53 protein-coding genes, 2 tRNA genes and 1 pseudogene (2 of these 56 running past the window's edge) are annotated in these 55835 nt (G+C 70.4%); 30 read left to right on the top strand and 26 right to left on the bottom strand.

Translation table 11 applies throughout. The features are described 5' to 3' along the window. Window positions 1-4223: the 5' portion of a PDDEXK-like endonuclease domain-containing protein gene (locus HNR70_RS01955; protein ID WP_184324175.1), read on the bottom strand. Its footprint begins 454 nt before the window's first position; 4223 of the gene's 4677 nt are visible here — the first part of the coding sequence; it begins with the start codon at window positions 4221-4223; its stop codon lies beyond the left edge, outside the window. Between the two features lie 69 nt (window positions 4224-4292). After that, window positions 4293-5174, bottom strand: a complete 882-nt coding sequence (locus HNR70_RS01950) for a DeoR/GlpR family DNA-binding transcription regulator (protein ID WP_312857541.1) — start codon at window positions 5172-5174, stop codon at window positions 4293-4295. 163 nt (window positions 5175-5337) lie between these two features. On the opposite strand from HNR70_RS01950, the gene HNR70_RS01945 reads away from it, so the two are divergent. Then, complete coding sequence (locus tag HNR70_RS01945) at window positions 5338-5541, top strand: antitoxin (RefSeq protein WP_184324174.1); 204 nt, start codon at window positions 5338-5340, stop codon at window positions 5539-5541. A 103-nt stretch (window positions 5542-5644) separates the two neighbouring features. Here the strand turns inward: HNR70_RS01945 and HNR70_RS01940 are convergent, their stop codons facing one another. Together HNR70_RS01940 and HNR70_RS01935 are read right to left on the bottom strand one after the other, a co-directional pair. Next, complete coding sequence (locus tag HNR70_RS01940) at window positions 5645-6328, bottom strand: copper resistance CopC family protein (protein WP_184324173.1); 684 nt, start codon at window positions 6326-6328, stop codon at window positions 5645-5647. A gap of 75 nt (window positions 6329-6403) precedes the next feature. Next, on the bottom strand, window positions 6404-7837 hold the full coding sequence (locus tag HNR70_RS01935; RefSeq protein WP_184324172.1) for a nitrilase-related carbon-nitrogen hydrolase: 1434 nt from the start codon (window positions 7835-7837) through the stop codon (window positions 6404-6406). A 59-nt stretch (window positions 7838-7896) separates the two neighbouring features. Between HNR70_RS01935 and HNR70_RS01930 the strand changes: the two genes are divergently transcribed. Beyond that, window positions 7897-7969: transfer RNA gene (locus tag HNR70_RS01930), tRNA-Arg, on the top strand. Between the two features lie 43 nt (window positions 7970-8012). On the opposite strand, the gene HNR70_RS01925 is transcribed toward HNR70_RS01930, so the two are convergent. Then, window positions 8013-8780 (bottom strand): Crp/Fnr family transcriptional regulator, encoded by a 768-nt coding sequence (locus tag HNR70_RS01925; RefSeq protein WP_184324171.1) that lies wholly within the window; start codon window positions 8778-8780, stop codon window positions 8013-8015. A 167-nt stretch (window positions 8781-8947) separates the two neighbouring features. On the opposite strand from HNR70_RS01925, the gene HNR70_RS01920 reads away from it, so the two are divergent. The 5 genes from HNR70_RS01920 (at window position 8948) to HNR70_RS01900 (ending at window position 15692) form a co-directional block, all read left to right on the top strand. Continuing rightward, window positions 8948-9187 (top strand): heavy-metal-associated domain-containing protein, encoded by a 240-nt coding sequence (locus HNR70_RS01920; protein WP_184324170.1) that lies wholly within the window; start codon window positions 8948-8950, stop codon window positions 9185-9187. A 61-nt stretch (window positions 9188-9248) separates the two neighbouring features. Continuing rightward, a complete protein-coding gene (locus tag HNR70_RS01915) occupies window positions 9249-11288 on the top strand; it encodes a heavy metal translocating P-type ATPase (protein ID WP_184324169.1) in 2040 nt (679 codons plus the stop codon). A gap of 187 nt (window positions 11289-11475) precedes the next feature. Beyond that, window positions 11476-12606 (top strand): YkvI family membrane protein, encoded by a 1131-nt coding sequence (locus HNR70_RS01910; protein WP_184324168.1) that lies wholly within the window; start codon window positions 11476-11478, stop codon window positions 12604-12606. 131 nt (window positions 12607-12737) lie between these two features. Continuing rightward, on the top strand, window positions 12738-13553 hold the full coding sequence (locus tag HNR70_RS01905) for a zinc-binding dehydrogenase (protein WP_246375121.1): 816 nt from the start codon (window positions 12738-12740) through the stop codon (window positions 13551-13553). A 39-nt stretch (window positions 13554-13592) separates the two neighbouring features. After that, window positions 13593-15692: a S9 family peptidase gene (locus HNR70_RS01900; RefSeq protein WP_184324167.1), complete on the top strand. Its 2100-nt coding sequence runs from the start codon at window positions 13593-13595 to the stop codon at window positions 15690-15692. A 45-nt stretch (window positions 15693-15737) separates the two neighbouring features. Here HNR70_RS01900 and HNR70_RS01895 read toward each other — a convergent pair whose 3' ends face one another. Continuing rightward, window positions 15738-17297, bottom strand: a complete 1560-nt coding sequence (locus tag HNR70_RS01895; protein WP_184324166.1) for a SulP family inorganic anion transporter — start codon at window positions 17295-17297, stop codon at window positions 15738-15740. Between the two features lie 118 nt (window positions 17298-17415). On the opposite strand from HNR70_RS01895, the gene HNR70_RS01890 reads away from it, so the two are divergent. From HNR70_RS01890 to HNR70_RS01875, 4 genes are all read left to right on the top strand, one after another. Further along, window positions 17416-17679, top strand: a complete 264-nt coding sequence (locus HNR70_RS01890) for a hypothetical protein (protein WP_184324165.1) — start codon at window positions 17416-17418, stop codon at window positions 17677-17679. Window positions 17680-17889: 210 nt separating this feature from the next. Continuing rightward, the gene (locus HNR70_RS01885) at window positions 17890-18933 is read left to right on the top strand and encodes an ICP22 family protein (protein ID WP_246375120.1); all 1044 of its coding nucleotides are present in this window, start codon (window positions 17890-17892) and stop codon (window positions 18931-18933) included. A 175-nt stretch (window positions 18934-19108) separates the two neighbouring features. Then, window positions 19109-20317, top strand: coding sequence for a calcium:cation antiporter (locus HNR70_RS01880; RefSeq protein WP_376768813.1), 1209 nt, complete (start codon window positions 19109-19111; stop codon window positions 20315-20317). A 50-nt stretch (window positions 20318-20367) separates the two neighbouring features. Then, on the top strand, window positions 20368-21117 hold the full coding sequence (locus HNR70_RS01875) for a dienelactone hydrolase family protein (RefSeq protein ID WP_184324164.1): 750 nt from the start codon (window positions 20368-20370) through the stop codon (window positions 21115-21117). A 127-nt stretch (window positions 21118-21244) separates the two neighbouring features. On the opposite strand, the gene HNR70_RS01870 is transcribed toward HNR70_RS01875, so the two are convergent. Both HNR70_RS01870 and HNR70_RS01865 read right to left on the bottom strand, forming a co-directional pair. Next, window positions 21245-22357: a Gfo/Idh/MocA family protein gene (locus HNR70_RS01870; RefSeq protein ID WP_184324163.1), complete on the bottom strand. Its 1113-nt coding sequence runs from the start codon at window positions 22355-22357 to the stop codon at window positions 21245-21247. Window positions 22358-22409: 52 nt separating this feature from the next. Continuing rightward, entirely contained in the window at window positions 22410-23846 is a 1437-nt protein-coding gene (locus HNR70_RS01865) for an ROK family protein (protein ID WP_246375119.1), read from the bottom strand. 128 nt (window positions 23847-23974) lie between these two features. On the opposite strand from HNR70_RS01865, the gene HNR70_RS15730 reads away from it, so the two are divergent. Then, window positions 23975-25705: a glycoside hydrolase family 13 protein gene (locus tag HNR70_RS15730; RefSeq protein WP_246375118.1), complete on the top strand. Its 1731-nt coding sequence runs from the start codon at window positions 23975-23977 to the stop codon at window positions 25703-25705. A gap of 586 nt (window positions 25706-26291) precedes the next feature. Here HNR70_RS15730 and HNR70_RS15725 read toward each other — a convergent pair. Beyond that, window positions 26292-27374, bottom strand: a pseudogene (locus tag HNR70_RS15725) (HNH endonuclease); the annotation flags it as partial. 631 nt (window positions 27375-28005) lie between these two features. Between HNR70_RS15725 and HNR70_RS01855 the strand changes: the two are divergent. The 3 genes from HNR70_RS01855 (at window position 28006) to HNR70_RS01845 (ending at window position 29448) form a co-directional block, all read left to right on the top strand. Next, window positions 28006-28431, top strand: a complete 426-nt coding sequence (locus HNR70_RS01855) for a (R)-mandelonitrile lyase (protein ID WP_184324161.1) — start codon at window positions 28006-28008, stop codon at window positions 28429-28431. Between the two features lie 13 nt (window positions 28432-28444). Then, a complete protein-coding gene (locus tag HNR70_RS01850; RefSeq protein WP_184324160.1) occupies window positions 28445-28906 on the top strand; it encodes a VOC family protein in 462 nt (153 codons plus the stop codon). Between the two features lie 89 nt (window positions 28907-28995). Next, window positions 28996-29448: a hypothetical protein gene (locus HNR70_RS01845; protein ID WP_184324159.1), complete on the top strand. Its 453-nt coding sequence runs from the start codon at window positions 28996-28998 to the stop codon at window positions 29446-29448. 39 nt (window positions 29449-29487) lie between these two features. On the opposite strand, the gene HNR70_RS01840 is transcribed toward HNR70_RS01845, so the two are convergent. The 6 genes from HNR70_RS01840 to HNR70_RS01815 form a co-directional block, all read right to left on the bottom strand. Next, window positions 29488-30048 carry a YceI family protein gene (locus HNR70_RS01840; protein WP_184324158.1) on the bottom strand — a complete coding sequence of 187 codons (561 nt, stop codon included), beginning with the start codon at window positions 30046-30048 and terminating at the stop codon, window positions 29488-29490. 185 nt (window positions 30049-30233) lie between these two features. Beyond that, on the bottom strand, window positions 30234-31625 hold the full coding sequence (locus tag HNR70_RS01835) for an MFS transporter (RefSeq protein ID WP_184324157.1): 1392 nt from the start codon (window positions 31623-31625) through the stop codon (window positions 30234-30236). Between the two features lie 63 nt (window positions 31626-31688). After that, window positions 31689-32348 (bottom strand): GntR family transcriptional regulator, encoded by a 660-nt coding sequence (locus tag HNR70_RS01830; protein ID WP_184324156.1) that lies wholly within the window; start codon window positions 32346-32348, stop codon window positions 31689-31691. Continuing rightward, entirely contained in the window at window positions 32345-33166 is an 822-nt protein-coding gene (locus HNR70_RS01825; RefSeq protein ID WP_184324155.1) for an SGNH/GDSL hydrolase family protein, read from the bottom strand. The genes HNR70_RS01830 and HNR70_RS01825 overlap by 4 nt, the downstream gene beginning before the upstream one ends. Then, complete coding sequence (locus HNR70_RS01820) at window positions 33163-33966, bottom strand: thioesterase family protein (RefSeq protein WP_184324154.1); 804 nt, start codon at window positions 33964-33966, stop codon at window positions 33163-33165. The genes HNR70_RS01825 and HNR70_RS01820 overlap by 4 nt, the downstream gene beginning before the upstream one ends. After that, window positions 33963-35540 carry a hypothetical protein gene (locus HNR70_RS01815; protein WP_184324153.1) on the bottom strand — a complete coding sequence of 526 codons (1578 nt, stop codon included), beginning with the start codon at window positions 35538-35540 and terminating at the stop codon, window positions 33963-33965. The genes HNR70_RS01820 and HNR70_RS01815 overlap by 4 nt, the downstream gene beginning before the upstream one ends. A gap of 955 nt (window positions 35541-36495) precedes the next feature. Here HNR70_RS01815 and HNR70_RS01810 point away from each other — a divergent pair. Continuing rightward, window positions 36496-36711, top strand: coding sequence for a hypothetical protein (locus tag HNR70_RS01810; RefSeq protein ID WP_184324152.1), 216 nt, complete (start codon window positions 36496-36498; stop codon window positions 36709-36711). A 541-nt stretch (window positions 36712-37252) separates the two neighbouring features. Here HNR70_RS01810 and HNR70_RS16360 read toward each other — a convergent pair. Together HNR70_RS16360 and HNR70_RS01800 are read right to left on the bottom strand one after the other, a co-directional pair. Then, window positions 37253-38317 carry a Shedu immune nuclease family protein gene (locus HNR70_RS16360; RefSeq protein WP_184324151.1) on the bottom strand — a complete coding sequence of 355 codons (1065 nt, stop codon included), beginning with the start codon at window positions 38315-38317 and terminating at the stop codon, window positions 37253-37255. 363 nt (window positions 38318-38680) lie between these two features. Further along, window positions 38681-39115 carry a very short patch repair endonuclease gene (locus HNR70_RS01800; RefSeq protein WP_184324150.1) on the bottom strand — a complete coding sequence of 145 codons (435 nt, stop codon included), beginning with the start codon at window positions 39113-39115 and terminating at the stop codon, window positions 38681-38683. 195 nt (window positions 39116-39310) lie between these two features. Between HNR70_RS01800 and HNR70_RS01795 the strand changes: the two genes are divergently transcribed. After that, entirely contained in the window at window positions 39311-40513 is a 1203-nt protein-coding gene (locus HNR70_RS01795; protein ID WP_184324149.1) for a DNA cytosine methyltransferase, read from the top strand. Between the two features lie 33 nt (window positions 40514-40546). On the opposite strand, the gene HNR70_RS01790 is transcribed toward HNR70_RS01795, so the two are convergent. From HNR70_RS01790 to HNR70_RS01780, 3 genes are read right to left on the bottom strand one after another with little or no spacing between them, the layout of a single operon-like run. Next, window positions 40547-42139, bottom strand: coding sequence for a restriction endonuclease FokI C-terminal domain-containing protein (locus HNR70_RS01790; RefSeq protein ID WP_184324148.1), 1593 nt, complete (start codon window positions 42137-42139; stop codon window positions 40547-40549). Between the two features lie 21 nt (window positions 42140-42160). Continuing rightward, window positions 42161-42415: a hypothetical protein gene (locus tag HNR70_RS01785; RefSeq protein ID WP_184324147.1), complete on the bottom strand. Its 255-nt coding sequence runs from the start codon at window positions 42413-42415 to the stop codon at window positions 42161-42163. Then, entirely contained in the window at window positions 42412-43191 is a 780-nt protein-coding gene (locus HNR70_RS01780) for a GntR family transcriptional regulator (RefSeq protein WP_184324146.1), read from the bottom strand. The genes HNR70_RS01785 and HNR70_RS01780 overlap by 4 nt, the downstream gene beginning before the upstream one ends. 132 nt (window positions 43192-43323) lie before the next feature. Here HNR70_RS01780 and HNR70_RS01775 point away from each other — a divergent pair, with 132 nt between their 5' ends. The 9 genes from HNR70_RS01775 to HNR70_RS01735 all read left to right on the top strand — a co-directional run bounded on the left by HNR70_RS01775 (window position 43324) and on the right by HNR70_RS01735 (window position 49473). After that, window positions 43324-43743, top strand: coding sequence for a plasmid replication, integration and excision activator (locus tag HNR70_RS01775; RefSeq protein WP_184324145.1), 420 nt, complete (start codon window positions 43324-43326; stop codon window positions 43741-43743). A 107-nt stretch (window positions 43744-43850) separates the two neighbouring features. Next, on the top strand, window positions 43851-45290 hold the full coding sequence (locus tag HNR70_RS01770) for an FtsK/SpoIIIE domain-containing protein (RefSeq protein ID WP_184324144.1): 1440 nt from the start codon (window positions 43851-43853) through the stop codon (window positions 45288-45290). Then, entirely contained in the window at window positions 45287-46762 is a 1476-nt protein-coding gene (locus HNR70_RS01765) for a replication initiator (protein WP_184324143.1), read from the top strand. Before HNR70_RS01770 ends, HNR70_RS01765 begins: the two co-directional genes overlap by 4 nt. Beyond that, a complete protein-coding gene (locus tag HNR70_RS01760; protein WP_053917083.1) occupies window positions 46737-46922 on the top strand; it encodes a helix-turn-helix domain-containing protein in 186 nt (61 codons plus the stop codon). The genes HNR70_RS01765 and HNR70_RS01760 overlap by 26 nt, the downstream gene beginning before the upstream one ends. Further along, window positions 46919-47803 carry a site-specific integrase gene (locus HNR70_RS01755; protein ID WP_184324142.1) on the top strand — a complete coding sequence of 295 codons (885 nt, stop codon included), beginning with the start codon at window positions 46919-46921 and terminating at the stop codon, window positions 47801-47803. The genes HNR70_RS01760 and HNR70_RS01755 overlap by 4 nt, the downstream gene beginning before the upstream one ends. Window positions 47804-47812: 9 nt before the next feature. Next, window positions 47813-47971 (top strand): site-specific integrase, encoded by a 159-nt coding sequence (locus tag HNR70_RS16455; RefSeq protein ID WP_221421071.1) that lies wholly within the window; start codon window positions 47813-47815, stop codon window positions 47969-47971. A 264-nt stretch (window positions 47972-48235) separates the two neighbouring features. Then, window positions 48236-48685 carry an HD domain-containing protein gene (locus HNR70_RS01745; protein WP_184324141.1) on the top strand — a complete coding sequence of 150 codons (450 nt, stop codon included), beginning with the start codon at window positions 48236-48238 and terminating at the stop codon, window positions 48683-48685. Window positions 48686-48687: 2 nt separating this feature from the next. Then, complete coding sequence (locus HNR70_RS01740) at window positions 48688-49098, top strand: hypothetical protein (RefSeq protein WP_184324140.1); 411 nt, start codon at window positions 48688-48690, stop codon at window positions 49096-49098. A gap of 66 nt (window positions 49099-49164) precedes the next feature. Continuing rightward, window positions 49165-49473: a hypothetical protein gene (locus HNR70_RS01735; protein ID WP_184324139.1), complete on the top strand. Its 309-nt coding sequence runs from the start codon at window positions 49165-49167 to the stop codon at window positions 49471-49473. Here the strand turns inward: HNR70_RS01735 and HNR70_RS01730 are convergent. From HNR70_RS01730 to HNR70_RS01710, 5 genes are all read right to left on the bottom strand, one after another. Continuing rightward, the gene (locus HNR70_RS01730; RefSeq protein WP_184324138.1) at window positions 49424-50557 is read right to left on the bottom strand and encodes a DUF6308 family protein; all 1134 of its coding nucleotides are present in this window, start codon (window positions 50555-50557) and stop codon (window positions 49424-49426) included. The genes HNR70_RS01735 and HNR70_RS01730 overlap by 50 nt on opposite strands. A gap of 187 nt (window positions 50558-50744) precedes the next feature. Next, a tRNA-Lys gene (locus HNR70_RS01725) sits at window positions 50745-50817 on the bottom strand. A gap of 21 nt (window positions 50818-50838) precedes the next feature. Next, window positions 50839-51933 carry an acyltransferase family protein gene (locus HNR70_RS01720; RefSeq protein WP_184324137.1) on the bottom strand — a complete coding sequence of 365 codons (1095 nt, stop codon included), beginning with the start codon at window positions 51931-51933 and terminating at the stop codon, window positions 50839-50841. Between the two features lie 108 nt (window positions 51934-52041). Then, complete coding sequence (locus HNR70_RS01715; protein ID WP_184324136.1) at window positions 52042-52410, bottom strand: PH domain-containing protein; 369 nt, start codon at window positions 52408-52410, stop codon at window positions 52042-52044. Then, on the bottom strand, window positions 52407-52973 hold the full coding sequence (locus HNR70_RS01710) for a hypothetical protein (protein WP_184324135.1): 567 nt from the start codon (window positions 52971-52973) through the stop codon (window positions 52407-52409). The genes HNR70_RS01715 and HNR70_RS01710 overlap by 4 nt, the downstream gene beginning before the upstream one ends. Window positions 52974-53073: 100 nt before the next feature. Here HNR70_RS01710 and HNR70_RS15555 point away from each other — a divergent pair, with 100 nt between their 5' ends. From HNR70_RS15555 to HNR70_RS01700, 3 genes are all read left to right on the top strand, one after another. Next, the gene (locus tag HNR70_RS15555) at window positions 53074-53367 is read left to right on the top strand and encodes a transposase (RefSeq protein WP_221421070.1); all 294 of its coding nucleotides are present in this window, start codon (window positions 53074-53076) and stop codon (window positions 53365-53367) included. Further along, window positions 53364-54248 (top strand): IS3 family transposase, encoded by an 885-nt coding sequence (locus HNR70_RS01705; protein ID WP_221421069.1) that lies wholly within the window; start codon window positions 53364-53366, stop codon window positions 54246-54248. The genes HNR70_RS15555 and HNR70_RS01705 overlap by 4 nt, the downstream gene beginning before the upstream one ends. A gap of 147 nt (window positions 54249-54395) precedes the next feature. After that, window positions 54396-55049, top strand: coding sequence for an IMPACT family protein (locus HNR70_RS01700; RefSeq protein WP_184324134.1), 654 nt, complete (start codon window positions 54396-54398; stop codon window positions 55047-55049). Between the two features lie 83 nt (window positions 55050-55132). On the opposite strand, the gene HNR70_RS01695 is transcribed toward HNR70_RS01700, so the two are convergent. Then, entirely contained in the window at window positions 55133-55417 is a 285-nt protein-coding gene (locus HNR70_RS01695) for a GlsB/YeaQ/YmgE family stress response membrane protein (RefSeq protein WP_184324133.1), read from the bottom strand. A 201-nt stretch (window positions 55418-55618) separates the two neighbouring features. Here HNR70_RS01695 and HNR70_RS01690 point away from each other — a divergent pair, with 201 nt between their 5' ends. Continuing rightward, window positions 55619-55835: the start of a Pls/PosA family non-ribosomal peptide synthetase gene (locus HNR70_RS01690; protein ID WP_184324132.1), read on the top strand. 3800 nt of this gene lie beyond the right edge of the window; 217 of the gene's 4017 nt are visible here — the first part of the coding sequence; the start codon lies at window positions 55619-55621; its stop codon lies beyond the right edge, outside the window.

Raw genomic sequence — 55835 nt, 5'->3', positions numbered from 1 at the left:
ACGGCGAGCAGCAGGCGCCCGGGCATGTCCGGGTGGCCGATGGCCAGCTCGATCCGCTCGGAGGACAGCCCGAAGTCGTGCTCGACCAGGAGGCCGAGGCGCTGGAGGCGGTCGGCGAGGTCGCGCACGAGCGCGTCGGTCTCGAGCTCGCGACGCACGGGCTCCGGCGCGGGCTCGGGCTCCGGGTCATCGGCCGACGGGGTCTCGCCGGTCCCGGGCTCCTCGTCCGCGCCACCCTCGGCGGCGGCCTCGTCGGCAGAGTCTCCGTAGGCCGCAGCCTCGTCGGCCGCAGGCTCCTCGGTCGCCGCCCCGTCAGCGGCAACCCCGTCGGCCGACTCCCCCGCGGTCTTCCGCGCGAGGGCGGCGTCGATCGCGGCGTCGAGGTCCTCGTCGGAGAGGTCGCCCTCCCCGCCGGTGGTCGCATCGGTCCCGGCCGGGACGTCGGCCTCGACGGGCGCCGCAGCCTCGACGGGCCCGGTGCCCACGCCCTCCTGCACCACGGCCGGGCCGCCGTGCTCCTCGGGCGGGGCGATCTCCTCGTCGCTGCCCACGAGCTGGGCGACGTGGGGGAGGACGGCGACGTCGCGGCCGCCCTGCAGCACCCACAGCATGGCGCGCAGGTCGCGGGCCCCGTCGGTGCGCAGGCGGGCGTGGTCGAGGTCCTGCACGCCGAGCGACGAGACCACGGTGGTGCGGCCGCGGGCGCGGGTGATGACTGTGGCGAGGGCCTTGCGGCCGCTCGCCTCGGACAGCGGCCCGAAGCGGTGCAGCAGGCGGCCGTGCGGGGTCTTGCCGAAGCCGACGGAGACGATGATGTCGTCGCGGAGCACGGAGGTGGCCTGCGCGGCGGGGACCACCGTGAACACCTCGCGGGCGGAGGGGTCGAAGTATTCGCGCAGCGCCGGGATCACCGAGACGGTGTTCATGATCCGCTCCATGAGGCGCCGGGCGTGCTCCTCGGTGAAGGTCAGCACCGCGAGCGACCGCTCGGGACGGGTGCGGGCGTGCTCGATGACGAGGTCGGTGACGCGGCGCAGCTCCGCCTCGGTGCTCTCCACGTACTCCATGCCCTCGGTGACCGGGCCGCGCCCGTTCTCGACCACGACCAGGCGGTCCTGCTCGGGGGCGATGGGGCTGGGCACGGCGATGATCTCGCCGACCAGGGCGCGGCGCTGGGCGAAGCCGCGCAGTCCCTCGGTGGCGGGGTGGGCGTCGCGCAGGATCTCGTGGTGCGGGGCGATGCGCAGCAGGTCGTCCAGCAGGCTCGGCACGGCGTCGCCGCCGTACTCGAGCGGATCGCCGACCACGACGGTCTGGCGGGCGCGCACGATCGAGGGCAGCGCCGCCGCGGTGGGCAGGCGGCCGCCGTCGGCGACGATGACCACGTCGAAGTGGCGGCCCCGCGGGATGACCTGCGGGACGAGGTACGGGGAGGCGAGCCAGGCCGGGCGGGCGGCGAAGAGGATGTCCTCGTACTTCGCGGCGAGGTCGCGGATGGACACGGTCGAGGAGCGGGCGAGCTCGGCGATGGCCGAGCGGGAGGTGTCCGGGAAGCGGGACATGGTCGCCACGCGCGCCTCGTCCGCGGCGGCGTGCACGCGCGGCGCGGCGTCGGCGAGGTAGGCGGCGTCCAGGCGGCGGAACCGCTCGGCGACCTGCGACAGGGAGGTGCCGTCGTACTGGGAGATGGTCGGCTCGGCGCCGGCGATCAGCTCCAGCACGCTGCGCCACCAGGCCAGCTCCAGCTCGGCGCCGACGTGCTCGCGCGGCACCCGGCGGGTGCGCAGGTCCTCGACCAGCTCGCCGAGCCCGTCGAAGCTGAGGCGGCGTACCAGCTCGGTGCGGCGCGGGAGGGTCTCGAGGTCGCTGCGGTCCGCGGCGAGCGCGTCGACGCGGCGCTGCAGCTCGTCGAGGTCGGTGCGGGGCAGGTCCTCCCCGGCGGGGGTGCCGTCCAGCAGCACGGCCAGCTCGTCGAGCGCCTTCTGGGCGCGGACGGCGGTGCGGTGGACGGCGTCGAGGTCGTCGGGCAGGGAGGGGCGGGTGATGTTGTCCTTCCCGCCGGTGCCCTCCGTCTCGAGGGCCTGGCGGCGCCATTCCTCGGTGACGTCGCGGGCCTCGCCGAGGTCGCGGTGCAGGTCCTGGGAGGGTGCTTCGAGGCGCTGCAGGGCGGCGGCGTCCTTCTTCAGGCGGCGGCGGGGGCCGAAGCCCATCTCGACGCCGCGCTCCTCGCGCCAGCGCTTGTCCGCGGTGGCGGCGACCATGTCGGGAAGCGGCGCGGCGAACACGGCGGCCTGGAAGGTGCCCAGCAGTGCCTTCACCCGGTCCAGCAGGGCGAGGCGCTCGACGAGCTGGGCGAGGGTGGCGGGTTCGCGCAGGCCGAGCTCGCTGCCGGCGCGGGCGCCGTCGCGGCGCAGCTGCGGGAGGATCTCCTCGCGCAGCTGGTCCACGAGCTCCTCGGCGCGGGCGGCCTGGGTGTCGGAGCTGATGGGGGCGCCGTACCAGGCGGTGTGCTCGGGGCCGGTGGAGAGCACGCCCACCTCGGCGGCCTCGCGAAGCGCGTCGGCGTACCGGTCGCGGTCCTCGCCGATCATCTGGGCGGCGATCGCGGCGGGCAGGCGCACGGAGGTGCGGGGCGCCGGGTGCAGACGGGTGAGCGCCGCGAGGGCGGAGATCGCGTCGTGCGCGGAGGCGTCCCACGGCTCCTGGACGCGGTGCATGGCCTGGACGTGGCCGACGAGGATGTCTCGGCTCTCGGCGAGCTCGGCGGGTGCCTCGTCGTCGGGGCCGAGGCCGTGGGAGCCGGCCCGGCGGAGGCTGCGCAGCAGCGCGGCGGAGGAGTTGCGCTGCAGGGACGGGTCCGGGGACAGGTCGAAGAGCAGCTCCTCGAGACCGCGCTCGCGGGCGGTCTCGACGAGCTGGGCGAGGTTGCGGCGGCGCTGGGAGACGATCAGGACTCTCTTGCCGCGGGCGTTGAGCTCCTCGGCGAGGTCGACCACGAGGTCGAGGCTCGTGGTCCCGGGCGGGGTGGGCACGGCCAGGTCCTGCCCGGCGAGCACGCGGGCGAGCACCGCGCGGTGTCCGGGATCGACGGCGGCGACGAGCTCGTCCTCGTCGATCTCGGGGATCTCGAGCGCGTTCTGCGCGCGGACCTCGGCGACGGCCTCGGGGTCCCCGGCGAGCGCGGCGACCAGGGGACTCGCAGACCAGTCCTCGCGCGCCTCGGCGAGGTCCTCGGCCACGGAGCCGGCGGCGTCCATGAGGTTGCCGACCACGAGCGCGTGGAGAACGCGGAAGCCGGGCAGCGGCTCGCCGAGGGAGCGGAAGGCGTCCAGCACAGGGTTGGGGTCGAAGCCGTGGGCGCCGTCGGTGGTGGCCAGCAGCGCACGGGCGTCGACGGCGACCCCGGCCTCGCGCAGGGCGCGCAGCAGCACGGGGTTCAGGTCCGCGGTGGCGTCGACCTCGAGGTCCACGTCCTCGCGGGCGTTGCCGCGAAGACGCAGGGTCACGGGGCGCACGAGCACCGGGGCGTGGACCGGCTCGGAGCCGTCCTCGGGGTACCAGATCGCCTCGCCGATGCCGAGGTGGCAGGTGGTCAGGCCCACCTCCTCCGCGTGCCGCTCGGCGATCTCGCGGATGGTGCGGGCGTGGGCGCGGGCGTCGGCGAGCGCCCCCACCTCGCGCACGAGGGAGGACAGCCGCGTCGGGCCGCGTCCGGCCAGGAGCTGCGCGAGCCCGGAGGGGTGGGAGTGGGTGAGGTCCAGGACCACGCCGCCGGCGCGGATCTGGGTGAGGAAGGAGGGGGCGGTGGTGCCGCCGGTGATCTGCTGGGCCCAGCGGTCCAGGGCGTCGGCGACCCGGTCCTCGCGGCTGAGCGGGCGGTGCTCGCGGGGGACGACGGGCAGGCCGTCGTCGTCGAGCTCGGGCGCGATCCCGGCGCCGACCTCGTCGGCGTGCGGGTCGAGCACCACGTCGTAGCCGCCGCGGGTGCGGCCGCCAAGCGCGCGGGAGATCGCGTCGTCGTCCGACGGGGTCCCTGCGCCGGGGGCGATGTCGGCCGACACGCCCGCATCCGGGCTGGTCGCGGCCTGGTCAGAGGCACTGTCGGCGGTCGCTACACCCTCGCCGCGGCGCTCGCGGGCGAGGGCCGACAGGGCGTCATCGCGGGGCGGGGCCTCGTCGGCCGGTCGCTCGTTGCGCTTCTTCCCGCGCAGGAAACTCCACATGGGCACCAACGCTACCGGCAGCGGACCCCGCACCGTGCACGCGTGGCACTTCCGAGACCTCCGAGCCGCTCACACCTCGTGCAGGCGCACGGAGTTCTCCTGGAGGTGGGCGCGCAGGTCGTCCGGGACGGGTCCGGCGATGATGAGGTCCGTGAGCACGGAGACGGGGCAGATCCCGGCGAGCGCCCGGTGGCCGATCTTGTCGGGCGTCGCGAGGCCCACCACGCGTCGGGAGTGGCCGATCATGATGCGGGTGACCCCGGCCTCGGCATCGGAGTTGCAGGTGAGGCCGGCGTTGATGTCCAGGCCCACCGTGCCCACGAACATGGTGTCCAGCCACAGGTCGCGCATGGTGGCGGTGGCGAGCGGGCCGGTGAGCTCGAAGGAGTAGGGCTCGGCGACGCCGCCGAGCACGACGGTGCGCACGGCGGGCCGCAGCACCGCCTCGGTGGCGATGTTCAGCGCCGCGCAGACCACGGTCAGGCCCGGCACCCCGTCGCGGGAGTCGATGTCCGCGCGGGAGACGGCGCGGCGGGCGGCGGAGGTGGTGGTGCGTCCGCCGTTGAAGCCGATGATCTGCCCGGGCTCGACGAGGGCGGCGGCGCGGTCGGCGACCCGCTCGCGCTGGGCGGAGCCCTCGTCGGCCGCGCGGGGGACGGTGGCGAGCGAGTAGGCGACGTCGACGGCGACGATCCCGCCATGGGTGCGGCGGGCGAGCTGCGCGCGCTCCATCTCCATGAAGTCGCGCCGCACGGTGGACTCGCTGACGCCGAGCTCGGCGGCGACCTCGGAGACGCTCAGGCGCTTGGTGGTGGTGAGCAGGGAGAGCACGTGGTCCCAGCGGGCGCTTCGGTCCTTCGGCGCGGTGCGGGGCGCGGGCGAGGTGGGCTCGGCAGCGGGGTCGACAGTGGTGTCGGCGGTGCCCGGGGACTCGTTTCTGCGCAGGTTCACGCGTCCAGTATTGCGCGCTGGATGACCGATCCGGGCGATCGCGCGCAGAAGCGCTCAGATCGGCCCGGATCTGAGGGTCACGTTTGAGTCACGGCCGCTCGGCACGTAGGTTGGCGCCGTCGCCCCGGCCTCGGGGTGGTTCCGCGAACGAAAGGACATGATCATGGGCTTCGACGACGCGCTGAACAAGGCCAAGGGCCTCGCCAACGACAACCCGGACAAGGTCGAGCAGGGCATCGATGCCGCTGCTGAGCAGATCAAGCAGCGCACCCCGGACAACGTGGACCAGCAGGTCGACGCCGGTGCGGATGCCGCTCGCGACCATCTCGGCCTCGGCGGGGACGACAACAACGAGCAGAACAAGTGAGTCTGCTCCGCTGAGCTCGCTCTCCTGAGCGACGAGATGCCCCCGACGCGATGGCGTCGGGGGCATCTCTGTGTCCCGGGCACGTTCCGGGGTGCGTCTGGGATCAGTCGCGGCCGCGCATGATCACGAGCGCGGCGATGCCGGCGCCGACGACGATCACGCCGAGCACACCGAGCAGCAGCGGCATCGAGGAGCCGGAGCCGTCCTCGGTCTCCTCTGCCGCGGCGGTCTCACTCGTCGCCTCGGCCGACGGGCCCTCCTCGGCGGTCGCGTCCTCGCTCGCGGTGCCGCCCGCGTCGCTCGCGGCAGCGTCCTCTCCCCCGCCGTCGCTCGGCGCGGCCGGACCCTGCTCGACGGTGATCGCGAAGGTGCCCTCGATGGGGTGGCCGTCGCTGGAGACGACGCGCCACTGCACGGTGTATTCGCCGGCGGCCAGGGGTTCGGGCAGCTCGGCGGTGACGGTCGCGCCGTCGACGGACGGGGTGAGCTCGGCGATCTGCTCGCCGGCCTCGTCGGTGACACGCACGAGAGGGCTGACCTCGAGCACGTCGGCGGAGTAGGTAAGGGTGATCGACTCGGGCGAGGTCTCGAGCACGGCGCCGTCCTCAGGATCCGAGGTCAGCAGGGAGTCGTGGGCCTGCGCGGGCGCGGCCGTCACGACCATCAGCATCATCAGCAGCGTCGTCAACAGCGCGACCAGCAGCGCGAGGGGCGCGGCGTGGCGTGCGGGAGCGGGTCGGAGCGCGGCGACGCGCACGGAAGCAGGGCGGCTGAGCTGGGAGTTCACCCCAGCAGGGTACGTCAGCGTGCCTGAGCGCAGCCGCCGGAGGTTACTGGGCGGCGGCTCACTGCGCGGGCGCGGTCACTGCGCGGGCAGCTCCACCGCGTGGCGCAGCACGGGCAGGGCGGCGCGGGCGGACTCGACCTCGGCGAGGTCGAGGTCGACCATCAGCAGCCCGGGCTCGACGCCCAGCTCGCGGCGGATCCGACCGAGTGGGCCGACGGCGGCGCTGTGGCCGACCCCGCGCGGGGCCCGTCCCGCGTACCCGGCGGGCGGGGCCTGGTCGGCGGCGAGGATGACGGAGGTGGAGTCCAGCGCCCGGGCGCGCAGCAGCAGCTGGAGCTGCTCGCGCTTGCCGGGTCCCTCGGCCCAGGCCGTGGGCAGCACGATCGCCTGGGCGCCGCGGCGGGCGAGCGCGGTGAACTGCTCGGGGAAGCGCATGTCGTAGCAGGTGGCGATGCCGAAGCGGGTGCCGTGGACCTCGAAGGTCACGAGCTCCTCGCCGGGGGCGACGGTCGCGGACTCGTCGGCGTCGAAGGCGTCGAAGAGGTGGATCTTGCGGTACTCGGTGCTCGGGGTGCCGCCGGGGCCGCGCACGAGCACGGTGTTGTGGACACGGCCGTCGTCGGCCGGTCTGAAGGAGCCGGCGACGATCACGAGGTCGTGGGCGTCGGCGAGCTCCTGGAGCAGACCGGCGAAGTCCTCGTGGTGGGCCTCGGCCGCCGCGCGGAGGTCGGTGCCGAAGGGGGTGAGGGTCGCCTCGGGCAGGACCACGAGGTGGGCGCCCTCCTCGGCGGCCTCGGCGACCACGCCGCGCACCGCGGCGACCATCGCCTCGTAGTCGGTGGGGATCTCGAGCTGGGCGAGCGCGACGCGCGGTCCGGCGGCGCGGCGCACCTGGTCCAGCGCGTCGGGGGTGTCCACGTCCGCACCCTCGGCGCCGGTGGTGGGCAGGGCGGTCAGCTCCTCCTCGCCGAGCTCGGCGTACAGGCGGCGGAGGCTGAGATCGGCCCAGCCGCCGTCCTCACGCTCAACCGCGGCCAGCGCCGTACGCAGACGGCCGAGCGGCCAGGCCGCCCCGAGGAACTGCAGGTGCCCGTCCACGGCCTCGAGAGCGACGACGCGGCCGGTCTCGGCGCTGCGGGCGGCGAGGGCGTGGAGGGTCTCGGGGCGGAGCATCGGCATGTCCCCGCCGAGGACGAGCACGGTGGCTTCGTCGGCCGCCTCGGAGATCTCGGCGACGCCGCGGGCGAGCGCGGCGAGCGGGCCGGAGCGCGGCGGATCCTCGAGCACGAAGCGGGCGCCGTGGCGGGCGGCGAGGTCGGCACCGTCCTCGCCGGTGGGGCCCACGACGATGCGTCGGCCGACGGGGGCCGCGCGCAGAACGCGCTCGAGCACGGTCGCACCGGCGATCGGCAGACGGGTCTTGTCCGTGCCGCCGAGCCGCGAAGATGCGCCCCCGGCCAGGATCACGGCGGCGACGGTGGCGGTGGTCTCGTGCGGCTGCCTCGACATGGGGCGATTCTGCCACGTGCCGTTAGGATGGCCCCGCTCGCCGAGTCGCGGGCAGCCCCGCCTCCGTAGCTCAGGGGATAGAGCACCGCTCTCCTAAAGCGGGTGTCGTTGGTTCGAATCCAATCGGGGGCACCTTCACCGGCGTCGTCGCCGACCACTCATCTGCCGAGCCCCCTCACCCCTCCGGCTCGGCGATCCCCTCCAGCTGCTCCACGTCCTTGAGCGCTGTCCACCGCCGCCCGGAGTCGACGACCCCGTCCTTCTTCCAGCGGCTCATCACGCGCGAGACCGACTCGGGGGTGGAGCGGGCGAGGCCCGCGAGGTCGGCGCGGCTGAGCGGCACCTCGAGCAACAGGCCCTCCCGGGATCGCCTGCCGAACTTCTCGCCCAGGCGCAGCAGAGACCGGGCGACCCGCTGCTCGACGCTTCCGGCCCCCTGCCCGCCGCTGCCGGCCTCGGCGCGACTCAGGCGGGCGGCGAGATCGTCGACAACCCGCAGGCCCACCTCCGGGTTCTCGACGAGCACCTCGCGGAAGGCGTCCTGCCCGATGCGCAGGGTGCAGGAGTTCACGAGCGCGGTGGCGCTGCGGGTGTGGACCGGTTCGCCGAGGCTGCTCATCGCCCCGAACATCTCGCCGGGCCCCAGGATGTCGGTGACGGTGCGGGTCCCGGCGGCGCTCTCCTCGCCGATCCGCACGCGCCCCTCGGCGACGACGTACAGCGTCTCGGCGCTCTCCCCCGCCCGGTAGATCGCCTCCTCCTCGGCCCAGGTGCTGGTGCGCATGCGCCGATCGATCCGATCCAGCGCCTCCTCGCCGAGGCCGTGGAAGTAGGCGGAGCGGTCCAGCACCGTCATCCGCACCGGGCGCGGGCACCGGTGGGGCAGGGAGATCTCGGCAAGCGGGATGGTGCGCCGCTCCTGGGGATCCCGGGGTGTGGTCATGGCCGGACCCTACCCTCACCCGCCCCCGACCGCGAGGACTGTCGTCCCAGGTCAGACGGATCTGCGGCTGATTGATCGCCGTCATGTCGCCGCCCGCGGAGCGTTCCTAGTCTCGAGGACACGACGAGGGAGAGACCCCCGCCGACCCCTGAGGAAGGACCCCCACCATGACCGCCACCGCCGGCTCCACCACCCACTCCGTGTTCCGCGCTGAGGGCTTCAGCTGCCCCTCCTGCGTCGCCAAGATCGAGAAGCAGGTCGGCCGCCTCCCGGGCGTCCAGGCCGTCGAGGTCAAGTTCGCCTCCGGCCGCGTCGAGGTCGATCACGACCCCGCGGTCACGTCGGCCGACGAGATCGTCGCCGCGATCGGGAAGGCCGGCTACACCGCCGCGCTCTCCGCGATCTGACCCGTCCCGCACTCGTCCACTCCCCTCACCACCACCCGCATCCCACCGGAAGGAATCCGCCATGTCCACCCTCCAGCGCTGGTGGCGAGGACCCTGGCGCACCCCGCTGCTCGCGGGGGCGCTGGTCCTCGTCGCCGCCGCGCTCTCCCTGTCCGCCGGGATGAACCCCTTCGGCGCCGCCGACCACCACGGGATCGGCCTCGCCCTGGACCGCCCCACCCTGCTCCTCGCCTCGGACCTCGCCATGATCGCTGCGGCTCTCGTGGCCGGCATCCCGATCATGGTGAAGGCCGTGCGGGCCCTGCAGGTGCGCACCATCGGCATCGACCTGCTGGTCTCGATCGCGGCGCTCGGCGCGCTCGTGATCGGCGAATACTGGGAGGCGGCGGCCGTGACGGTCCTGTTCGCCATCGGTCACGCACTGGAGGCCCGGACCATGAACCGCACCCGCTCCGCGCTCGCGGAGCTGGTCGCCGTCGCCCCGGACACCGCCGTGGTGCTCCGCGACGGCGTTCAGGTCGAGGTGTCGGCCGCGACCGTCGAGCCCGGCGAGACCGTGCTCGTGAAGAACGGCGCGATGGTCCCCGTGGACGGGCAGGTGATCGGCGGCAGCGGCGCACTGGACGAGGCCTCGATCACCGGCGAGTCGATCCCCGTGGAGAAGACGGACGGCGACCCGGTGTTCGCCGGCACCGTCGCCACCGGCGGGTTCCTGCAGGTGCGCGCCACCGGCGTCGGCGCGGACACCACCCTGGCGAGGATCATCCACCGGGTCGAGGAGGCGCAGGACGCGAAGGCCCGCACCCAGACCTTCATGGAGCGCTTCTCCACCTGGTACACCCCGGCGATCATCCTGCTCGCGCTCGTGGCGGGCCTGGTGACCGGGGACGTGGTCCTCGCCCTGACGCTGCTGGTGATCGGCTGCCCGGGCGCGCTGGTCATCTCGATCCCGGTGGCGATCGTGGCCGGCATCGGCCGCGGCGCGAAGGACGGCATCCTCATCAAGGGCGGGGAGTACCTCGAGACCAGCGCCCGCATCACCGCGGTCGCACTGGACAAGACCGGCACCCTCACCGAGGGCCGACCCCACCTCACCGACGTCACGGTCCTCGACCCCGCCCTCACCCGCGCCGAGGTGCTCGGCTGGGCGGCCCGGGCCGAGGCCGGCTCCGAGCATCCCCTCGCCCGTCCGCTGCTCGAGGCGGCGGCCGAGGAGGCCCTGGACGTCCGCGGCCTGCCCGAGCACACCGAGCCCGTGCCCGGCAAGGGCATCGTCGCGACCGTCGACGGCCACCGCGTCGCCGTCGGGAACCCTCCGCTGCTGCGCGCCGAGGGCCTCGAGGAGGACCCGCGGGTGACCGCGGAGGTCGCCCGGCTCGCCGGGCTCGGCCGCACACCGATGGTGGTGGCCCTGGACGGCGCGGCGATCGGCGTGGTCGCGGTCGCCGACCGGCTCCGCCCCGACGCCGCGGCCATGGTCGACCAGCTCCACACCATCGGCGTCGACACCGTCGTGATGCTCACTGGGGACGACCGCCGGGTCGCCGCCGCGGTCGCCGCCGAGGTCGGCATCGACGAGGTCCGCGCCCAGCTGCTGCCCGAGGACAAGCTCGAGGCGATCGCCGCCCTGCAGTCCGGCGGGCACACCGTCGCGATGGTGGGCGACGGCGTCAACGACGCCCCGGCGCTCGCCACGGCGGACATCGGCGTCGCGATGGGCGCGGCCGGCACGGGCGTCGCGATCGAGACCGCGGACATCGCCCTCATGACCGACGACCTCCGCCGCCTCCCCGAGGCCCTGGACCTCGCCCGCCGCACCGTGCGGGTCATGCGCCAGAACATCGCGCTCGCGGTCGTCACGGTGCTGGTGCTCCTGGCCGGCGTGTTCGCGGGCGGCGTGACCATGGCGATCGGGATGCTGGTCCACGAGGCCTCGGTGCTGCTCGTGATCGCGAACGCGATGCGGCTGCTGCGCCCCCGTCGGCCGCGGGATCCCCGGGCCGCAGGAACGCCCCGCACGCACCCGTCCCACACCGGCCGTGCCCCGTCGGCCGCTCCCGGCGAGCCGTCACCCGCCCGTGACCTTCCGTCCGCCGCATGAGAACTCGTTGACGGTCCCCCTACGCCGCCGTAAAGTGTGAGATACAACTGATATTTCAGGGGTTCGTCCCTCCGGGGACGGACCCCTGGCCTCACGGCACGGCGCGCCGACGAGGTCGGCCATGCCCGAGGAACCCACCAGGCCGATGCTCGCGTCGGCCCCGCCCCACCACTGCTCAGGAGCACACGTGGCACAGTCGACATCCACGACGACCACGAACGACCTCGGCACCCGGGAGAAGAGCGGCGCGCTGCGCGTGCTCACCTTCGCCGGGGCCATCCTCGCCTTCCTCATCGGCTCGGGCTTCGCCACCGGCCAGGAGATCCTGCAGTACTTCACGTCCTACGGCTACTGGGGCATCTTGGGCACGGGGCTGCTGGTGCTCGTGCTGATCTCCTACGTGTGCGTGGAGTTCCTGCTGGCGGGTCGCAAGCATCAGTGGGACAAGCCCTCGCGGATCTTCCACTACTACTGCGGCCGCTACCTCGGCACCTTCTTCGATTTCTTCTCGATCCTGTTCGTGTTCCTGAGCTTCACCGTGATGGTCTCGGGCGCGGGCGCCGTGTTCCAGGAGCACTACGGCCTCTCGAAGCACCTCGGCGGCGTGGCCCTCGCCGCGGTCGTGGGCGTCACCGTGTGGTTCGGCCTGAAGAACCTCGTGGACGTGATCGGCAAGCTGGGCCCGATCATCGTGGTCATCGCGATCGCGCTCGGCATCGTGGGCATCGTCCGCAACCCCGGCGGCATCGGCGAGGGCAACTCGCTGCTGCCCTCGCTGGACGTCGTCCAGGCCTCCACCAACTGGTTCATGGCGGGCCTGAGCTACGTGGGCTTCTGCATGCTGTGGCTGGCCGCGTTCCTCACGGCGCTCGGCAAGACCACCCGCTCCACCCAGGAGGCCGCCGCGGGCGGCATCTCCGGCGGTGTCGTGTTCTCGCTGGCCTGCATGATCGTGGGCCTCGGGCTGCTGGCCAACATCGAGGCCGTCGCCGGCACCGAGATCCCGATGCTCGTGCTGGCGAACCTGGTCAGCCCCCTGCTCGCCTCGGTGTTCTCCGTGATCATCCTGGCCGGCATCTACACCACCGCCGTCCCGCTGCTGTGGACGGTCGCGAACCGCTTCTACGATGACGGCACGAAGAAGTTCAAGTACCTGGCGCTGATCCTCGCGGCCGTGGGCACCCTGATCGGGCTCGTGCTGCCGTTCTCGCAGATGGTCAACCTGGTCTACGTCATCAACGGCTACGTGGGCGTGATCCTGCTGGCGCTGATGCTGGTACGGACCATCACCCGGGTGGTGCGCCGCCAGGAGATCTGAGGCCCGCCATGTCCACCCCCGCCGCCGCACAGCCTCACGAGCTCTCCCCGGTGTTCGTCACCACCGCCTAAGGCGGCCCCGAGCACCAGGAGCTCACCACCCGCCCCATCCCGGAGCCCCGGGCCGGGGAGATGACGATCGCGGTGCGCGCGGCGGGGGTGAACCCGGCGGACGTGAAGCGCCGCGAGGGCGCGTTCGGCACCTCGGGCGCGCTGCCGCAGGCCATGGGCCCGGAGGCGGCGGGGGTGGTCACCGCACTCGGCGAGGGCGTCACGCGATTCGCGCTCGGCGACGCGGTGCTCGGCGGTCCGGCCCGCGGGCGCGGCGCCTTCGCCGGGCACACGGTGCTGCGGGCCTCCGACGCGGCCCTTCTGCCGGAGGGCGTGCCCTTCGAGGTCGCGGCGACCCTGCCGGTGGCGGGCACCACGTCCTTCGATCTCGTCCACCACCTCGACCTCGCGCCCGGGGCGAGCGTGCTCGTGCTCGGCGCGGGCGGCGGGGTCGGGCACCTGGTCCTGCAGATCGCGGCAGCCCGGGGCCTTTCCGCCGTCGGCGTCGCCTCGGCGTCCAAGCGCACGCTGATCGAGGGGACGGGCGCCCGCTTCGTCCCCTCCGGCGCGAGCGCGCCGGCGGCCGCGCGGGCCCTGCTCCCCACCGGCGCGGACCTGCTCATCGACCTCGTGGGCGGGGAGCCGCTGCGGGCGCTCGCGCCGCTCGCCGCCTCGCCCGACAGTCTGGTCTCCGCGGCCGACGAGGCCGCCGCCTCCGCGCTCGGCGGGTCGGGCCGTCGCCGCCGCGACGACGCCCTCGCGGGGATCGTCGCGCTCGTCGCCTCCGGGCAGGTCACCCCGCAGATCGTGGACACCTACCCGCTCGCCCGCGCCACCGAGGCGATCGCACGGGTCGAGGCCGGTCACCTCGGCGGGAAGATCGTCATCCTCCCCTGACCCGGCCCCCGCTCGGATGATCCCGGTACCGTGGCAGGGATGAGCGCCGACGACACCCTAGTCCCTGATCCCGCCCCCACCACCTCCTTCACGGACTTCGCCGACCTCGAAGGACTGCTGCGCCTCCCGCGGCTCGCCGCGATCGCGGCCGGTCCTGGCGGCCGGGCGGTCGCCCAGATCCAGCAGGCCGACGAGCACGGCGCGCGCCTGGTCTCCTCGCTGTGGGACCTCGACCCGGCCGGCGAGCGTCCCGCCCGGCGCCTCACCACCTCCGAGAAGGGCGAGAGCTCCCCGCGCTTCGCCCCCGACGGGTCGCTGCTGTTCACCTCCGCCCGGCCCGCCCCGGGCGATGCCGGCTACGAGGACCAGGCGGCCCTGTGGCGCCTGCCCGCGCACGGCGAGGCGGAGCTCGTCGCCGCCACCCCGGGCGGGCTCTCCCTTGTCGCCGTCGCGGACGACGGCACCGTGCTCGCCGCGACGGAGCTGCTGCCCGGCGGGACCCTCGAGGACGATGCCGAGCGCCGCCGCGACCGCAAGGACGCGAGGCGCACCACCATCTGGCACACGGGCATGCCGATCCGGCAGTGGGACCACCCCCTCGGCGACAGCGAGCGGCACCTGCTGCTGATCGCCCCGGACGGCGGGATCACCGACCTCACCCCGGGCGTGGGCCCCGTGCCCCTGCAGTCCGCCTCCGCCGACCTCTCGGCCGACGCCCGCACCGTCGCCGTGACCTGGACCCGCCGCGTGACGGGCGGGCAGACCCGCACCGACGTGGTCCTCATCGACACCTCGACCCTCGAGCGCCGCACGCTCCTCACGGCCGACGACGAGCACCAGTACTCCTCCCCCGTCCTCTCCCCGGACGGCACCCGGGTGGCGGTCGCCCGCACCCTGCTGCCCACCCCCGCCTCGACGAGCCTCGAACGCCTGGAGATCCACCGCCTGGACGGCGCGGCGGAGCCGGTCGTGTGCGAGCTCGGCGACCTCACCGCCGGCGACGTCGCCTGGGCGGACGAGGGCACGCTCCTGGTCGCCGGGGACCTGCACTCCTCCGGCGCGATCCTGCGGGTCGACACCGTGACCGGCCGCGCCGACACCCTCGCCTCCGGCGGCGCCTTCACCTCCCTCTCCCCCGCCCCGGGCGGCGAGGTGCTCGCCCTGCGCTCGGACGTCGGTGTCCCGCCGCGGCCCGTGCGGATCGCGGCCGACGGGACGGCTCGGGGCGCAACCGACGAGGCGGTGCGCGAGCTGCCCGCCCCCGGCGCGGTCGGCGCCCTGCCCGGCACCCTCACCTGGGTGGAGGCGGAGATCCCGCCCTTGCCCGGGAGCGCCCCGTCGGCCCATGAGGAGCCGCCGCTGCGGGTGGGCGGCTGGCTCTGCGTGCCGAACGGCGCCTCGGCCGAGGAGCCGGCGCCGGTGATGCTGTGGATCCACGGCGGCCCGCACGCCTCCTACAACGCGTGGTCCTGGCGCTGGTGCCCGTGGTTCGCCGTCGAGCGCGGCTATGCGGTGCTGATGCCGGACCCGGCGATGTCCACCGGCTACGGGGACGAGGGCCTGAACCGCGGCTGGCCCCGTCGGCCGGACGTGGTCCTGCACGAGTGCGAGACGCTGCTGGACGCGGTGCTCGAGCGCGAGGAGCTGGACGGGACGCGCACCGCGATGCTCGGGGCGTCGTTCGGCGGGTTCATGGCGAACTGGATCGCCGGGCACACCGACCGGTTCGATGCGATCGTGTCCCATGCGGGGCTGTGGGCGCTGCCCCAGCAGCACCGCACCACCGACGCCGCCGCGTGGAAGATGCGTGTGCACCGCCACGAGGACGAGGAGCCGGACTGGTACCGGGCCTACTCCCCTCACCACGAGGCCGAGGCGATCACGACCCCGATGCTGCTCAGCCACGGCGACCGCGACTACCGCGTCCCGATCTCGGAGGCGCTGCGGATGTGGTGGGACCTGGTCTCGGCGTGGGACGGCGCCCGGGAGGACATGCCGCACCGCTTCCTGCAGCTGACCAGCGAGAACCACTGGGTCCTCACCCCATCCAATGCCGTGGTGTGGAACCGGGCGGTGCTCGCCTTCTGCGACCAGCACGTGCTCGGCGGGCCGAGCGCGGACGACGCGATCAGCTGGTGACCTGCGGGGGCGCGCTGAACGTCCCGGGTCAGTTCAGCGTCCCCGTCAGTTCAGCGTCCCCGTCAGCCGGCCGTGGAAGTCGCTCGAGCGCGCATCGAGCCCGGTGAAGACGACCTCGAGGTCGTGCGCGGCGTACTTCGCCTGGACCGCGTCGAGCGCCGCGACGGTCGAGGCGTCCCAGACCTGGGCGGCCGAGAGGTCCACGGTCACTGCACATCCCGGTGCGGCGTCTACTGCGTCAGCTGAGTAGTCGAACTGCTCGACGAGGTCGTTGCTGCTGCCGAAGAACAGCGGGCCGCGCACCGCGTAGCGCACCGCGCCGCGTGCCCCGTCGGCCGCGCCGGACCCGTCGGCCGCGCCAACCCCATCAGCCGCGCCCGCCGGCACGACCTCGCGCCGCACCTGCGTGACGTGCGCGACCCGGCGTGCGAACAGCACCATCGCGAGCACCGTCCCGGCGGCGACGCCGACGGCGAGGTTGTGGGTGGCGACGACGACCACGACGGTCGTGAGCATCACGAGCGTCTCGGACAGCGGCATGCGGCGCAGGGTGGAGGGGCGCACGCTGCGCAGGTCCAGCGTCGAGACCGCGACGACCATCATGACCGCGGCGAGCGCCGCCATCGGGATCTGCTCCATGAGCCCGGACAGCGACGTGACCAGCACCAGCAGCAGCACCCCGGCGACCAGCGTGGAGATCCGGGTGCGGGCCCCGCCGAGCTTCACGTTCATGACCGTCTGGCCGATCATGGCGCAGCCGGCGATCCCACCCCAGAGCCCGGCGAGGATGTTCGCGACCCCCAGTCCCCAGGACTCGCGGGACTTCGAGGAGCGGGTCTCGGTGAGATCGTCGACGAGCTTCGCCGTCAGCAGCGTCTCCATGAGTCCGACGAACGCGACGCTCAGCGCTGTGGGGAGGATGAGGCGCAGGGTCTCGAGCGTCAGCGGCACCTCGAGCGGGGTGATGCCGGGCAGCCCGCCGGAGACCTCGCCCTGGTCCCCGACGGTCGGGACGCTGAGGTGCGCGATCATCGCGATGGCTGTGACCAGCACGATCGCGACCAGCGGGGCGGGCACGGCCTTCGTGAACCGGGGCAGGACGAGCACCACCACGAGGGTGAGCGCGAACAGCGGGTACACCGCGGCCGGCACATCGAGGACGTGCTGGAGCTGCGCGGTGAAGATGAGTATGCCGAGCGCGTTGACGAAGCCGATCATCACAGAGCGCGGGATGAAGCGCATCATCCGCGCGAGCCCGGCGAGGCCGAAGCCGATCTGGATGAGCCCCGCGAGGAGCACGGTGGGCAGCAGGTACTGGGTCCCGTGGGTGTGCACGAGCGGCGCGACCACGAGCGCGACCGCGCCCGCGGCGGCGGTGATCATCGCGGGCCGTCCGCCGAGGAAGGTCATGGAGACCGCGAGCACCACCGAGGCGATGAGGCTGACCTTCGGGTCCACCCCCGCGATCACGGAGAAGGAGATCACCTCGGGGATGAGCGCGAGGGTGGTGACGGCGCCGGCGAGCACCTCGGTGGTCAGCAGGCGCGGGCTGCGCAGCGCCTCGCGCACGGTGGGCGTGGCGGTGGGGGCAGGGGTCGCGGTCACCCCGGGAGGGTACCGGCGCGGTGTCCGGGGCCGCTCCGCCGCGGGCTACGCTGGACACCCCGCCCGACACCCCGCCCGCTCGCACCCGCTCCCGGGCACGCCCACCGACAGAGGCTCCATGACCGACCGTCCCCGCCGCCGCTTCGACGCCACCTGGCTGCCCTTCGGGATGATGCTCGGCTTCACCGTGGGCATCGGCGTGGGCCTGACGGCCTTCGACAACCTGCTGCTCGGCGCGCTCGTGGGCTTCGCCGTCGGTACCGCGCTCGGCATCGCCCTGGGCTTCCGGGGAGGTCGCGGCAGCTCGGTCCGGGACGAGGACGCGGAGGACGACGAGTACCGCCGACGCCACGGCGATCCCGGCCCCGGCGGTCCCCGCTGATCCCCTCCTCCCCCAGCTCCCACCAACTCCCCCAGCCGGAGAAATCGCTCCGACCAGGGATGATGGCCGGGCACACAGAATCTCCACACGCTTGTCACAGCGGTTTCATGGGTGGGACTTGACCATTCCTTGACCCATTTGGCAGGTTGTGACGCGGGCCATGACACCCCGGTCCACGACGGCGGGACCCGCCGCCCCGGGGCGACCAGGATGGGGGATCCTCTCATAACCGCACGGAAGAGCAGCAGTACCAGCACGACGAGCACGACCGAGACGACCTGCACGACGAGCACCACCGCGGGCCTCGCCCGGCGGCTGCGCACCGGCATGGCCCTGGCCGCCGGCGCCGCGCTGCTGGGGCTGAGCGCCTGCGGCGCCGCCGACACCGGGGCCGAGACCCCGTCGGCGGGCGGGAGCAGCGCGCAGGAGCAGACCACGGCCCCCTCCGCGGGGGCCGAGGAGTCGGCCGACGGGTCCGACGAGGACACCGGGTCCGCGGAGGACTCCGGGTCCGCGACGGATGGCGAGGCCGACGAGCAGGACGGCGCAGGGGCCGATGAGGGTGCGGGAGACGAGGGCGACGGGCAGGATTCGGGTGCATCGGGGGATCGCACCCGGATCCTGCTGGTCACCGACCTCGGCATCACCGAGGAGGAGGACACGACCGGCGACGGTCCGATCGTCCTCGAGAACGACCGGCTCGCAGCGCTGCTCGGCGACCCCTTCGGGTCGACCGTCGAGTGCGCTGAGCCACTGACCCTCGAGACCGGCAGCACCTCCGGGTGCGTGGGGCCGACGAGCCTGGACGACACCGCCCCGACCCGGGAGTGGGTCGCGAGCGCCGTCTACGTCCCGCACGAGGACGGCTTCGAGCACGGCTACCGCAGCGCGGTGCTGTTCTCCACCGGTGTGGAGCTGCCCGCGGGGGCGAGCGCACTGACCCAGGGCAACGTCTCCCTGACGGGCGTCGGCATGGGCTCGATGTTCGGCGCGGAGCCGTTGAGCGCCGAGGAGCTCGAGGAGGCCACCTTCCAGACGCTCACCTCCGACAACGCCTACGTGCCGGTCGCCGACATGGCCGACTGGACGGGCGTGACCTGCGAGGACGGCATGGACTTCGACGACTTCGCGACCGTGGACTGCACCGCGGAGCTCGCCGACGGCGGCTACTGGCAGCTGAAAGTCGCCCCGGGCACCTTCGCGGACAACGACCAGGGTCTCCTGGTGGGGATCGGCAGCCCCGGCGACCTCTGAGCCGCGCACTCCTCACCATCGCGCACCGCGCCGGGGTCAGGTCCCACACCAGGACCTGACCCCGGCGCCGCCGTGTGGCTACCCTGGGCAGTGCGCCCGCCGCGAGAGGCCGGCGCCCCGGCCGGGACGACCCGGCCCGCGGACGCACGACGGGGACGGCCTCGCAGGAGAGACCGTGACCCCGACCCCCGCCCCGCAGCGCACGACTGAGCCGAAGCGCACCCCCGCCCGCGAGGTCCTGCGCACTGTCCTGGACCGCGGCGCCCTCGCCCGCCTCGCCGTCGGCTGGGCCGGCGTCGTCGCGCTCGCCCTGCTCCCCCCGGTCCCGGCCGCGCCCCCGTCGGCCGCGATCGCCCTGGTGCTCGCCGCAATCGTCGCGGTGATCGTGCTCGCCGCGGGCGGCGTCGTCGCCCAGGCCGAGGCGCTCGCCCACCGGCTCGGCGACCCCTACGGCACCCTCGTGCTCACCCTGTCGATCGTGGTGATCGAGGTGGTGCTCATCGCCGCGGTGATGCTCGGCCCGGGCGACCACGCGACCATCGCCCGCGACTCCGTGATGGCCGTGTCGATGATCATCCTGAACCTCGCCCTCGGCGCCTGCCTGCTGCTGGGCGGGATCCGCCACGGCGACATGGCCCCGCACCGCGTCGGCGCCTCGACCTACATCGTGCTGCTCATCGCGCTCGCAGCCATGTGCTTCGCGCTGCCCGGCCTGCTCGGCGAGGGCGGCGCCTTCACCGGGCCCCAGGCGATCGTCATCGCGCTCGCGACCGTGCTGCTCTACGCCTTCTTCCTGTGGCGCCAGACCGGCGCCCAGGCACAGGACTTCCAGGAGGTCGAGCCCCCGTCGGCCGCCGCCCTCCCGAGCGACGGCCCCGCCGAAGCGGACTCCCCTGCCCCGACCCCGCTGCGCGAGACCCTCTCCCGCCATCGCACCGAGCTGCTCGTGCGGGTCGCGGTGCTCGTCGCGACCGTGCTGCCGATCGTGCTGCTCTCCCACGACATGGCGGGGCTGCTCGACGAGGACCTCGCCCGGCTCGGGGCGCCGGTGGCGCTGTCCGGCCTGCTCATCGCGATGATCGTGTTCACCCCCGAGACCCTCACCGCACTGCGCGCCGCGTCGTCCGGCGAGATCCAGCGCGTGGTGAACCTGTGCCACGGCGCACTGGTGTCCACCCTGGCGCTGACGATCCCGACCGTGCTCGTGATCGGCCTGGTCACCGGGTCCCCCGTGGTCCTCGCCGAATCGCCGGTGAACCTGCTGCTGCTCGGGGTGACCCTCGCCGTCTCCGCGGTCTCGGCCGCCGCGCCGCGCGTCACCGCCGTCCACGGCGCCGTTCACCTGCTGCTCTTCGCGGTGTACGCGATGGCGCTGTTCGCCTGACCTCGCCGGGTCACCATCCCCTCGCAGGCCCCTCGCGGTAGGGTCCAGGCGTGAGTGCGACGATGCTTCCGATCCCGACCGACGCCGGCGACCTGCCCGGGATGCTCTGGCTCCCGGAGAACCTCGAGGAGCCGGTGCCCGGCCTCGTGGTCCTGCAGGAGATCTTCGGCCTGTCCGCCTACATGCAGCAGCGCTGCGCGGACCTCGCGGCGCTGGGCTGCGCGGTGCTGGCCCCGCAGCTGTTCGCGCGCCTGGACCCGCCGGTGGTGGGCATCGAGGACGGCGAGGAGCTCGGGCCCTGGCTGCAGGAGGGCATGGACCTCACCCAGCGCCTGCCCTGGGACCGCGCGGAGGCCGACGCGATCGCCGCGCTCGGCGCCCTGCGCGCCCACGGCGCGGTGGACGAGGAGCGGGTCGGGCTCGTGGGCTTCTGCTACGGCGGCGGGCTCGCGACCGCCGCGGCGGCGTCGGCGGCAGAGGAGGAACGGCCCCCGTCGGTGCTGGTGAGCTACTACGGCTCCGCCCTGCCGACGCTGCTGGACCGCGCGGCGCTCGTCGAGGTGCCGAGCCTGCACCACTTCGGCACCGAGGACGCTTTCATCCCGATGGATCAGGTGGAGCAGATCCGCGACGCGGTCACCGCCTCCGGCACTCGCGAGCAGGTCCGCTTCATGCTTCACGAGGGCGCAGGCCACGCCTTCGACAACCCGCACCCTGGACTCCACCACGCCGCGGCTGCGGAGGCGGCCTGGCAGCAGACCGTCGGCTTCCTCGCCGAGACGCTGCTGGCCCGGGGCTGAGCCCCCGCCCCACGACGACGCGAGCGACCCCGGCACCTCGATGGTGCCGGCGACGGCGAGCACGGCGACGGCCCAGGATGCGCCGACGGCGCGGGGCGCCTGAGCCCTGCGCCGTCGGCCGACGACATCAGCCGCCGACGGCGACCTCGGCGCCCTGCGCCGCGGAGGCGTAGCAGGCGTCGACGACGCGGGCGCGGCGGAGAGCCAGCGAGCCGTCGTGGGCGGCCCAGTCGTCCCCGCGGACCGCGCGGAGGAAGTCCGCGACGGCGCCGGCGTGGCGACCGTCGGGCCCGGCCACGGGCCGCAGCTCGGCGGGGATGCCGGCGACCTCGGTCCACACCTCGAGCCTGCGGTGGTCGTTGGTCGGGTCGCCGCCCCACTCGATGGTGGCGCCGCCGTCGGAGCCGTAGAGGGTGACGTAGCAGAGGTCGTGCGGGATCCACTGGGCCCAGCTGGACTCGAGCAGCAGGGTGCCGCCGCCGTCCAGGCGCAGGAATGCGGTGGCGAGGTCCTCGACCTCGAAGGGCACGCCTTCCTCGAGCTGGGAGACGCCGAAGCCGGAGCCGCCGCGTCCCAGCGGCCCGAACTCGGCGTGGGTGGAGGCCGAGGCGGCGGTGACCTCGGGCTCGCCCATGAGGTGCAGGGACATGTCGAGCATGTGGATGCCGATGTCCATGAGCGCGCCGCCGCCGGAGCTCTGGGCTTTGGTGAACCAGGTGCCGAGGCCCGGGATGCCCTGGCGGCGCACCCAGCCGGCCTTGGCGTAGTAGAGCTTGCCGAGCACGCCGGAGTCGACGACCTGCTTCAGCGCCGTGACGTCACCGCGGCGGCGGTGGTTGAAGGACACGTCGAGCACACGGCCGGCGCGTCGGGCGGCCTCGACCATGGTCGCGGCGGTCTCGCCGTTCTCGGCCATCGGCTTCTCGGTGAGGACGTGGAGCCCGGCGTCGAGGGCGTGGATCGCCATCGGGGCGTGGAGGAAGGTGGGGGTGGCGATGGAGACGACGTCGAGCTCGGCCTCGGCGATCATCTGCTTCCAGTCGCGGTAGCGGCCGGGGATGTCGTGCGCGTCGCCGTGCTCGGCGAGCAGGTGCTCCTCCATGGCGGAGACGGCGACGAGGTCGACGGTGGGGTCGGCGGCGTAGGCGGCGACGTGCTGCTGGCCGGCCCAGCCGAGGCCGATCACGCCGGCGCGGAGCTTCCGGGTGGGGGCATCGGGGATGGGGGCGGTGGTGGTCATGGGGGTCCTTCCGGGGGTGGGGTCGTCGGGATCGGGTGTCAGGAGTCGGGTGTCAGGCGTCGGGCATGAGCAGGTCGAGCGGGGCCTCGCGCACGCGGGCGAGGGCGAGCTCGGTCGCGCCGCGGACCACGACATCGCGGCCGTCGGTGCTTGCGACGAGCTGCGGGAACGGGGCGGTGGCGACCTCGGGCAGCAGCTCCCGGGAGCGCTCGAGGAGGGGGCCGATGGACTCGGCGATGGCGCCGGCGACCACGACCCGCTCGGCCCCGAGGAGGCTCGCGAGGATCCCGGCGATGCGGGCCAGGCGCAGGGCGAGCCGCTCGCGGACGGCGCGGGCGAGCGGGTCGCCCCGCTCGGCGGCCTCGAGCACTGTGACAGCCGTGAGCTCCTCGGCCGGGACGGCGGCGAGCAGCGGGGCGTCCTGGCCGGCGGAGAGGCCCTCGAGGGCCCAGCGCCGGGCGAGGGCGGCGACGCCGTCGGCCCCGCGGGAGTCGTCGAGCACGTCGTCGAGGAAGCGCATCTCGCCGGCGCCGCCGTCGGCCCCACGCAGGAGTCGGCCGTCGATGACGAGCCCGGCGCCGAAGCGCTCGCCCATGAGCAGGGCCGCGAGGTGCTGGGTGTCGCCGCGCTCGGCGAGGGCCGCGAGGGCGGCGAGGTTCGCGTCGTTCTCGACGATCACCCGGCCCGCGGCGGGTTGACCTGCGAGGTCGTCGCCCGCGAGCGCGTCGACGAGGTCGGGGTTCATGGTGGTCCAGAAGTCGTTGCCGCCGACGGGCGAGCGGCCGTCGGCGCGAACGGGCGCGGGGACGCCGACGACGGTGAGCAGCGGGGTGCGGGTTGCGCCGGCCGACGTCGCGTCGGCGGCCATCGCCTCAGCGGGAGCCCCGTCGGCGGGAGCCCCGTTGGTGGGAGCCCTGTCGGCCGACGTGGCCTCCCGCGCGACCCGCGCGATGAGCGCGCGCAGCTGCGCGATGCGCGACTCCGCGGCCGACGGGCGCGCCGGCGCCGTCACCCCCGTCGGCCCCGTCGGCCCCACGGGATCCGCCGGCTCGATCGCGCTCGCGAGCTCGCGCCCGCGCAGGTCGACGGTCCGGGCGCGCAGAGTGTGCTGGCCGGCGTCGATCCCGACGAGGACCGCGGCGTCCGCGCGCAGGGCGAAGCGTCGGGCGGGGCGTCCGCGGGAGGCGGAGCGCCCCGATCGCTCGCCCGCCGTCGCCCCCGCGCCCGCCGCAATAGCCGCGCCTGTCGCACGTGCCGCGCCTGCCGCGCCTGCCGCGCCTGCCGCGCCTGCCGCGAGCGAGGTGAGCAGCCCCGCCTGCTCGAGCTCGGCACTGACCCCGAGGACGGTCGCCCGGGTGAGGCCGGTCGCGGCCATCGCGTCGGCCGCGGTGAAGGACGGGACCGTCAAGGCGTGCTGGAGCAGGATCTGCCGGTTCGCCCGCCGCATCATCTGCGGCGAGCTCGCGCCTCGCTCCAGCTCGGTTGACATGGTCGGAACCCCGACTCCTATACTTTCGATAGACCATAAATATAATGCCTGATGTGTCCGGCGTCGCACAGCATCGTCGCACTGTCCGGACCCGCTCGCACCCCACTCCCTCGGAGGTCTCTCCCTTCATGACCACGGTTTCCCAGATCAGCCCCGCCATCGATCCCACGACACAGGGCGCCGCCCTGAGCGACGACGCGAACTGGTGGCGCCAGGCGTCCGTCTACCAGATCTACCCGCGCTCCTTCGCGGACGGCAACGGCGACGGCATCGGCGACCTGCGCGGCATCATCTCCCGCGTCCCCTACCTCGCGAAGCTCGGCGTGGACGCGGTGTGGCTGAGCCCGTTCTACCCCTCGGCCCTGGCCGACGGCGGCTACGACGTGGACGACTACCGCGACGTGGATCCGAAGATCGGCACGCTCGAGGAGTTCGACGAGATGGTCGCGGCGCTGCACGGCGCGGGCATCCGCCTGATCGTGGACGTGGTGCCGAACCACTCCTCGGATCGTCACGTGTGGTTCCAGGAGGCGCTCGCCTCGCCGAAGGGCTCCAACGCGCGAGAGCGCTACATCTTCCGCGACGGCCGCGGGGAGAACGGCGAGGAGCCGCCGGCGGACTGGACCTCGATCTTCTCGGGCCCGGCGTGGACCCGAGTCGAGGACGGCCAGTGGTACCTGCACTCCTTCGCGACCGAGCAGCCGGACTTCAACTGGAAGCACCCCGAGGTGCACGAGGAGTTCCTGAAGACCCTCGCGTTCTGGTCGGACCGCGGCGTGGACGGGTTCCGCATCGACGTGGCGCACGGCCTGGCGAAGGACCTGCCGGAGGAGCTGCCCTCGAAGGCGGAGCTGAAGGCGATGCCGAAGGATGGCACCCATCCGCTGTGGGACCGCGACGACGTGCACGACATCTACGCCGAGTGGCGCGAGCTGTTCGACCGCTACGACCCGCCGCGCATCGCGGTGGCCGAGGCGTGGGTGGAGACCCCGGAGCGTCGGGCGAAGTACGCGAGCCCGAAGGGGCTGGGCCAGGCGTTCAACTTCGATCTCATGGAGGCAGACTTCGACGCCGAGCACTTCCGCGAGATCGTCACCGACAACCTCGCCCAGTCGGCCGTGACCGGGTCGTCCACGACCTGGGTGTTCTCGAACCATGACGGGGTGCGCCATGCGACCCGGTACGGGCTGCCGCCGCGCGAGGGCCGCCCGTTCAAGCAGGGTGCGGACTGGGTGCTCGCGGGCGGTCCGGAGGACGGCATCGACAAGGAGCTGGGTCTGCGCCGGGCGCGGGCGGCGACGATGTTCGAGCTTGCCCTGCCGGGCAGCGCGTACCTGTACCAGGGCGAGGAGCTGGGCCTGCAGGAGGTCGCGGAGATCCCGGACGAGCAGCGTCAGGATCCGGCGTTCTGGCGGACCACTGCCGAGGACCGCGGCTGGGACGGCCTGGGCCGTGACGGCTGCCGTGTGCCGCTGCCGTGGACGCGCGAAGGCTCCTCATTCGGGTTCGGCGAGGGCGTGGCGCATCTGCCGCAGCCGGCCTGGTTCGCGGACTACGCGGTCGAGGTCGAGGACGGCGTGGAGGGCTCGACCCTGGAGATGTACCGCGAGGCGCTGCGCCTGCGTCGTGAGCTGCAGACCGAGGAGACCCTGACCTGGGACGAGGAGCTGTCCAGCGGCGACGTGCTCGCGTTCGAGCGTCCGGGCGGGTGGCTGAGCGTCACGAACTTCGGAGCCGAGCCCGTCGCACTGCCGGCAGGTGAGGTGCTGATCGCGAGCGGTCCGCTGGACGCCGACACCGAGGGCGCGGTCCAGCTGCCGGGAGCCACCACCGTGTGGCTGCGGCGCGCAGGGGCCTGAACCTCCGGGCATCGCAGGCGCCGCTCCCCGACCGGAGGGAGCGCCTGATCATCGAGGACGCCTCGGCCATCGCCTGCATGGGCGGAGGGCCGGGGCGTTCTCGGTCTCGGGGATCGGCTGGGGCGGCGTCGGCCGGGATGCGGACCGTGATGCCGGTGTCGTGCCCGGCTGAGGTACACGCGGCGACGTCAGGCGAACCGCCGGTCGCAGCATCGGGACTCGACGGTTCAGCAGAGCCGTCGTCGACGTGCTCGGCGGCGTCGGTTCGCGCGTCGCCGAAGGCATCGGCCGCGATCCTGTCGTCCTCCGCGGTCGGAGCGGTGGCAACGAGAGCGTCCATGTCGGAGGCGACATCCGCGGGAGCGTCGGCCGGCACCTCAGCGCTGTCTCGTGCCGGGGCCGGCTCCGGCACCGCTCCGGAGTCCTCGAGGCGGGCGGGACCGACGACCACGGCGGTGCCGCCGTGGCCGGTCCACTCGACCAGGTGTCCGTCCTCAACGGGCCCGCCGACGCGCTCGACCCGCGCGAAGGCGTCCTCCTTGCGCTGGTTGCAGCCGGCACAGAGGCCCTGGCCGTTGTCGAGGCTGGTCGCGCCGCCGCGGGAGTGCGGATCGATGTGGTCGAACTGGCGCACCGGTGCGTCGCAGTAGGGCGTGCGGCACCGGGTGTCCCGCCAGAGCAGGAAGCGTTTCAGGGCTGGTGGGAACTCGCGGGCTCGGGATTCGACGGCGACCAGCTCCCCGCTGGTGGGGTGGGTGTACAGCCGCCGCAGCACGGCTCTGACCTGTGGACCGTCGGGACCATAGCGGTCCTTCTCACCGCTCGCTGGCTCGGTGAGGGCGTCGCGCAGCTCTTGCCGGATGGCCTCGACGGGGACCGGACCGTAGCCCTCGAGCTCGGCGAGGTCGCCTTCGCCAGGGTCGATCAGAGCCCGGTCGGTGACGATGACGCCGACGTCCAGCATCACCGGTTCCATCTCGTCCTCGCGTCCGAGCAGCGTGCTCACGAGCGCGTCGGCCATGAGGGCGCCGTGCCCCTCGCGCTCACCCTCGGCCCGGCGGCGCTCCGCCTCGAGCGACAGCCGCTTGTGGACCGCCTTCGCATCGACTGCGGTGAGGTGCGCGCTGAGGGTGGCCATGCCATGCTCGCCCGGGGTGAGGGAGACGTGCCGGTCCTCGCGGGCCTTCCGATGCCGACGGGCGGCGCCCTCCGCATCGACCTGGGCAGCGGCCTTCTGCACCGCGGCACGCCACTTCTTCACACCCGCGCCGTCCATCTCCGGCAGCTTCTCGTGGAGGAGCTCGTCGACCTGGCGGCGCTGAAGCGGGTCGAGCGCGCTCGCGCTGGAGGAGGTCGCGTAGGCGACCTGTGCGGTGATCTTCCCGGTGCTGAGCGCGCTGAGCGTGCGAGGCATCGACCCCACGAGGCGGCGGGCCGAGGCGAGGCTCGAGCGGGCCACCGATGGGGAGCGGCGGGTCGCGAGCGAGAGGTCCGCGGCGGTGGCCGCATCGGCCTGTCGGATGAGCTGCTCGAGGGGCGGGAGGAAGTCGTCCTCATGGGCGACCTCGTTCCGCGCGCGGTCCACGCGATCGCGGACGGAGGCCTCCGCGAGGGCGACGACAGCCCGCGCCTCGAGACCGTTCAGAGCGCTGACCGCGCCGTGGATCATGTCCAGCAGGTTCTTGTGGTCCTGGCGGGGGCGCTTCTCGACCTCGAACATCTTCTTCGGGGCGGTCGCGACGGCGACCAGGAGGTAGCCGACGTCCCCGAGCAGCTCGGCGAGCGCGGCGGGGCCCTGCTCGTGGAGCGCGGCGAGCACCTCGTCCGGAGCGGGCGGCTCCGGCGAGGTGGCCGGGGAGGTCGTCGTGGTCATGGAGCCATCCTCCCCGACACCCCTGACATTCGAAAGCCTGGTCGAGGACTGTGGATAACTTCCGGAGAATCAGTCTCGACACCCCTCCGAACCGCTCCCCATAGTTACTGCCAGGTCATACATCTGACCTGGAATCTGTGGACAACCACACTGCTCGTCCCCAACTCAGCCCTTCCCAGAATTCACGACAGAATGCCGATGTGGAGGAGCCGTCGGCCGCCCGACAGCCCAAGCCCACCGGCCCGCACGCTCGCGCGCACGCTCGCGCCCGCCCGCCCCCATGCATGCCGCCCAGCCCCCTGCGCCTACCTCGCCCGCCCACGCCCGTCGGCCCTCGCGCTCCCCGCCGACGTGTCCACACCCCTTGCCCCGACTCGCTCGGGGGTATCTGATGGAGGCACGCGACCAAGCCCCGCAGGAGGCTCCGATGGAGAAGCTGCCCGTACCCGAAACCGTCCCCGCGCCGCCCGCCTGGTTCACCGGCGGCGTGCTGATGGATCCGCTCCGCGGTCCGCGCGACGGGTCGCGGGTGGCGATGTCGCACGTGCACTTCGCGCCCGGGGCGCGCACGCACTGGCACTGGCATCCCGTCGGCCAGACGCTCCTCGGCACCGACGGCGTAGGACTCGTCGTCACACGCGCGGGCGAGGTGGTGACCCTGGAGCCGGGGCGCACCGTCTGGATCCCACCGAGGGAGGAGCACTGGCACGGTGCTCTGGTCGGCACGCTCATGGCCCACCTGGCGATCCAGGAGGCCGACGAGGACGACCAGACCGTGACCTGGCTCGAACCGGTCAGCGACGAGGAGTTCGCCCGGGCCAACGCGGTCGCCGCGACGACGGAACACTCATGATGAAGGAGCAGGGATGAGCCGCACCATCCAGATCACCTTCGACGCCCACGACCCGGCCGCCCTCGAGCGCTTCTGGACGGAGGTGCTCGGCTACGTCCTGCCTCCACCGCCGGGGGTGGAGCTCGCCGAGGGCGAGGATCCGATGGAGGCATGGGGAGCGTTCCTCGCCGAGCGCGGCCTGCCCGAGTCGGAGCGCAACTCCGCCGCGGCGATCGAGGATCCGGACGGCGTCGGGCCGCGACTGTTCTTCCAGCGGGTGCCGGAGGACAAGGTCGCCAAGAACCGCGTGCACCTCGATGTGCGCGCGTCGCCCGGGCTCGAGGGGCAGGAGCGGATGGACGCGCTGCAGGCCCGCGCCGACGAGCTGGTGCAGCTCGGGGCGACCCAGCTCGAGCGCCACGAGCCGGCACCGCCGATGAGCTTCGGGTTCGTGGTCATGGCCGATCCGGAGGGCAACGAGTTCTGCCTGGACTAGCTCCTCGCAGCACGGGTTCCTCGCCACCCCTCCCCTGCCTCGCACAGGACGGGGATACTGGAGCCCACCGCACCCTCGGGGAGGACACCATGGCCGACGACGTCCAGGACATCCGCGACACCACCGACACCACGGACACCACCGCCGCCCCCGGCGGCACCCTCGCCCCGCGCCACCCCGGCGGGCCGCTGACCGATCCCAGCGCCGCGACCCGCAGGGACGCCCGCGGCCGCGCCGACCAGGTCGCGGCCCTGTTCACCGAGCTCGGGCCGCTGCCCGATCCCGCCCGGCAGGATCTCTTCGGGCCGACGTCCCAGTGGGCGCTGTACGTCCGCTACGCCGAGGGGCCGGTGCAGGTGGGCGTGGTGCTCGATCCGCCGCTGTCCGTGCACGCGCCGAGCCCGGCCGACCTCGACGCCCGGGTGCGCAGCGTCGTCGCCGAGCGTCGGGGCGTGGTCGAGGCGGACGTGCACGCCTTCGGCAAGCAGGTCCCGCGCGAGGTCGCGCTCACCGCGCTGCGCGGAGCGCGCGGCGAGCGCTGACGCTCCGGAGCACAGACACCCCCGGAGCGCCCAGCCGACTCAGACGGCCGGGACCTCGGACTGCTTGATGAGCGACAGCTCGAACTCGAGCTGGATGCGGTCGCCGACGAGCAGGCCGCCGGAGTCCAGCGGGGTGTTCCAGCTGATGCCGTAGTCGCGACGGTCGATGCGGCGCGAGCCCTCGAGGCCGGCGCGCACGTTCCCGAAGGGGTCGGTGTCCACACCGATGAGCTGCAGCGGCACCGAGATGGACTGGGTGGTGTCACGGATGGTGAGGTCGCCGGTGACGACGTAGGCGTTCTCGTCAATCTCCTCGATGCGGGTCGAGGTGAACACCATCTCCGGGTAGGTCTCGACGTCGAAGAAGTCCGCGCTGCGCAGATGGTCGTCGCGCTGCTGGTTGCGGGTGTCGATGCTGGCCATGGCGACGCGGACGGTCGCGGTCGCGGAGGCGGGATCGGCCTCGTCGATGACGAGTCGGCCGGTCACGTCGTTGAACGCGCCTCGCACCTTCGTGACCATGGCGTGGCGGGCGGAGAACCCGATCCGCGTGTGCCCGGGGTCGATCTCCCAGGTCCCGGTGAGTCCGGCAGTGTCCATCTGTGCCTCTTCGTTCGGCGACGGGACCCGTCGCTGGTCGGGGACGCGGCCGCGGCGGAGCGCCTTCGACACATGTCCGTGATCCCCGTGAACCTACCACCCGGACGTGCCGACGGCCGCGCAGGTCGCACCGTGTCCGTGCCGCAGGAACCGCAGGACCCGCGGGACCCGAGGGACCCGAGGAGTCAGCTCGTCGCCCCTGCCGCACTCCCCGTCGGCCGCCATGCGCTCGGGCGCAGCACGAGCACGAGGATCGGGACCATGGCGACCGCCGCCACCACCGCGAGGGCGGAGAAGGAGGAGACCGCCATGAGGGGACCGGAGGCGAAGGCGGCGAGCGCACCGCAGAGGTTCGAGAGGGCGTCGGCCGCGCCCTGCGCGGAGGCGCGCTCGGGGCCCGTGACGGCGGCGCTGAACAGGGCGGAGGCGGCGACGTTCATGAACGACCAGCCGAGGCCCAGCAGGACGAGCGAGGCCATGACCCCGCTGTGCGAGTCCGCGACGACGACCGCGAGCAGCATCGAGACGGCGAGGATGCCGATGCCCATCGCCACGACCGCGCGGTGGCCGAGCCGGTCCGCGAGCCAGCCGACCACGGGCGCGAGCCCGTACATCCCGGCGATGTGCAGGCTGATCGTCAGGCCGATGATGGTCAGCGACCCGCCGTGGTGCGCGAGGTGCACGGGTGTCATCGTCATCAGCGCCACCATCACGCCCTGCGCGGTGAGCAGGGCGACCAGGGCCGTGCGGGCGCGGCGGTTCGCGCTCAGCTCTGCGGCGGCGCGGCGGAAACGCTCGGCGCGGCCGATCCGCTCGGCGCGGCCGACGGGGGCCGGGTGCCCCGCGAGATCCGGGCGGCCGACGGCCCCTCCCCCGTCGGCCGCCGCCTGCTCGGCTGTCAGCCCTTCCGCCGCGAATCGCTCCGCCGCCGGCCGCTCCGCCGCGAGCCGCTCCGCGAGCACGCGCAGCGGGTCGGGGCGCAGGAACAGCAGCACCGCGAGGCCCGCGAGCGCGGAGCCGATGGAGGCGACGCCGAAGGCCGCGCCGTAGGGCGCGATGCCGGTCGCTTCGCCGATGACCTCGCCGACCACGCCGAGGTTCGGGCCGAGGACGTTGCCGATCGCGCCCATCCACACCACGAGCGCGAGAGAGCGGGCGCGGGTGGTGGGGGTGGCGAGGTCGGTCGCGGTGAAGCGCGCCTGCAGGGCGGTGGCGGTGCCCGCGCCGGTCAGGAGCAGTCCGAGGAACAGCGGGACGACCAGCTGCCACTGTGCGGCGGCGACGAGAATCGCGGCGCCGGCGGCGGCGAGCCACCAGCCGGTGGCGAGGGCCGGGCGGCGACCGCGCCGGGCGGCGAGGTTCCCCAGCGGGATGCCCAGCAGCGCCGCGCCGAGGGTGGAGCCGGTGCGGGCGAGCCCGGCCCAGGCCTCCGAGTCGGTCACGTCGCCGGCGAGCAGGATCCCGATCGACGGGGCGACGCCGAGGCCGATGGTGCCGAGGACCTGGGAGATGACCAGGACCGTCAGTGTGCGGCGCTGGGCGGGGTCTCGGTGGGAGACGACTGATTGCTGGGACACAACTTGTATCCTAGACGGCGGTGCAGGGGCGCGCCAGGGTGTCCGTCACGGAGCACCCCGCACTCACGTCGCCTCGCGCGGCGCCCCGTTCTCGGCGACGTGGGCGCGCAGGACCTCCTCGAAGGCCGACTCGTCGCCGTCCCGGAAGGTCTCGAGCAGGCGCGTGTGCTCGGCGAGCGCCTCCTCGCCGAGGGCGAACAGCCCCTCCCCCTCGGAGGAGAGCGCGAAGCGGTGCCGGTCGGCGAGGCGCGCATACAGCTCGAGCTGGACCTGGCTGTCGCCGGCCTCGACGAAGACCCGGTGGAAGGTCTGCAGGGTGCGGACCAGCGTGGGGAGGTCGCGGGCGGCGAGCGCCGCACGCTGATCGGCGATCAGGTCCTCGAGCCGTTCAGCCGCCGCGGCGCGGGCAACGCCGGAGGCCCGTCGCATGCTCGCGGTCTCCAGCAGCACCCGCGCCTCGGCGAGCTCGGCGATCGCGCGAGGTCCGAGGCCGCGCACGAGGGCGCCGCGCTTGGGGTAGATCGTCACCCAGCCCTCGTCCTGCAGGCGGGTGAGCGCGGAGCGCACGGGGGTGCGGCTCATCGCGAGCTCCGCCGCGAGCGGGGTCTCGCCGAGCATGGTGCCGGGCTCGAGCTCGCCGTCGAGGATGCGGGTGCGCAGCGCCTCGTAGGCGCGCTCGGCGGCGCTGGGCGGCGGGGCGCTGGACGGCGACTGCGGGGTCATCGCCCCTCCGTCGGCGCCGTCGTCGGCGCGATGGTGGTCCACTCCGGGTACTTCGCGGCGCGGCCATCCCCGGAGGATTCGCGGCGCAGGCGGCGGCGGATCCAGGGCTGGACGTGGCGGCGGAAGTGCTCGCGGTTGCTGAGCCGCGCGGGGGCGGCGTCCTCGGGCAGGGACCACCACTCCTTCGGCGCGTCGACGCCCACGGTCTCGAGCACGCGGGCGGCGACGCGGTGGTGGCCGCGGGTGTTCAGGTGCAGGCGGTCCTCGGCCCAGTAGGCGGGGCCGGCGAGTTCGGTGTCCGGCCAGTTCAGGGAGCGCAGCACGTCGGGCCGGTCGCCGAGGCGCTCCAGCACCGCGTCGGAGAGCTCCTCGCCGCGCCGCTCGATGATGCGGCGCATGGGCAGTCCGGCCGACGGGTTCGCGACCGAGTGCAGCAGCAGCTGCACGCCCTCCTCGTCGCAGCGGGCGAGGACCTGGGCGAACCGCTCGGCGATGTCGGCGATAGTGGTGCGGGGGCGGAGGATGTCGTTCCCGCCGCCCACGAAGGACAGCAGCGTGGGGCGCAGCGCGAGCGCGGGCTCGAGCTGCTCCTCGACGATAGGGCCGACGAGGCGTCCGCGGATGGCGAGGTTCGCGTACGAGATCGGCCGGCCGAGCGCGTTCGCCCAGCCCTGGGCGGAGAGGTCCGCCCAGCCGCGCACGGTGCCGTCGGGCAGCTCGTCGCCGACGCCCTCGGAGAAGGAGTCGCCGATGACGACGAAGCGGATCTCGCGCGGGTCCCCGTCGGCCTCCGCGCCGGCGCCCGCCGCCGCGCTCATGCCTGGCCCCCGAGCGGTCGGACGGTGAGGATCTGCTGGGCGCTGCCGACGGGCCCGCTCTGGTCATGCAGGACCGTGCTGGTCAGCCCCTGCCCCGTCGGCCCGAAGGAGACGGAGGTGTCCAGGCCGACCCACGCCCCCGTCGGCGGGCGGTGGAAGTGCAGGGTGAGGTCGAGGTTCGGGTACATCCACTCCTCCGGCGGGTGGCGGACGGCGGAGCCGTTGGCGGTGTCGATGAGGGCCACGAAGCGGGCGAGGTTGCTCGTGGTCTCGTCCTCGAGGAGCGGATGGTCGGTGGTGACCCAGGTGCGGGCGCGGCCGGGGCGGTGGGTGCCGGCGTCTCGGCCGGTGATCGAGCGGATGAACCCGCCGTCCCACACCTCGGTGAAGTCCCTCGGAGGCAGGCCGTCGGGACCGGGCATGGGTTCGGCCTCGGTCGCGGCGACCGTGCTCGTGTCCACGGGCGACATGGCCCAGGCGCGGGCTGAGAGAGTGGTGCGTCCGCCGATGACGGCGGTGGTCTCGAGCAGCTCGATGGTGCGGCCGGGGCGGAGCAGACGGGTGGTCAGGTGGATGTCCTCACGGGCGAGCTTGCCGAGGATGTCCAGCGAGATGCGGCCGATGATCTTGTCCGCATCGGAGTGCGCGGCGCGCCAGCGGTCCATGTGGTGCACGAGCAGGCCGACGACGGGGGCGACGTGCAGCTCGTCCTCGCTCCAGGCCCCGCCCACGTGCGTGGTGGGGGCGTAGGTGTCGGGGCCGACGGGGACGAAGTAGGCGGTGGGGCCGGACGTGCTCATCCCGCCATCCTGCCCTCTGCCTCGGTGCTCTGCGCCGCAGCGGCGCGGCGACGCTGCTCGGAGCGGCGGAACCAATTCACGAGCACCCCGGGCACGAACCGGTCGACGAACGGGGCGCCGAAGCGGGCGATCACCTCGATGCCGGCGCCGATCACGAACGCGACCAGCAGCATCCAGGCCGAGATCCCGATGGACCCGGCGACGTTGCCGACGAAGCCCATCTCGAACCTGAAGTTCATCACGACCAGGGCCAGCAGCACGAGCGCGCCGACGAAGTAGGCGAGCGGCAGCGCGACCCAGGAGGCGATGGCGCCGACGATGCTCCCCGTGGACAGCACCCGGCCCCGGTGCCAGAGCAGCGCGATCGCGAGCGGCAGGACCAGGGCGAACAGCACGATCGGGATCCACACGTACCAGTTCAGGTCGTACAGCCACAGGAACGAGTTCTGGCTGTCGAGGCCGAGCTCGGGGGCGTTGCCGCGCACGTTCAGGTGCAGGGGCACCACGAGCATTCCGAGCCCGGGCAGGACGGCGAGGCCGGTGAGTCCCCAGACCGGCAGCAGGAGCGCGGCGGTGAGCGCGGTCTGTCCGTCCCCGTCGGCGATCAGGGCGATCGCGCCGGCGAGCCCCAGGAACGTGCCGACGGGGAGGGCGAAGGCGAGCGCGTGGACGAGGGCGAGGCGGAGTCCCGCGGTGAGGTCGCAGACCAGCTCCCACCAGGCGGGCTTGTCCATCCCGGCGAGGTGGCCGGCGAGCATCGGCAGTCCGATCAGCGCCCAGGTTCCGAAGAACATGTCGGCGCCCGCGGTGTGCATCGAGATGGACATGCCGAACTCATCATCGGTGAACGAGAGGGCGGTGACGCGCGTGACGATCAGGGCGAAGATCGCGACGGCGAGGCCCGAGATGCCCGTCCACAGCACGGCGCCTAGCGGCCCGTTGGAGCCCCAGCGGCGCTGGGCGAGGCGCGCACCGAGGAAGCCGACGCCGGCCATGACCACGGTGATCAGCAGCGGCAATCCGCGCCAGCTCGCCGACAGGCTGCCGAAGAAGCCGAGCTCCATCTCGAGGTCATAGGAGCCGAAGGTCGCAAGCGCCACCAGCTGGAACGGCATGCCGATCAGCGCCAGAAGCGAGCCGCCGAGGCCCTCCGTGTCGCCACCGCCGGAGCCGGTGGACGGGAAGCCGAGAGCGAGGGGGTCGGTCGCCCCACCGGTGGCGTCACCCAGCCCGCCGACCAGCACGGCGAGGACGATCGAGGCGATCACGAGGAGCGAGGCGAGGATCGCCGCGATGTAGGCGAGCGCACCGACGACGAAGGTGGGCAGCGGATTGCCGAGGCCGAGCTTCGTCAGCGTGGGCGCGAGCTGCGCGGCGGCGGGTCCCGCCGGGGCGGGCGCGGCAGACGGGGGCTGGGCGGCCGACGGGATCTGGGGGCCCGAGGGGGCCGACGAGGCGGGGACCCACTGGGGGCCGGGCTGGTTCCCGGACTGGGCGCCGGGGTAGGGCCCGGGGCTGCCCGGTCCCCCGACATGGCCCTGGCCCTGGCCGTACGGGTGGTTCTGGTCCGACATCTGCGCCCCTCATGCGTGGTCCCCCGTGCGCACTGAGGTGCGCACCCAGGATCGAGACTATCGGTGGGGCGGGACAGCGGGGGCGGGGGTAGGGGCGTTGTGGACGGGGATGACGAGGTACTTCAGCGTGCGTCCTGTCGGCGGCGGCTCGTCCGGCTCGGGGAGTTCCGAGTACGGCTGCCAGGCCATCGTGTAGTCGCCGTGGAGCGTACGGGCAAGGGGCGAGTTCGCATCACCCTTCCACGGCCGGTTGCCCGTGAGCGCCGTGCGGCGAAGGAGTGCTGGAAGTCCGCCTCGGAGTGGAAGAGGGGGCGGAGAGCCGCCAATTCGCCCATCAGAAAATAAACCAGTTCCTCAGTCAGCGCGGGCGCCGCACAGCCTCTGACCAGATCGTCGACCATGTCGGAACTCCTTCGTCGTAGAGTCTTGAACACCGTGGAAGAACTGATCCTGTTCGACACCTTCAACTACACGACGTATTTGATCGTTTGGCTAGCTTGGGCTGTATGGCGCCCGATCACCTGGGGCGAGCATGCTCCACAGTGCGTTCGGGACCCAATGGCGATACTCCGGGTTTGCGAACGTCAGCAGCACAGCCAGTTGTCCGAGAAGTACCTCCACTGGACTCTCCAGCACCAGGTCCTTCGACGCGTTCCACCATTGATAGTTGGGACTAACAAGCTCTTCTCTCCCCCCCACCTACTGTGCGAAGCCAGGATTCGGGCACCCAGGTTCCGGTATGGGCGAAGTGGTAGGAAAGCTGGAGGCTGGAAACATCACTCCCAAGACCCAGGAGCCGCGGATGCGAAAAAGTCTCACGCAGCCAAGCAAGCACACTCTCAGCTTTCCGGTACTGCGCTGAACGGTCCCAGTCCTTCGAATACTGCTTTGAATCGATCAGAACCAAATGGTCCTGGGAGAGTCCACGCCGACTCGACTCGTATTTAGTGGATTCTTGCTGGTACTCCCGAAGGAAGAGGGCGATGTCGATATCCCCGCCGAACCCGACAATCTCGCATCTCTCATCCTCCTCAACGTGAGGGTAGACCTTGCCGGGTGCGCCAAGATCGATGCCGAGGAAGAGCGCAGACCCGCCTGGACGCGCATTGACTGTCGCAGCCAGAAGATCGGCGATCAGGAGCTCCCCACCCACACCGCGCTTGTCCGCTGACCAGGACTGAGGCTGCCCGAATGACCGGTGGCCCTCCTGAACGTAGGCCCAAAGATCCGTCATAGCCGCCTTCCCCGGTCGACCACGCCCCCTGCGCATGTCCACGAGGCTGTGTCTACAAGGTTGCCACAGCAGCTTCTTCGCCAACTCGTCGCTGAGGAGCCGTGCCCTTGCCGGGTGTGGAGGACCGAAGACCCGGCAAGGTTCGCTAAGCAGGCGGCACGGTGTCCACCAACTTCATCGTCATCCGACCCCGGTCTCGTCTCCGCGAGCCCGACCCGACTCGACTTTGGGGGCAAAGGCCGCACGCGGCTGCCGGTGCTTTACACAGTGAAGGGCGGCGGGGAAGCTCCCAGTGCAGATAACGCGACCCAGCACCTCGGTGGGCCCGGAGGGGATCGAACCCTCGACCCGCGGATTAAAGGTCCGTCGGAGCAAGGAGCGCAGGGCAAGCTAGAGCAGGTCATCACGCACAGCCTGCTTCTTCTATCCACCCATCCGCCACTGCGTTGCTGTCAGCGTTGCTGTCAGACCAGGAACTTCAACTGTCGCCGTCAGCGCTGACCCCTGTGGCCGCACGCTCCACCGCCCATTTAGCGCGAGCGAGAACTTCGTCGTATGTAAGAATCTCAGGCTGCCGAACTGTCCTTCGGAATAACTCGAAGCTTCGGGCCCTATCTTCATGAACCATACCATTCCTGCGCAGAGAATCGTGCGAGCCGATAACCAAATAGGCTCTAGGGTCGGCAAGAAGAACCTTCTCTCCCGTCTCGTACCCTTCAGCATCTTTGATTGGCGCCGACCTGCCTACGGTCTCACGCGCACGTTCAACGGTTTGTAGCACCTGAGAAATACCCCCAGCGAGATCATTCGAAGGCCCGAATACACCAGACCTGTAGACACCACTCTTAACCAAAGGATCATCGGGCTTCTTAATCTCAGCCAAAACAACCGATCGGATGATTCCACTAGTTGTCAACAGTGCGTCGACGCGCTTCCCATCGGAGAACTCAGAGGCCCCAGCAACATAACGCTCGAGCTTCTCGTCACTGTAAGAAACGAACAGGTGGCTCGAAAGCCCAACACCCAGAAGCCACGGGTTATCCTCGAAGAACTCTTGCCAATCAGACTCTCCGTACCCCCCAGCATCAAGCATCCCCTCAAAATCACGAAGCGTCTCACGCTTAGCCGACACGGCAATGATGTCGTCGGCAGTAACATCATTTTCAACAAGGGCACGCAAACTGCGTGAATCCTGTTCATATATCCGATCTAAAGCATCAGAATCTCGAAGAACAAGCTCCAACAGATCCTTGGAAACCTTGAGGGTATCCTCGTCCTCGATCTCGACGTTCGCTGCAACAAGGCATGCGCGGAGCAAGTTCTCGGCACCCTCCCCATTTAAAATAAGTACATTCTCTAGCTCAGGATCCTTGCCTTTGAGCTTCGTTATGCGCTCAAATCGAATCTCACGAACACGACCCTTATCGCGCACAAGGCGGAGCTTCACTTGAACCCTGCCCGTTTTGCTTTCGTACACAATATGTTCCTCTCCTGACAATTCCGGCCCAGTATCGGATGTCAGACCGTCACTATCGGCAATCACCTGCCAGACATCCCTTGTGCGCGCACCCCTATCTGCAGATGAGCCAAACGGAAGGGTGTACGTTCTACCTACCGTAGTTCGTCCAGTTACGCGAAGGTCAGCGAACTCTGCCGCCGTTTTGGGGTCAGGAGGCAACGCTAAACGGTTGAATATGGACAATCGAATCGTCTCCTCACTGAGGTTCACGAGTTTATGGTCGTCATCTTGTCACAGCCATGCCAGGCGCGCTTGGTGCGTCCGAGCGTGTGGCCCGGAGCGAAGCGAGGACACGCATCGATCGGGCGCGCGAAGCGCGCCTTGAAGGAGTAGGGAAAGCACTCACGACTCGGCTCACGCTGCCGCCAGGCTTGGTATTTGGACGCCTCACCCCGACTGCCGCCGCACCACGTCCGCGACTGCCCCAGCGATCGCATCGGCCCCTTCGTGCTCCCAGTACCGAAGCACGGTCCACCCGAGCGAACGGAGACTCCCATTGGTCTCTGCGTCTCGCGCCCTGTTCCTCACGATCTTGGGCTGCCAGTACTCGGTGTTGGACTTCGGCGGGGTGTAGTGCTCTGGGCATCCGTGCCAGAAGCACCCGTCGATGTAGACCGCGATCCTGAGCTTGGGGAACACGATGTCGGCGCGACGGCGGCGCTGAGAAGGGTCCGGTGCGTAGTCCACTCGGTACCTGAGACCGGCCCTGTGGAGTCGACGACGTACCGCAACCTCAATCGCCGTGTCGCGTCGCCGGTTGGCTACCATGGTTCGACACGCCTGCTCGCTTGCAGGACGCGGATGCGCGGGCGAGCCAGCCATGACATCCACTGTAGTGCTACGGCATCCGGCCGCGGCCAGCTAAGGCGCGACCTCGAGAGGTCCGTACGTATCGGTGGCGGCGTGTTGACTTGTCTGACGTGCGCGTTAAGCTGCTGTGCACACAACGTCTGGGACCCTTGCGAGCCGGCCAGGGCACCGAGGGCTCGGACCAACGGAGTAGAGGGAATCGCATAGATGACTACCATCGCGGACGATCGCGCTGAGCAGCGTGAACTGGATGTCGCAGCGGCAGCAGCCCTGGAGGCCGCCAACACCGAGGTGGAAGCCGACGCGACTCCAGGCAAGCTCACTGCTGAAGATCGGGACCGAACGGTGTTCCGACTCGGGGAGCTGTTCTCCGGGCCGGGGGGCATCGGCATGGGGGCGAAGCTTGCCAGCATCAACGACTCGAACTACAAGATCGTCCACCAGTGGGCCAACGACTTCGACGCGGACACGTGCCGCACCTACGCGCGGAACGTCGCGGAAGACATCGACTCCCCCTCCGTCTTCCATGGCGATGTTCGCACCCTTGACTACGAGAAGCTCGCTGATGCGGGTGACATCGACGGCCTCGCCTTCGGATTCCCTTGTAATGATTTCTCCGTCGTAGGTGAAAGGAAGGGGTTTGACGGCGAGTACGGCCCTCTCTACACCTACGGCATCAAGGCACTTCAGAGGTTCCGGCCGATGTGGTTCCTCGCAGAGAACGTCGGTGGCCTCACCTCGAACAAGGGTGGCGCGGCCCTGAAGCAGATCCTCATTGACATGCGCAGCGCGGGGTACCGACTGGTGCCGCACCTCTATCGCTTCGAGAAGTACGGCATTCCCCAGGCGCGCCACCGGATCATCATCGTCGGCATCCGAGACGACCTCGACGTCACGTTCAAGGTCCCCAGCCCGGAGCCGTACGCAAACGCCGACGTGAGCTCTCGAACGGCGCTCACCGTCCCGCCGATCCCCGAAGATGCATTGAATCAGGAGCGCACTCGCCAGTCGGCGCGCGTGGTCGAGCGTCTGGAACTGATCGGCGCAGGAGAGTCGGCCTTCACCGCAGACCTTCCCGAGCACCTCCAGATCAAGACTGCTACGAAGATCTCTCAGATCTACAAGCGTCTCCACCCTTCCAAGCCTTCCTACACGATCACAGGCTCGGGCGGCGGTGGAACGCACGTCTACCACTGGGAGGAGCCTCGAGCTCTGACGAACCGTGAGCGAGCTCGGCTGCAGACCTTCCCTGACGACTTCGCATTTGAAGGGTCCAAGGAGTCCGTGCGGAAGCAGGTCGGAATGGCTGTGCCTGTGCGTGGAGCTCAGATCATCTTCGAAGCGATCCTGAAGAGCTTTGCCGGCGAGGAGTACGAGTCCGTGGACTCGTCCTTCCCCACCATCGACTAGGCTGCAAAGGAAGCGCCGTGGACAGGGCGCTTCCTACCGGAACGCGCCCTCCGAGAGGTCCTGGAGGTCAGAGAGGACGACCGGCCGGTTGCCGCTGAAGATCGCCCTGATCTCTTCGTGGCTATATGGCCTATCTCGGTGCCTCCGCACCATTCTGATGATATCTCGAGCGGTGATAGCGGCGCCATTCACGCCGTTCTCCTCGGCAACGTCACGCAGTTGCGACTCGACGTTGGATTTGTACTCAGAAACAACGTAGGCAAAGAATGCGAGCGGATTCGAGTCAAGCGCATACTCTTCGAAATTCGAGATGTAGTCACGCATCCTATTACGCTGAGACACACCCAGAGAGTAGCCCTTCTTGTACGCCTTCGAGTCCAGTATCGCTCCGTAGCCAGCTTCATGCGAACTGATCACAACGTCAGGCCTTTCGCTGTAGGCCCCAATATGCCTAGCCTCGAACCCGAAGACATCCCTGAAGATTGACGTCGTAGCTTTCTCGAAATCCGTAGCTTTCTCGCGCGATTCGAACGCCATCTGCGCGTACGAGTTCATGAAGCCATCCACTGCACCACTGGGATACTTCTGCGCGAGGACCCAATCAACTCGCGCTACAGGTGCGCCGGTGCCTTCTGAGATCTCGTTGACGACATCCTGGCTGATCGCATCGATGAGCCGTGTCGCTGCCAGCGCCTGGAAGGCGATTTCGATGCTCCGCTGCTCCAGCGACGTCGCGGTGACCGACTGTGCATCAGTCAAGCTCCGAGTGTCCTTGGCCTGGCCTGGCTTCAGCCCGTACCTTCGCTGGAACTTCTCCTCGTTGTCCCAGTCTTTGATCAAGGGAGTGGCCAACGCCTGCTCGATGAGGTGATCGACTTCCTCCTCGGCCCCCGAGACGATCTCCCACTCCCCGTCAATGCGAGAGATGAGCTGTGTGTACCCGAGCCAGTTCCCGGCAGTATTAGCGATGTCCCCTAGATTTCCGAAGAGCTGCTCAAGCGTGGCTTCCTTGCTACGCGTGGAACGGAACTTATCTAGAAAATCAGGGTCTAGGGACTCAATGCCGGTGCGGCGATACGAAAGGATGCGCTCCACAACATCATCCACCACAGATGGAGAATTTGACGTGCCATAGCAGACTGCTAGTTTGGCAACTTCATCCTTTTCGACGAGTCGACCTCCGAGTCGTGGATCCCTAAGCAGCTGAAGCAAAAAAATGAACGGACGAACCTTGAAGTTTCCACTCACCGCCGATGCGCCCTTCGCAGTGAATGCCGACGGGAACTGATAGTTCAGCACCTGCTTGGTGAGGATCGGCAGGGGCGCCTCACCCTCCACCAGCCCCTGCCCGGCCCAAGTCAGATGCATGGTGTCGTCGCGCATGAAGATCAGCCCCAGGGACTTCAGCCAAGCGCGGTACGTTCGTGCTCCGCCGGCCCCCTGATCACGACGATCACCGGTTCGCTTCAGACCAGCGCTCTCGAGCATGGCTTCTACGGCCAGGCCGGTCTCCCTCCGACCCGCGCCCCAGTTCATCCCTCCTGCGCCTTTTGTCATGGCGGCGAGGACCAGCGGAACAGGTGCAAGTGATCGCTTCGGCCGGGTCAGCCACCATGTGTAACGCATGACACCATGCTGCCAGGGCTTCTACTTCGTAACGAGCTCGTCTGCATCGCACAGCAACCACGTTCCGTCCGCGAACATGACTTCGATGACGACCGTGCTCGTATCGCCGCCCGGCACGTCGTTCATGGCGTACACGCATTCCCCATCTCGTTCGAGCGCGTGGCCGTCTCGGGTCGTGACGGCACAGAAGATGCCGATCGGCTCTCCGGGAGTCGCCCTCACGTCGCCCCTCGAGTTCTCCTGTCGTCGCCGGTGCTCACCGATGCTTCTGATCATTCCTGGTCATCCCCCGCAGAGAGATCGAACGTGTAGTTCCACTGGAATCTGCTCGCTCTATACAGACCTGTCGAGTACTCGACAGGCGTGGACGAGGCCGCGTAGACCCTCCGCCTGGTTTCGACGACCGGCTCTCCGACAGAGACCCCGAGCGCGCCGAGCTCGCCCGCATCCGGGAGTCGCGCATGCAACCGCTCGTCGACAGTCGCGGGCTCCAGCCCGACATCAGTGAGGATCTGGAACTCTCTCCACCTGTTCGCCGGACCAGACTCCTCGCTCATGAGCAGGGTCCCCTTCGCAACCGCGTATGCGTAGTACTTCCTGACGATCTGGGAGACGGTTCCGTCGGCGTCGCGGACCACGCTCGTGCGGCAGACGAGGTCATCGCCCGGCACGACGTTCAGCCGCTCTGCCATCTCTTCGTCCGCGGGAGCAACCCCCACCGTTGTCAGCTCAGAGGAATCCGAAGCCGATGAAGGCCCGGCCTCCCCACTCCCCGTTCGAGGGCGCGGGGACGTCCACTTGCTCGGGTGGTACGTCGCAGATCCGACCTTCTGGAGGGGAATCCTCGGAAGGACGACCGTTCCGCGGCTGCGTCGCGATTGGACTCTGCCCTCTCGCTCAAGAAGCTTCAACGCGGCGGCAACGGTATTCACGTTGACATCGAAGTCACGTGCGAGGTCAGCCTGCTTGGGCAGCGACGACTGCTCGGCGTACTCCCCGCCGTCGATCCGAGCGCGCAGTTCGTCGGCGATCTGCACATACCTGGCAACCATGGGACCTCACCTAGTTGTAGTTGGGCTCTGAAGCCTATCCCTAGTTGACATGCCGCGCCACCCATGCAACGCTCAACCCGAGGCCTACCACTAGGGATAGGAGCTCGTGTATCTCAACCACTAGGCGTAAACATGGCAGTCCAGACCCGGTTCCCCGTCCAGATGGAGGACGTGTTCCCCCAGGGTGCGTACATGATCGGTGAGGTCATCGCCGCCGATGACTTCGACAGGAAGAGGGCTGGCGAGGTCGACCCCCAGTTGCGAGACAAGATCTCGGGACAGCGTGTCTGGCAGGTCCGTGTGCTCGATCCCGACCCGGAGAGCCGGAAGGGACAGGCCGAGGTGACCGTGAAGGTCTCCTCCGACCACCAGCCGGTGCCGCCCAAGGGCCCGACCACCGGCCCCTTCCGCGCCGTGGCCTTTGAGGGGCTCACCCTCACGCCGTACGTCGACACCAACGGGAACTTCCCGAAGATCGCGTACTCGCTGAGGGCCACGGGCTTCGCCGAGGCCAAGGCTTCCGCCCGCACCTCGAGCACCGAGGCGGCGTGATCATGGAGCGGAAGGCGATGCGCCTGCTCAACGTCGCAGCGTTCGGGATCCTGCTCTGGCAGGTCATCCCGCTCGGCTGGCAGCTGGCGTTCGGAGGTGCGTGAGCAATGCACACCGCCTCCCTCGCCTTCCGCTTCGGCCTCGCCGAGCTGCGGTGGATCACTTCGGCCCTGTGGGGTCACGTGCGCTGGTTCCACCGGTTCTGGTTCGTCGTCGCGATGTTCACCTGGCTTTCGGCCGACCTCCTGGGTAGCTGGAAGCCCTTCGCCATCGTCGGAGCCATCGCGCTGTACTTCGCACTCTGGGCACGCTTCTACCCCGACACCTACTTTCGGGCCATCTCCCGCCCGCTCGCGCGCCGGGAGCTCTGGCTGGATCTGCTCGAGACCTGGCCGCTGCTGATGGAAGAGTGCGGGCTCTCCACGGTCGTCATCGATCGTGCGGGAGAGAAGCACACACGGGTTCCCTCGATCGCCAGCAAGCACTGGGATCGCAACGAACTCGTTCTCGCTCCCTCACTCCTCACCGGACAGACCGTCGAGGACTTTCAGAGCGTCGCCGATCGACTGCGAACCACCGTCGGCGCAACGCACCTCCGCGTGACCGGAGACCTCTCCCCCACCCTCACCTTCAGCTTCGGCGATGCCCTCGCCGATACCGTGATCCGTGGGCTCCCCGACGCAGGAGAGCCGTGGGACGGCCGCTCGGTGTGGATGGGGATCGACACGACGGACGATGACTGGTGGCTCCGCATCGCGGGCACTCACACCCTCGTCGCCGGCTCCTCCGGCTCCGGCAAGGCATCGCTCGTCTGGGGCGTCACCATCGGTCTCGCTCCCGCCATCGCACGCGGTGAAGCGCAGGTGCACGGGATCGACCTCAAGGGCGGCGTGGAGCTGGGCATGGGCAAAGACCTGTTCACCCGCTACGCCGTCACTCCCGCGGAAGCCGTGGTGGTCCTCGAGGACGCCGTCAAGGCGATGAGCGCTCGCCTCGAACGAATGGCTGGGAACACCCGCCAGCACACCGCGAGTGCCGATGAGCCACTGATCGTCGTCCTGATCGACGAGGTCGCCGCGCTCACGTCGTACATCGAGGATCGCGATCTCAAGAACCGCGCCCGCACCGCGATGTCACTGCTCTGCTCCCAGGGCCGTGCCGTCGGCTTCACCGTGGTTGCCTGCCTCCAGGACCCCCGGAAGGAGACGATCCCGAACCGCGGCCTGTTCACCCAGATGGTCGGGCTTCGGCTGCGGGACCGTGAGGAGACCTCCATGGTCCTCGGTGACGGCGCTATCGCCTCGGGAGCCCTCTGCCACAAGATCCCGGTCGCTTCACCGGGCATCGGTTACGTGGTTCCCGAGGACGGCTCCGAACCGGTCCGCGTGCGCGCTGCCTTCGTCGATGACGACCTGATCCGGGCTGCGGCCGAGCGGTTCCCCGCCCCGTCGACGATCCCCGTGGTGATCCCGGAGCCGACGGAGAAGCCGCGCAGCTCTCGGGCACGCACCCGGACCAAGCCCGACACGGAAGGAACGGCATCGTGAGCGCAGGCGATCTCTACTCCCTCGACGTGGACGAGCCCACCGCGCTCACGCCAATGCTCTCCGACGGCTTCGAGGACTGGTCCAAGCAGGTCGCCTCGACGGGATTCTGCTCCCGCCCCGTCCGCCTCTTCGGACAGGCACGCACCTTTGATCGCAGGTCCGGGCAGCACCTGAGCACCTTCGACAGTCGTAACCTGCCCGACAGCGTCCTCTACGTCCGCTGCGGCAATCGCCGTGCCTCGCGCTGCCCCTCGTGCTCCCATGAGTACCAGGGCGACATGTGGCACCTCCTCTCCGCAGGGGTCTCCGGTGGGGACAAGGGGGTCCCGGAGAGCGTCTCCACGCACCCGCTGGTGTTCCTCACGCTGACCGCTCCCTCGTTCGGCACCGTGCACTCCTCGACTCGTCCCGGTGCCCAGCCTCGGCCGTGCACCGTGAACGCGGCGCCGGGACTGTGCGAGCACGGTCGCCCTCGTCGATGCACTGAGCACCACGACGCCGACGATTCTCGGGTCGGTCAGGCGCTGTGCCCGGACTGCTACGACTACGAGGGCCAGGCGATCTGGCAGTGGCACTGCCCCGAACTGTGGAGGAGGTTCACGATCCGCCTGCGCCGCCTTGTCGCCGCACACCTCGGCATGAGCGAGAAGGCCTCGCGGGACCTCCTCCGCGTGCAGTTCGCCAAGGTCGGCGAGTATCAGAAGCGCGGCGCGATTCACCTGCACGCGCTCGTGCGCCTCGACGGTGCCCCGTCGGACGACGACCCCTACCCCTCCCCGGCTGTCGACGTGCCTGCATCGTGGCTCGCCGAGCGGTGTCTCGAGGCCGCCCGCGACATCGAGATCGATGCTGCCCCGGTCGACGCCTACGACTCCGCCCGCGTGCTCCGCTTCGGTCGCCAGGTCGACGCTCGGCCCGTCCAACGCCACTCCGAGGATGACGGCGACGTCTCCCCCGAGATGGTGTCGGCCTACCTCGCCAAGTACGCGACGAAGGCAGCCGGTGATGTCGCTGTCGACGGCACTCCGAATCGCCACCTGAAGCAGCTCCGAGAGACCTGCCTCGAGCTGTGCGGTCGCGCGCTACTGCACGAGGGGTTCTCCAGTCCGTACGCGCTTCTCGGCAAGTGGGCCGACGCCCTCGGCTTCCGCGGACACTTCGCCAGCAAGTCCCGGCGGTTCTCGACCACCCTCGGCACGCTCCGCGATGCACGGCGCAAGTACCACCGCGACCGCGAGCAGCTCGAGACGCACGAGGATCCTTCGTCGGCAGACGAGCCCCTCGACGTCGCCGAGCACATCGTCGTGCTCAACGAGTTCCGCTTCGTCGGACAGGGCTGGCTCACCCCCGGTGACGCCGAACTCGCCCGCTCCGCCGCTGATGCAGCACGCGAGTGGAAGGACGCCCGACGCACTGCACGCCAACCCCACGAGAAAGGAAAGAACCATGGACAAGCTCTGCTTCACCGCTGAGGAGGTCGCTGATCGGCTCAGCGTCTCGAAGACCCGGGTGTACGACCTGATGCGCTGCGGTGAGCTGCCCAGCGTCAAGCTCGGCCGCTCCCGACTGATCAAGGCCGCTGATCTTCTCGCGTACGTCGAGAACCTCGAGCCGGCCCCCGTCGTGGCATGAGCCGCTCGAAAGGGGAGGGCAGCGTCTACCGTCGCCAGGATGGTCGGTGGACGGGTGCTGCCTATGTCCTCACCCCGGAGGGCACGCGCAAGCGCAAGGCCGTCTACGGAAAGACTCGGAAGGAGGCCTACGACAAGCTCGCCGCGCTTCAGGAGAAGTCTCGAGCCGGCATCGCCGCCACTCCAGGCCGACTTACCGTCAAGGCGTTCCTCGAGACCTGGATGCGCGACGTCCAAGAGGCGCGGCTGAGCCCTGCGACCTACCAGACCTACGAGGGGTACATCCGCAATCACCTGGTCCCCGTGCTGGGGGCGAAGCGGCTCGGCCAGCTCACGGCGGCGGATGTCCGCGCATTCCTCGCGATCAAAGCTCGCGAAGGAAAGAGCCCCGCCACCGTCAAGCAGATGCACGCCATCCTGCGGTCGGCGCTCCAGCACGCGATGCGCGAGGATCTGGTGCCCCGAAATGTCGCGAAGCTCGTCGTGGTGCCCACACCTCCGAAGCAGAACGTCGAGCCGCTGACCCCCGACGAAGCCCGCACCCTCCTCAAGACCGCGCAGGGAACGTCCTGGGAGGCGCTGTGGACGCTGTACGTGGGTCTCGGCCTTCGTCGCGGCGAGGCGCTGGGACTGCGCTGGGGAGACATCGACCTCGACAACGGCTACCTCAACGTCGTGCAGTCTCTCCAGCGGTCGCGGGGCGAGCTGCGGCTGAAGAGTCCCAAGACGGACACCTCCCGGCGTCGTGTCGTGCTCCCCGGATTCTGCATCGACGCACTCATCCGGCACCGCACCTCCGAGCGAGAGAAGCTTGCTTCGCTCGGGCTGCCCATTGACCACGCGACGCTCGCGTTCACCTCCCAGGCCGGCACCGCGATCTAGCCCCGCAATGTGAACCGCGCCTTTGAGGCACTGCTGAAGAAGGCCAAGCTGCGCCGGGTCAAGCTGCACGACCTCCGCCACACCTGCGCCTCACTGCTGCTCGCGGAAGGCGTCCCCCTCGCGTGGTCATGGAGCTGCTCGGGCACTCCGCCATCGCAGTCACGATGAACACCTACTCGCACGTGATCCCGGCCCTCCAGGACGAGTCCGCGAAGCGCATGGACGCGCTCTTCGGAGCCGAAAATACGAAACTACGAGAGACCGAGAGTGCGAAAACATGAAAGTACGAATACGCAGGTCATCTTGCATTCTCGTGCGCATCCACCTACGTTTTCACCGACCGAAACGACGAGGAGATTCCCCATGCGACACCCGCTCGCTCCGTCCCTCGATGTGCTCGGTCAACTCTCATAGAACCTCAGGAGGTTCCCCTTGGACCCCATCGAACACGCCGAAGCCATCGCGCACCGAGCCCATGCCGGGCAGACCGACAAGTCTGGCCTGGACTACATCGACCATCCCCGTCGCGTCGCGGAGCGCGCAGCGCTCATCGCTCCGGCCGACCTCCGGACCGAATGCATCGCGGCAGCCTGGCTCCACGACGTCGTCGAAGACACCGACGTGACCCTCGAGGATCTGCGCGAGCAGGGATTCCCTCAGCTCGTCGTCGAGGCAGTGGACCGGCTGACGAAGAAGCCCGACGTCGCACGGACCGACTACTTCGCGGCCATCCGCACCCATGCAGTGGCTCGAGTCGTGAAGACCGCAGACCTCATCGACAACACCGATCCGGAGCGCGCCGCGCTGCTCGACGAGACGACCAGGAGCCGGCTCGCGGAGAAGTACGCAGAATCCTGGGCGCTGCTGCTCGGCGACGCCTGACGATGGTCGACTTCTACCGCGTCTTCCACGACCACCACCCCGACGAGAGCGGCATCATCGTCGCTGACGACGGAGTGTCTGAGTACGCGTATCTCGCGAACACGGGGCTGTGGCACCGGGAGCCGTTCGCAGGGACCGTGGCCCTCTTCGGCGACGAGAACTATAACCGCGTCCGCATCGAGACTGAGGAAGTGTACGAACGCATCGGTCAGTGTCGACCGATACGGAACCAGGGCTTCGGAGCAAAGGTGCTCCGTTCACGACGACTCCAGCCCGATGGCGAGAAGCGAACCAGCTCCGGCCTCGGTCTCGACCCTTCTCGCGTCCCTCCCCTCGCTGACGATGCGTGGCGCCGCCTCCCGCTGGTCGATGACGGCCCCTCTCCGGAGCAGGTGAGCGTCGCCGCCATCTGAGAGCAGGAGTCCGAAGGCCTCGAATGGTCCGGCTGCGGCCATCGCCGGCTCACCGTCGAGCTGCTGATGGCAATCGCCGAAGAAGTCGTCGCGGTACCGGTGCCACAGCATCTCAGACACGACGACGTCGCGGCCATCCTGAAAGAGCTGTGGGGTCTGCGGACGGTCTGCCACTACTTCCGGATGGCGCTCGAGACGGCGGCACTGCGATTCAACGTGACCGTCGCCGACAGCCACGAGCTCCCCGTCGCACTGGCCATCGCCAAGGACTTCAGCGACCGCTGGGACGGCTGCCCGGACGCCGTGCTCAAATCCTTAGCGGGCGCTAGCCGACCAGATTTGCGAAAGGCCTCGAGCCACCGTGAGCTTCCTTGAATCTTCTGATAAGCCCTGACTCGGCAGTCCCCGTTCCGAGCCCGTCGAAGACGACGGGAAGCTGACGCCATGCGACAGTCAGGCGGTCGGCGTCCGCCAAGTGCCAGATCGACCTCCCACCTTTGTGATTTAGCCCAGAGCCCTCTCCGAATCTTCGATACTGCCGAAGGCGCGTCCGGAGGCTCGTTCCCGCTTGACCGATATAGAGGACACTCGCATCCGGAACCCACCGAGAGCGCAGGTCGGATCCGGTGTAGCTGTATGCCTGCCTATCCGATGCTTGAGGGCGCTCCGGAAGGAACTCCGGCTCTGAGACATCATCTCGAAGCACCACGTAGACGCCCGGCACAGCAGGAACTTCGCGAGAATCGAGGGTTGCGAGCGGGGTGAATCCTTCCCACCCTCGCGCCTCGAGTCCTTCACGATCCCAGGTGTCGGGTGCCAGTTCGTCGACGGTGGGCGCGTCAGGGTCCTTGCTCGGCATCCAGATGATGATGTCGGCGACGCGGAGCAAGGAGAGCTCACGTTTGTCAGGGGTGGAATAGTCCTGCCCGAGTTCTGTGAGCCAGCCCTTGTTCTCACGAAGATCGCTCCAAAGCTGGTGATAGAGCATCTGGTCTTGGCTCTTCTTGACGCCGTAGAAGCTCCGCACCCGCGAGTCGATGATGGGCACGATCTGCGGGGCATGCCGGTGAAGCACCTTGGACACAGTGACGCTGGTCCACCCCTTCACCCCCTTCGCTGCCTCATTGGCGGCAGCTAGGGCAGCCAACGTCTGATCGAGGTCGGAAGTGCTCGGGTGAGCCTCGAACGGGCGCGCCTCCCTAAGCGTTGCAAGTGCGTTGTTCATCGCCTCAAGCAGTCTCTGCGGAGCACCGTCTCCCTCGGCGAACAGCGGGATGACATCGCTAGCGGTCAGCCGGAGACTCAACAGGTTCGCGGCGAGGATGTCCTCGGGCAGCAGTCCCTCGTCACGATGAGCCGGCCGCACATCGTAGGTGCGGAATGCGTATCCGCCCCCGGGCGAGGTGTAGTTGCTGAGGGACTCGGCCGCCGTGCGTCTTCTCTGATCCAGAGAGTTCATGACGAGAGCTTCTCAGAGGATCGCTCACGGCGTAGCCGGAACTGGACTCCGTCTCTGTCCGTGGCGGGTTCCGTTGCTGTCATCCCGTCTCCCGCCGCGCCCGCACAGCCGCGTTGCTGTCAACACTGCTGTCAACGCCGGCCCGAAGCGCTTCCCCTAGAGGAAGTTTCTCCGGTCTGACCTGCGGTGGGCCCGGAGGGGATCGAACCCTCGACCCGCGGATTAAAAGTCCGATGCTCTACCGACTGAGCTACAGGCCCCTGCCCGCCAGGCGGACCCGGTCATCCTACCGGTGAGCGACGCTCCCCCGCCGACGCGGTCACGGGCTCAGTCACGGGCGCAGCGACGGTCGCCGAAGAGGACCCGGCCGCGCCCGCACCGCTCCCCCGTCGGCCGCGGGGGAAGACGTAGAGGAACGAGGTGACCGGCCGCAGCCGGATCGCGAGCACGCAGATCGCGATCACGATCGTGAAGCCCGCGAGGTAGGCGGGCCAGCCGGCGGGGACGTCGGTGTGGCGGGCGAGCAGCTCGATCACCGGCAGGTGGACGAGGTAGGGGACGATCGAGTTGCGGCCGAGCCATTCGATGCCGCGCACGATCCCGATCCGCGGGAGGTGCTGGGCGACGCCGATCGCGCCGAGCACTCCGATCAGCACCACGACCTGCGAGAGGACGGGGACATCCGGGTCGGCGTCGAGGTACACGGCGTAGGCGGCCCAGCCGGCAGCGATGACGAGGCTCGGGAGGGTAAGCGCCCAGGGGACGGTGCGCACGGCGAGCACCCGGTGCGCGGCGGCGCCGGCGAAGAAGAACGCCGCGTAGTAGAGGAACTTGTCGGGGCGGAGCCCCGCGACGTCCTGGGCGAGGCCGAGCAGCGGCATCGCGGTCCAGCCCGCCACGCTCGCGAGCGCCCGCCAGCCGGGGTGGATCCGCCGCGCGAGCAGGCCGATCAGGTGGTAGAGGAACAGCGCCAGAAGGAACCAGGTGTACATCCCGTTGATCCACCACAGCGGCTCACGGGCGTTCTCCCCGCCGAGGATGGGCAGCATGAGCGCGGACCACAGCAGCCACGGCCACAGCAGGCTGCGCGCCTTGCCGGAGAGGTAGCGGGCGGCGGGTTTGCGCAGCGACCGCTCGAGCAGCAGGCCGGAGGCGAACAGCAGCGCCGGCATCCGGAACGGCATCGTTCCCTCAGAGAGGATCGCCATCGTGTGCGGGGCGGCGCCGTCCCAGATCTCCTGCACGAGTCGCAGGTGGTGGGCGATGACGAGCTGCACCGCGCCGCCGCGGAGCAGGTCCATCCAGGTCTGTCGTGCGCCCGGCGGGGAGGCCGGGGTCGAGGAGGCAGGAAGAGACCGTTCGGTAGTGGAGCTCATCGGCCGACGAGTCTAGGCACACCCCGGGGGGCGAGCCCGTGCAGGCCCCGGCGGGGCGTGTGCAGATCCCGTGACCGCGGGCGAGGATCAGCGCCCGTCAGCGCCGCCTCAGCGCACCGACGCGTCACCTCTGCGGGCCCGGTCGATAGCGTCCATCCAGTCCTTCCGACCGGGGACGACGTAGCTCTCCACGTTCCCGTCACGCAGGGTGAGGGCCAGGGAGTTGTTCGCCAGCGGCAGCACGCCGAGCAGCTTCGTCCACGCCGGGGCGACCGCGGCGATGTCGGCGAGCCGAAGCCCGGACGGGGTGGAGCTCAGGTTCAGTGAATGGGGGACGAACACTAGGCGGTCGCTGGTCAGGTGCAGCGTCCCGCCCACGGTCTCCGCGCCGCGCTGCATGTTGGCGCGTCCGCTGCGCAGCAGCTGCTCGCCCGGCTCGAGCGGGAAAGGCAGCTCGCCGCCCCGAGGCGCGCTCATCGGGTCGCGCTCCGCCGCACGATCAGCAGGATCACGCCGATGAGGATGAGCAGCAGGCCGAGTCCGCCGCCCGCGATGGCGAGGAAGATCCCGCCGATGCCGGTGAAGATGCCGCCGATGGAGACGGGCGGGCCCACCGCCACGGTCCCGTCGCAGATGACCGAGTACTCCCCCGCCTCGGTGGCGGTGAAGGAGTCGAAGGACTCCCAGGCGGAGCCCTGGAAGGTGACCGTGCTGGTCTGGGAGGTGCCGCTGCCCACCGCCTCCGGGGTCGGCCCGTCGACCACGCACATCGGCGCCGACATGCCCTGCTCGACATAGAGCTGGTAGCTGTCACCGGCCTCGGCAGTGAGCGTGCCGGTGCCGGAGACGATCTCCATCTGCGCCGCGTCCGCCGCGACGCCGCGGAAGCCGATCACCGCGACCACCACCCCGATGATCACGCTCAGCGCCAGAATCACGCCACCCACGATGAGCAGGATCCGCGGCGCCTTCGACGGCTTCTTCGCGGGTGCGGCGGCCGGGATGTACTGCGGTGCGGGCTGGGACGGGTGCTGCGACATGTGAGCTCCTGGGAGGGCGCGGCCCGGCACTGGACCGTCCCCGGTTTGGTGGATAGTTGGGGTAAGTCGTGATTCCTTTCTGAACTGAAAGGAAGTCGTGATGGGTTCGACGAGGAGATCGTTCACGGAGGAGTACAAGGCGTCCGCGGTAGGCTTGGTCCTGGATGATGGCCACAGCATCGCCGAGACCGCCAGGAATATCGGCGTGCACGAGATGACGTTGGGTAAATGGGTGAAGAAGGCGCGTGACTCGAGCGGGAAACGTCCCGAGAAGCCACTGTCAGAGAGCGAACGCGAGGAACTGATCCGGCTTCGGGAGGAAGTCAAACACGCCCGCATGGAGGCGGAGTTCGCAAAAAAAGTAGCGTCCTGGTTCGCGAAAGACCAGCGGTGAAGTACGCCGCGATCGCGGACTGGGCTGACCGTGACGAGTATCCGGTGGATTTCATGTGCAAGCAGTTGGCCGTGTCGCCCTCCGGGTTCTATGCCTGGCGTGGCCGGGGGCCCAGCCCACGCGATCAGGACAACGATCGCCTGTTGGCGATCATCACCGAGGCCTACCGGCGGCTGCGCGGCAACCCTGGTGTTCGACGGATCCATGCCGAGCTGTGCGCCCTGGGCGAACGGGTCGGCAAGAATCGCGTCGCTCGCCTCATGCAGGCCGCCGGGCTGCGCGGACGCCACCCCCGTGCCTGGAAGCGCACGACCACCAGCGGCCCGGACCCGGCGCCGGCCCCAGACCTGATCGGGCGCGACTTCACAGCCGAGCGGCCGAACCAGAAGTGGTGTTCCGATATCACCTACATCAAGACCTGGAACGGCTGGGCGTATCTGGCCATAGTCATCGACCTGCACTCCCGAGCCGTTGTGGGCTGGGCACTGGCCGACCACATGCGCACCGACCTTGTCATCGAGGCACTGACGCTGGCTATCGCGCGCCGCCGGCCACCGGCCGGAATCATCTTTCACAGCGACCGCGGGTCTCAATTCACATCGGCCGAATTCGCCACGTACTGTAAGGACCACCACATCCGGCGTTCCGTGGGTCGCACCGGGGATTGTTTCGACAACGCCGTCGCCGAGTCCTTCTTCGCGACCTACAAAAAGGAACTCATCCACACCCGCCCCTGGGTAAACCTGTCCACATTGCGGAAAGAGACCTTCACCTGGATCGAACACTACTACAATAGACAGCGCCGCCATTCACACCTGGGATACCTCACCCCAGCCGAATGGGACAAAGGACATCGCACACTCACAGGAATCGCAGCCTAAACCACACTCCGAAAAATCGGGGACACTCCACACGATCGCCGGAAGGGCACGAGCTGCCGCAGGGAGGATGCCGACGCCCCCACCCGGCGACGTGCACCAATCTAGTGCTCCGCACCGCCCGATCGCACTGCTCATACACTCGTCCCCATGCCCGATCCCCGCGTGCTCGCCGCCGACGTCGAGACCGAGCTGGTGGAGAGGAAGTCCCGCTTCCTCACCCGCCTGCACCGGGTGGAGGACGTCGAGCAGGCCGACGCACTTCTGCGCACGGCCCGGGCCGAGCACCCCGATGCGCGCCACCACTGCACCGCCCTGGTGCTCGGCGAGACGCCCGAGCGCGCGCAGATGCACCGCTCCAACGACGACGGCGAACCGGCCGGCACCGCCGGGATGCCGATGCTGCAGGCGCTCCTGCACGCCGATCTCGTGGACGCCTTCGCGATCGTGATCCGCTACTTCGGCGGGGTGAAGCTGGGGGCCGGCGGACTGGTCCGCGCCTACACCGCCGGGATCGAGCAGGCCGTCGCCGCGGCGACGCTGCTGCGCCGCACGGAGCTCGCCGTCGCCGAGCTCGAGGTCTCCCCCGCCGAGGTGGGCATCGCCGAGAACGCGGTGAGGATCTGGGCCGCCTCCCAGGGCGCGCAGGTCGAGCCCACCGAGTACGGGGCACGCTCGGCGCGCCTGACGGTGCTGCTCGATCCGTCACTGCTGGAGGATCTCGCGGCCGACGTCGCCCGCTGGTCCTCGGGCCGCCTGGACGTGCGCCGCATCGGGACGCGCATCGCCGACGTGCCGGTCTAGAGCCACGACGACGCAGCGCCGCCCCGGGGATCCCGGGACGGCGCTGCGGTGGTCGGGCGCGGATCCGCCGCGGCCCGGAGGGGTCAGGCGCGGTTCTTGGTGGCGAGACCGTAGATGACCATGACGATGATGGCGCCGATGACGGCGAGCAGGATCGTCCCGATGCTCCACGGGTTGTTCATGATGCCCGAGATGCCATTGCCGCCGAACAGGCCGCCGATGAAGCCGCCCACGACGGCGCCGATGACGCCGAGCACGATGGTCATGCCGAGGCTCATGCCCTGCTTGCCCGGCATGACGGCGCGGGCGAGCAGCCCGATGATCGCGCCGATGATGAGCCAGGAGATGATCAGCCAGAGAAGGCCCATGATGAGACTCCGTTCATTCTTGGGGAAGGGGGAGATGTTACACCCACAATGTAGCCGATTGCGCACACTTGTCCCGTATTTCGGGACCGACATGCTGGTCAGAGTCGCGACCACGCGGTTCGTCGTGATCTCGCCCTCAGGCTCGGAAAGACGGGAAAGCGGCGGAGGACGCTGTTCACCTTCGTGGGCGAGAATCCGCGTGTGACAGCCCAGCATCCCGCGCTCCTCCCCTCCCTCCAGGCCGGCGACCGCGCCCCCACCCCGTCCACCCTGGTCGAGATCTTCCGCGGCGTCGTGGCGAGGCACGGCGACGCCCCCGCGGTCGATGCCGGCGCCGAGGTCCTCTCCTATGCGGCGCTCGAGGAAGCGGCCCTCGAGGTCGCCGGGCGGCTCGCCGCGCTCGGCGCCGGGCCCGGCG

Origin of the sequence: Brachybacterium aquaticum (assembly GCF_014204755.1) — a bacterium.
GTDB lineage: Bacteria > Actinomycetota > Actinomycetes > Actinomycetales > Dermabacteraceae > Brachybacterium > Brachybacterium aquaticum.
This window is presented reverse-complemented; position numbering and strand designations above follow the sequence as displayed.

Coding starts and splice junctions, on each gene's coding strand:
- HNR70_RS01945 (WP_184324174.1), top strand. CDS start 5,338: ATGGGCTTCGACGACGCGCTGAACAAGGCCAAGGGCCTCGCCAACGAC.
- HNR70_RS01935 (WP_184324172.1), bottom strand. CDS start 7,837: ATGTCGAGGCAGCCGCACGAGACCACCGCCACCGTCGCCGCCGTGATC.
- HNR70_RS01925 (WP_184324171.1), bottom strand. CDS start 8,780: ATGACCACACCCCGGGATCCCCAGGAGCGGCGCACCATCCCGCTTGCC.
- HNR70_RS01920 (WP_184324170.1), top strand. CDS start 8,948: ATGACCGCCACCGCCGGCTCCACCACCCACTCCGTGTTCCGCGCTGAG.
- HNR70_RS01915 (WP_184324169.1), top strand. CDS start 9,249: ATGTCCACCCTCCAGCGCTGGTGGCGAGGACCCTGGCGCACCCCGCTG.
- HNR70_RS01905 (WP_246375121.1), top strand. CDS start 12,738: ATGACGATCGCGGTGCGCGCGGCGGGGGTGAACCCGGCGGACGTGAAG.
- HNR70_RS01900 (WP_184324167.1), top strand. CDS start 13,593: ATGAGCGCCGACGACACCCTAGTCCCTGATCCCGCCCCCACCACCTCC.
- HNR70_RS01890 (WP_184324165.1), top strand. CDS start 17,416: ATGACCGACCGTCCCCGCCGCCGCTTCGACGCCACCTGGCTGCCCTTC.
- HNR70_RS01885 (WP_246375120.1), top strand. CDS start 17,890: ATGGGGGATCCTCTCATAACCGCACGGAAGAGCAGCAGTACCAGCACG.
- HNR70_RS01870 (WP_184324163.1), bottom strand. CDS start 22,357: ATGACCACCACCGCCCCCATCCCCGATGCCCCCACCCGGAAGCTCCGC.
- HNR70_RS01865 (WP_246375119.1), bottom strand. CDS start 23,846: ATGTCAACCGAGCTGGAGCGAGGCGCGAGCTCGCCGCAGATGATGCGG.
- HNR70_RS15730 (WP_246375118.1), top strand. CDS start 23,975: ATGACCACGGTTTCCCAGATCAGCCCCGCCATCGATCCCACGACACAG.
- HNR70_RS01855 (WP_184324161.1), top strand. CDS start 28,006: ATGGAGAAGCTGCCCGTACCCGAAACCGTCCCCGCGCCGCCCGCCTGG.
- HNR70_RS01850 (WP_184324160.1), top strand. CDS start 28,445: ATGAGCCGCACCATCCAGATCACCTTCGACGCCCACGACCCGGCCGCC.
- HNR70_RS01845 (WP_184324159.1), top strand. CDS start 28,996: ATGGCCGACGACGTCCAGGACATCCGCGACACCACCGACACCACGGAC.
- HNR70_RS01840 (WP_184324158.1), bottom strand. CDS start 30,048: ATGGACACTGCCGGACTCACCGGGACCTGGGAGATCGACCCCGGGCAC.
- HNR70_RS01830 (WP_184324156.1), bottom strand. CDS start 32,348: ATGACCCCGCAGTCGCCGTCCAGCGCCCCGCCGCCCAGCGCCGCCGAG.
- HNR70_RS01825 (WP_184324155.1), bottom strand. CDS start 33,166: ATGAGCGCGGCGGCGGGCGCCGGCGCGGAGGCCGACGGGGACCCGCGC.
- HNR70_RS01820 (WP_184324154.1), bottom strand. CDS start 33,966: ATGAGCACGTCCGGCCCCACCGCCTACTTCGTCCCCGTCGGCCCCGAC.
- HNR70_RS01815 (WP_184324153.1), bottom strand. CDS start 35,540: ATGTCGGACCAGAACCACCCGTACGGCCAGGGCCAGGGCCATGTCGGG.
- HNR70_RS01800 (WP_184324150.1), bottom strand. CDS start 39,115: ATGGCTGGCTCGCCCGCGCATCCGCGTCCTGCAAGCGAGCAGGCGTGT.
- HNR70_RS01795 (WP_184324149.1), top strand. CDS start 39,311: ATGACTACCATCGCGGACGATCGCGCTGAGCAGCGTGAACTGGATGTC.
- HNR70_RS01790 (WP_184324148.1), bottom strand. CDS start 42,139: ATGCGTTACACATGGTGGCTGACCCGGCCGAAGCGATCACTTGCACCT.
- HNR70_RS01785 (WP_184324147.1), bottom strand. CDS start 42,415: ATGATCAGAAGCATCGGTGAGCACCGGCGACGACAGGAGAACTCGAGG.
- HNR70_RS01780 (WP_184324146.1), bottom strand. CDS start 43,191: ATGGTTGCCAGGTATGTGCAGATCGCCGACGAACTGCGCGCTCGGATC.
- HNR70_RS01775 (WP_184324145.1), top strand. CDS start 43,324: ATGGCAGTCCAGACCCGGTTCCCCGTCCAGATGGAGGACGTGTTCCCC.
- HNR70_RS01770 (WP_184324144.1), top strand. CDS start 43,851: ATGCACACCGCCTCCCTCGCCTTCCGCTTCGGCCTCGCCGAGCTGCGG.
- HNR70_RS01760 (WP_053917083.1), top strand. CDS start 46,737: ATGGACAAGCTCTGCTTCACCGCTGAGGAGGTCGCTGATCGGCTCAGC.
- HNR70_RS01755 (WP_184324142.1), top strand. CDS start 46,919: ATGAGCCGCTCGAAAGGGGAGGGCAGCGTCTACCGTCGCCAGGATGGT.
- HNR70_RS01740 (WP_184324140.1), top strand. CDS start 48,688: ATGGTCGACTTCTACCGCGTCTTCCACGACCACCACCCCGACGAGAGC.
- HNR70_RS01735 (WP_184324139.1), top strand. CDS start 49,165: ATGGCAATCGCCGAAGAAGTCGTCGCGGTACCGGTGCCACAGCATCTC.
- HNR70_RS01730 (WP_184324138.1), bottom strand. CDS start 50,557: ATGAACTCTCTGGATCAGAGAAGACGCACGGCGGCCGAGTCCCTCAGC.
- HNR70_RS01720 (WP_184324137.1), bottom strand. CDS start 51,933: ATGAGCTCCACTACCGAACGGTCTCTTCCTGCCTCCTCGACCCCGGCC.
- HNR70_RS01715 (WP_184324136.1), bottom strand. CDS start 52,410: ATGAGCGCGCCTCGGGGCGGCGAGCTGCCTTTCCCGCTCGAGCCGGGC.
- HNR70_RS01710 (WP_184324135.1), bottom strand. CDS start 52,973: ATGTCGCAGCACCCGTCCCAGCCCGCACCGCAGTACATCCCGGCCGCC.
- HNR70_RS15555 (WP_221421070.1), top strand. CDS start 53,074: ATGGGTTCGACGAGGAGATCGTTCACGGAGGAGTACAAGGCGTCCGCG.
- HNR70_RS01700 (WP_184324134.1), top strand. CDS start 54,396: ATGCCCGATCCCCGCGTGCTCGCCGCCGACGTCGAGACCGAGCTGGTG.
- HNR70_RS01695 (WP_184324133.1), bottom strand. CDS start 55,417: ATGGGCCTTCTCTGGCTGATCATCTCCTGGCTCATCATCGGCGCGATC.